The organism is Micromonospora sp. CNZ286 (assembly GCF_014207755.1).
Genome location: NZ_JACHIZ010000001.1, coordinates 3,478,775 through 3,534,820 on the forward strand (window position 1 = coordinate 3,478,775; position 56,046 = coordinate 3,534,820).

52 protein-coding genes and 1 pseudogene (2 of these 53 only partly in view) are annotated in these 56,046 nt (G+C 74.1%); 21 read left to right on the top strand and 32 right to left on the bottom strand.

From position 1 onward, the window contains the following. Positions 1-834: the 3' portion of a glutamate-cysteine ligase family protein gene (locus tag FHX31_RS15885; RefSeq protein WP_184976666.1), read on the top strand. 645 nt of this gene lie to the left of the window's left edge; only the last 834 of its 1,479 coding nucleotides appear in the window; the start codon falls outside the window, past its left edge; it ends in the stop codon at positions 832-834. A gap of 24 nt (positions 835-858) precedes the next feature. On the opposite strand, the gene bla is transcribed toward FHX31_RS15885, so the two are convergent. From bla to FHX31_RS15900, 3 genes are all read right to left on the bottom strand, one after another. Then, positions 859-1,767 carry a class A beta-lactamase gene (bla, locus tag FHX31_RS15890; RefSeq protein WP_221488907.1) on the bottom strand — a complete coding sequence of 303 codons (909 nt, stop codon included), beginning with the start codon at positions 1,765-1,767 and terminating at the stop codon, positions 859-861. A 182-nt stretch (positions 1,768-1,949) separates the two neighbouring features. Beyond that, positions 1,950-2,555, bottom strand: coding sequence for a DUF6518 family protein (locus FHX31_RS15895; RefSeq protein ID WP_244879762.1), 606 nt, complete (start codon positions 2,553-2,555; stop codon positions 1,950-1,952). A gap of 45 nt (positions 2,556-2,600) precedes the next feature. Then, complete coding sequence (locus FHX31_RS15900) at positions 2,601-2,891, bottom strand: helix-turn-helix domain-containing protein (protein WP_013286017.1); 291 nt, start codon at positions 2,889-2,891, stop codon at positions 2,601-2,603. Between the two features lie 66 nt (positions 2,892-2,957). Here FHX31_RS15900 and map point away from each other — a divergent pair, with 66 nt between their 5' ends. Further along, complete coding sequence (gene map / locus FHX31_RS15905) at positions 2,958-3,731, top strand: type I methionyl aminopeptidase (protein ID WP_071095274.1); 774 nt, start codon at positions 2,958-2,960, stop codon at positions 3,729-3,731. Positions 3,732-3,784: 53 nt separating this feature from the next. Here map and FHX31_RS15910 read toward each other — a convergent pair whose 3' ends face one another. After that, the gene (locus FHX31_RS15910) at positions 3,785-4,432 is read right to left on the bottom strand and encodes a maleylpyruvate isomerase family mycothiol-dependent enzyme (protein ID WP_184976667.1); all 648 of its coding nucleotides are present in this window, start codon (positions 4,430-4,432) and stop codon (positions 3,785-3,787) included. A gap of 235 nt (positions 4,433-4,667) precedes the next feature. Here FHX31_RS15910 and FHX31_RS15915 point away from each other — a divergent pair, with 235 nt between their 5' ends. Both FHX31_RS15915 and FHX31_RS15920 read left to right on the top strand, forming a co-directional pair. Next, positions 4,668-5,282: a calcium-binding protein gene (locus FHX31_RS15915; RefSeq protein ID WP_184976668.1), complete on the top strand. Its 615-nt coding sequence runs from the start codon at positions 4,668-4,670 to the stop codon at positions 5,280-5,282. A 121-nt stretch (positions 5,283-5,403) separates the two neighbouring features. Further along, a complete protein-coding gene (locus FHX31_RS15920) occupies positions 5,404-8,220 on the top strand; it encodes a BTAD domain-containing putative transcriptional regulator (RefSeq protein WP_184976669.1) in 2,817 nt (938 codons plus the stop codon). 4 nt (positions 8,221-8,224) lie between these two features. On the opposite strand, the gene treZ is transcribed toward FHX31_RS15920, so the two are convergent. From treZ to glgX, 3 genes are read right to left on the bottom strand one after another with little or no spacing between them, the layout of a single operon-like run. Next, entirely contained in the window at positions 8,225-9,958 is a 1,734-nt protein-coding gene (treZ, locus tag FHX31_RS15925) for a malto-oligosyltrehalose trehalohydrolase (RefSeq protein ID WP_013477019.1), read from the bottom strand. After that, positions 9,955-12,255, bottom strand: a complete 2,301-nt coding sequence (treY, locus tag FHX31_RS15930; RefSeq protein WP_013477020.1) for a malto-oligosyltrehalose synthase — start codon at positions 12,253-12,255, stop codon at positions 9,955-9,957. Before treY ends, treZ begins: the two co-directional genes overlap by 4 nt. Positions 12,256-12,258: 3 nt before the next feature. After that, the gene (gene glgX, locus FHX31_RS15935) at positions 12,259-14,379 is read right to left on the bottom strand and encodes a glycogen debranching protein GlgX (RefSeq protein WP_013477021.1); all 2,121 of its coding nucleotides are present in this window, start codon (positions 14,377-14,379) and stop codon (positions 12,259-12,261) included. 317 nt (positions 14,380-14,696) lie between these two features. On the opposite strand from glgX, the gene FHX31_RS15940 reads away from it, so the two are divergent. Then, on the top strand, positions 14,697-16,094 hold the full coding sequence (locus FHX31_RS15940; protein WP_013477022.1) for a glycosyltransferase family 4 protein: 1,398 nt from the start codon (positions 14,697-14,699) through the stop codon (positions 16,092-16,094). Between the two features lie 178 nt (positions 16,095-16,272). Here FHX31_RS15940 and FHX31_RS15945 read toward each other — a convergent pair whose 3' ends face one another. The 4 genes from FHX31_RS15945 to FHX31_RS15960 form a co-directional block, all read right to left on the bottom strand. Further along, a complete protein-coding gene (locus FHX31_RS15945) occupies positions 16,273-17,556 on the bottom strand; it encodes a citrate synthase (protein ID WP_013286008.1) in 1,284 nt (427 codons plus the stop codon). 176 nt (positions 17,557-17,732) lie between these two features. Continuing rightward, on the bottom strand, positions 17,733-19,703 hold the full coding sequence (locus FHX31_RS15950; RefSeq protein ID WP_396866963.1) for a sulfatase-like hydrolase/transferase: 1,971 nt from the start codon (positions 19,701-19,703) through the stop codon (positions 17,733-17,735). Positions 19,704-19,770: 67 nt separating this feature from the next. Then, on the bottom strand, positions 19,771-21,186 hold the full coding sequence (locus tag FHX31_RS15955) for a methyltransferase domain-containing protein (protein WP_123110416.1): 1,416 nt from the start codon (positions 21,184-21,186) through the stop codon (positions 19,771-19,773). Then, positions 21,183-21,341 (bottom strand): hypothetical protein, encoded by a 159-nt coding sequence (locus FHX31_RS15960; RefSeq protein WP_013286005.1) that lies wholly within the window; start codon positions 21,339-21,341, stop codon positions 21,183-21,185. Before FHX31_RS15960 ends, FHX31_RS15955 begins: the two co-directional genes overlap by 4 nt. 181 nt (positions 21,342-21,522) lie before the next feature. On the opposite strand from FHX31_RS15960, the gene FHX31_RS15965 reads away from it, so the two are divergent. Further along, positions 21,523-21,924 carry a VOC family protein gene (locus FHX31_RS15965; protein ID WP_013477025.1) on the top strand — a complete coding sequence of 134 codons (402 nt, stop codon included), beginning with the start codon at positions 21,523-21,525 and terminating at the stop codon, positions 21,922-21,924. Positions 21,925-21,958: 34 nt separating this feature from the next. Here FHX31_RS15965 and FHX31_RS15970 read toward each other — a convergent pair whose 3' ends face one another. From FHX31_RS15970 to FHX31_RS15990, 5 genes are all read right to left on the bottom strand, one after another. Next, positions 21,959-22,684, bottom strand: coding sequence for a helix-turn-helix transcriptional regulator (locus FHX31_RS15970; protein ID WP_091328332.1), 726 nt, complete (start codon positions 22,682-22,684; stop codon positions 21,959-21,961). A 133-nt stretch (positions 22,685-22,817) separates the two neighbouring features. Beyond that, on the bottom strand, positions 22,818-24,041 hold the full coding sequence (locus FHX31_RS15975) for a dolichyl-phosphate beta-glucosyltransferase (protein WP_091328334.1): 1,224 nt from the start codon (positions 24,039-24,041) through the stop codon (positions 22,818-22,820). A 3-nt stretch (positions 24,042-24,044) separates the two neighbouring features. Continuing rightward, a complete protein-coding gene (locus tag FHX31_RS15980) occupies positions 24,045-26,468 on the bottom strand; it encodes a glycosyltransferase family 39 protein (protein WP_184976670.1) in 2,424 nt (807 codons plus the stop codon). Between the two features lie 45 nt (positions 26,469-26,513). Then, positions 26,514-28,046 carry a sensor histidine kinase gene (locus tag FHX31_RS15985; protein WP_221488083.1) on the bottom strand — a complete coding sequence of 511 codons (1,533 nt, stop codon included), beginning with the start codon at positions 28,044-28,046 and terminating at the stop codon, positions 26,514-26,516. Continuing rightward, a complete protein-coding gene (locus FHX31_RS15990; protein WP_030269147.1) occupies positions 28,024-28,770 on the bottom strand; it encodes a response regulator transcription factor in 747 nt (248 codons plus the stop codon). Before FHX31_RS15990 ends, FHX31_RS15985 begins: the two co-directional genes overlap by 23 nt. 135 nt (positions 28,771-28,905) lie before the next feature. On the opposite strand from FHX31_RS15990, the gene FHX31_RS15995 reads away from it, so the two are divergent. Together FHX31_RS15995 and FHX31_RS16000 are read left to right on the top strand one after the other, a co-directional pair. Next, on the top strand, positions 28,906-29,799 hold the full coding sequence (locus FHX31_RS15995) for an SDR family oxidoreductase (protein ID WP_013285998.1): 894 nt from the start codon (positions 28,906-28,908) through the stop codon (positions 29,797-29,799). Then, positions 29,796-30,593 (top strand): alpha/beta fold hydrolase, encoded by a 798-nt coding sequence (locus tag FHX31_RS16000; protein WP_184976671.1) that lies wholly within the window; start codon positions 29,796-29,798, stop codon positions 30,591-30,593. Before FHX31_RS15995 ends, FHX31_RS16000 begins: the two co-directional genes overlap by 4 nt. A 30-nt stretch (positions 30,594-30,623) precedes the next feature. Here the strand turns inward: FHX31_RS16000 and FHX31_RS16005 are convergent, their stop codons facing one another. Then, positions 30,624-30,848 (bottom strand): hypothetical protein, encoded by a 225-nt coding sequence (locus FHX31_RS16005; RefSeq protein WP_013285996.1) that lies wholly within the window; start codon positions 30,846-30,848, stop codon positions 30,624-30,626. A 128-nt stretch (positions 30,849-30,976) separates the two neighbouring features. On the opposite strand from FHX31_RS16005, the gene FHX31_RS16010 reads away from it, so the two are divergent. Both FHX31_RS16010 and FHX31_RS16015 read left to right on the top strand, forming a co-directional pair. After that, complete coding sequence (locus FHX31_RS16010) at positions 30,977-31,924, top strand: serine/threonine-protein kinase (RefSeq protein ID WP_184976672.1); 948 nt, start codon at positions 30,977-30,979, stop codon at positions 31,922-31,924. A gap of 80 nt (positions 31,925-32,004) precedes the next feature. Further along, a complete protein-coding gene (locus tag FHX31_RS16015; RefSeq protein ID WP_013285994.1) occupies positions 32,005-32,433 on the top strand; it encodes an OsmC family protein in 429 nt (142 codons plus the stop codon). A 4-nt stretch (positions 32,434-32,437) separates the two neighbouring features. Here the strand turns inward: FHX31_RS16015 and FHX31_RS16020 are convergent, their stop codons facing one another. Next, complete coding sequence (locus tag FHX31_RS16020) at positions 32,438-33,376, bottom strand: endonuclease/exonuclease/phosphatase family protein (RefSeq protein ID WP_486481679.1); 939 nt, start codon at positions 33,374-33,376, stop codon at positions 32,438-32,440. Between the two features lie 364 nt (positions 33,377-33,740). On the opposite strand from FHX31_RS16020, the gene FHX31_RS16025 reads away from it, so the two are divergent. Further along, the gene (locus FHX31_RS16025; protein ID WP_030269137.1) at positions 33,741-34,571 is read left to right on the top strand and encodes a hypothetical protein; all 831 of its coding nucleotides are present in this window, start codon (positions 33,741-33,743) and stop codon (positions 34,569-34,571) included. 11 nt (positions 34,572-34,582) lie between these two features. On the opposite strand, the gene FHX31_RS16030 is transcribed toward FHX31_RS16025, so the two are convergent. From FHX31_RS16030 to FHX31_RS16050, 5 genes are all read right to left on the bottom strand, one after another. After that, entirely contained in the window at positions 34,583-35,068 is a 486-nt protein-coding gene (locus FHX31_RS16030) for an ATPase (protein WP_091328341.1), read from the bottom strand. A gap of 118 nt (positions 35,069-35,186) precedes the next feature. Then, entirely contained in the window at positions 35,187-35,633 is a 447-nt protein-coding gene (locus FHX31_RS16035) for a response regulator (RefSeq protein WP_013285990.1), read from the bottom strand. 71 nt (positions 35,634-35,704) lie between these two features. Further along, on the bottom strand, positions 35,705-36,052 hold the full coding sequence (locus tag FHX31_RS16040) for an STAS domain-containing protein (RefSeq protein WP_013285989.1): 348 nt from the start codon (positions 36,050-36,052) through the stop codon (positions 35,705-35,707). 76 nt (positions 36,053-36,128) lie between these two features. Continuing rightward, positions 36,129-37,175: a cobalamin B12-binding domain-containing protein gene (locus FHX31_RS16045; protein ID WP_184976673.1), complete on the bottom strand. Its 1,047-nt coding sequence runs from the start codon at positions 37,173-37,175 to the stop codon at positions 36,129-36,131. After that, positions 37,172-38,932 (bottom strand): PP2C family protein-serine/threonine phosphatase, encoded by a 1,761-nt coding sequence (locus FHX31_RS16050; protein ID WP_184976674.1) that lies wholly within the window; start codon positions 38,930-38,932, stop codon positions 37,172-37,174. The genes FHX31_RS16045 and FHX31_RS16050 overlap by 4 nt, the downstream gene beginning before the upstream one ends. A gap of 253 nt (positions 38,933-39,185) precedes the next feature. Here FHX31_RS16050 and FHX31_RS16055 point away from each other — a divergent pair, with 253 nt between their 5' ends. Beyond that, on the top strand, positions 39,186-39,530 hold the full coding sequence (locus FHX31_RS16055; RefSeq protein WP_013477036.1) for an STAS domain-containing protein: 345 nt from the start codon (positions 39,186-39,188) through the stop codon (positions 39,528-39,530). Between the two features lie 43 nt (positions 39,531-39,573). Next, entirely contained in the window at positions 39,574-39,921 is a 348-nt protein-coding gene (locus FHX31_RS16060; protein ID WP_236619304.1) for an STAS domain-containing protein, read from the top strand. Between the two features lie 93 nt (positions 39,922-40,014). Here the strand turns inward: FHX31_RS16060 and FHX31_RS16065 are convergent, their stop codons facing one another. Beyond that, positions 40,015-40,329 carry a hypothetical protein gene (locus tag FHX31_RS16065; RefSeq protein ID WP_013285984.1) on the bottom strand — a complete coding sequence of 105 codons (315 nt, stop codon included), beginning with the start codon at positions 40,327-40,329 and terminating at the stop codon, positions 40,015-40,017. 183 nt (positions 40,330-40,512) lie between these two features. Between FHX31_RS16065 and FHX31_RS16070 the strand changes: the two genes are divergently transcribed. The 3 genes from FHX31_RS16070 to FHX31_RS16080 are packed head-to-tail and all read left to right on the top strand — an operon-like array spanning position 40,513 to position 43,499. Further along, positions 40,513-41,484, top strand: a complete 972-nt coding sequence (locus FHX31_RS16070; RefSeq protein WP_013285983.1) for a DUF2267 domain-containing protein — start codon at positions 40,513-40,515, stop codon at positions 41,482-41,484. A gap of 26 nt (positions 41,485-41,510) precedes the next feature. Continuing rightward, positions 41,511-42,344: a spermidine synthase gene (locus tag FHX31_RS16075; RefSeq protein WP_184976675.1), complete on the top strand. Its 834-nt coding sequence runs from the start codon at positions 41,511-41,513 to the stop codon at positions 42,342-42,344. Positions 42,345-42,383: 39 nt separating this feature from the next. Beyond that, positions 42,384-43,499 carry an AI-2E family transporter gene (locus FHX31_RS16080; protein ID WP_091328359.1) on the top strand — a complete coding sequence of 372 codons (1,116 nt, stop codon included), beginning with the start codon at positions 42,384-42,386 and terminating at the stop codon, positions 43,497-43,499. Positions 43,500-43,526: 27 nt separating this feature from the next. On the opposite strand, the gene FHX31_RS16085 is transcribed toward FHX31_RS16080, so the two are convergent. Beyond that, a complete protein-coding gene (locus FHX31_RS16085) occupies positions 43,527-44,825 on the bottom strand; it encodes an NAD(P)/FAD-dependent oxidoreductase (RefSeq protein ID WP_013477041.1) in 1,299 nt (432 codons plus the stop codon). Between the two features lie 100 nt (positions 44,826-44,925). Here FHX31_RS16085 and FHX31_RS16090 point away from each other — a divergent pair, with 100 nt between their 5' ends. After that, positions 44,926-46,371 carry a M20/M25/M40 family metallo-hydrolase gene (locus FHX31_RS16090; protein WP_184976676.1) on the top strand — a complete coding sequence of 482 codons (1,446 nt, stop codon included), beginning with the start codon at positions 44,926-44,928 and terminating at the stop codon, positions 46,369-46,371. A gap of 32 nt (positions 46,372-46,403) precedes the next feature. On the opposite strand, the gene FHX31_RS32715 is transcribed toward FHX31_RS16090, so the two are convergent. Beyond that, positions 46,404-46,931: a GNAT family N-acetyltransferase gene (locus tag FHX31_RS32715; RefSeq protein WP_236619305.1), complete on the bottom strand. Its 528-nt coding sequence runs from the start codon at positions 46,929-46,931 to the stop codon at positions 46,404-46,406. 1,179 nt (positions 46,932-48,110) lie between these two features. On the opposite strand from FHX31_RS32715, the gene FHX31_RS16100 reads away from it, so the two are divergent. Beyond that, positions 48,111-48,764, top strand: a complete 654-nt coding sequence (locus tag FHX31_RS16100; protein WP_184976677.1) for a C39 family peptidase — start codon at positions 48,111-48,113, stop codon at positions 48,762-48,764. Positions 48,765-48,935: 171 nt separating this feature from the next. Next, positions 48,936-50,708 carry a glycosyltransferase gene (locus FHX31_RS16105; protein ID WP_184976678.1) on the top strand — a complete coding sequence of 591 codons (1,773 nt, stop codon included), beginning with the start codon at positions 48,936-48,938 and terminating at the stop codon, positions 50,706-50,708. Here the strand turns inward: FHX31_RS16105 and FHX31_RS32720 are convergent. The 4 genes and pseudogenes from FHX31_RS32720 to FHX31_RS16120 form a co-directional block, all read right to left on the bottom strand. Then, positions 50,634-50,834: pseudogene (locus FHX31_RS32720) on the bottom strand (DUF6510 family protein); the annotation flags it as partial. The gene FHX31_RS16105 and the pseudogene FHX31_RS32720 sit on opposite strands and share 75 nt — an antisense overlap. A 17-nt stretch (positions 50,835-50,851) precedes the next feature. Continuing rightward, positions 50,852-51,571, bottom strand: coding sequence for a ferredoxin reductase (locus FHX31_RS16110; protein WP_176739820.1), 720 nt, complete (start codon positions 51,569-51,571; stop codon positions 50,852-50,854). Between the two features lie 40 nt (positions 51,572-51,611). Beyond that, positions 51,612-52,211, bottom strand: a complete 600-nt coding sequence (locus FHX31_RS16115) for a sulfite oxidase-like oxidoreductase (RefSeq protein ID WP_013285974.1) — start codon at positions 52,209-52,211, stop codon at positions 51,612-51,614. Positions 52,212-52,261: 50 nt separating this feature from the next. Continuing rightward, entirely contained in the window at positions 52,262-53,296 is a 1,035-nt protein-coding gene (locus FHX31_RS16120) for a TerC/Alx family metal homeostasis membrane protein (protein WP_013285973.1), read from the bottom strand. A 242-nt stretch (positions 53,297-53,538) separates the two neighbouring features. On the opposite strand from FHX31_RS16120, the gene FHX31_RS16125 reads away from it, so the two are divergent. After that, positions 53,539-54,735, top strand: coding sequence for a CaiB/BaiF CoA transferase family protein (locus tag FHX31_RS16125; RefSeq protein ID WP_184976679.1), 1,197 nt, complete (start codon positions 53,539-53,541; stop codon positions 54,733-54,735). Between the two features lie 12 nt (positions 54,736-54,747). On the opposite strand, the gene FHX31_RS16130 is transcribed toward FHX31_RS16125, so the two are convergent. Continuing rightward, positions 54,748-55,152, bottom strand: coding sequence for a DUF2267 domain-containing protein (locus FHX31_RS16130; RefSeq protein WP_013285971.1), 405 nt, complete (start codon positions 55,150-55,152; stop codon positions 54,748-54,750). A 177-nt stretch (positions 55,153-55,329) separates the two neighbouring features. Here FHX31_RS16130 and FHX31_RS16135 point away from each other — a divergent pair, with 177 nt between their 5' ends. Continuing rightward, the gene (locus tag FHX31_RS16135; protein WP_013285970.1) at positions 55,330-55,599 is read left to right on the top strand and encodes a DUF2795 domain-containing protein; all 270 of its coding nucleotides are present in this window, start codon (positions 55,330-55,332) and stop codon (positions 55,597-55,599) included. Positions 55,600-55,920: 321 nt separating this feature from the next. Here FHX31_RS16135 and FHX31_RS16140 read toward each other — a convergent pair whose 3' ends face one another. Next, positions 55,921-56,046, bottom strand: partial view of a hypothetical protein gene (locus tag FHX31_RS16140; RefSeq protein ID WP_071095307.1) — the end only. 543 nt of this gene lie beyond the right edge of the window; only the last 126 of its 669 coding nucleotides appear in the window; its start codon lies beyond the right edge, outside the window; the stop codon is at positions 55,921-55,923.

Genomic DNA, 56,046 nt, shown 5'->3' on the forward strand with positions numbered 1-56,046 from the left:
GTGGCGCTCGGCGCGAACTCCCCGCTGTTCTTCGGCCGGGAGCTGTGGCGCGAGACCCGGGTGCCGCTGTTCCAGCAGGCTACCGACACCCGGGCGGAGGAGATCAAGGCCCAGGGCGTACGCCCGCGGGTGTGGTTCGGCGAACGCTGGATCACGTCGGTGTTCGACCTGTTCGAGGAGAACGTCCGCTACTTCCCGGCGCTGCTGCCGGTCTGCGACCCGGAGGACCCGGCGGCCACGCTGCACAGCGGCGGCGTGCCGAAGCTGGCCGAGCTGCGGTTGCACAACGGCACCATCTACCGGTGGAACCGGCCGGTCTACGACGTGCTCAAGGGCCGGCCGCACCTGCGGGTGGAGAACCGGGTGCTGCCGGCCGGGCCGACGGTGGTGGACACCGTCGCCAACGGCGCGTTCTACTTCGGCCTGGTACGGGCGCTCGCCGAGTCCGACCGCCCGTTGTGGTCGCAGATGTCGTTCAGCGCGGCCGAGGAGAACTTCAACGCCTGCGCCCGGCACGGCATCGACGCCCAGGTGTACTGGCCCGGGCTGGGCTACCTGCCGGTGACCGAGCTGGTGCTGCGCCGGTTGCTGCCGATGGCCCACCACGGGCTGGACCGGTGGGGCCTGGACCCGGCGGAGCGGGACCGGCTGCTCGGCATCGTCGAGCAGCGCTGCCTGACCGGCCGCAACGGCGCGACGTGGCAGGTGGAGACGCTGCACCGGCTGGAGTCGGCCGACCACATGGACCGGCCGGCGGCGCTGCGCGAGGTGGTCCGCCACTACGTCGACCTGATGCACAGCAACCGGCCCGTGCACGAGTGGCCGATCCCCTGAGCCGGGCCGGCGCGGTGCCCCGCGTCAGCGCAGCGCCGTCACGGCCGCCCGCGCGGCCTGGGCCACCAGCGCGTCGTCGGGCTCCGCGTCGCGGCTGTCCCGGCTGGACATGACTGCGAGCACGATCGGCGCCCGGTCCGGCGGCCACACCACGGCGATGTCGTTGCGGGTGCCGTACCCGCCGGTGCCGGACTTGTCCGCCACCTGCCAGCCGGCCGGCACGCCGGCCCGGACCAGTCCGCTCCCGGTGGTGCTGGCCCGCATCCAGCCCAGCAGCAGGTCGCGGTCCGCGGGCGGCAGGGTCTCACCCAGCGTGTACGCCCGCAGCGAGCCGGCCAGCGCGCGCGGCGTGCTGGTGTCGCGCTCGTCGCCGGGCGTGGCCGCGTTGAGTTCCGGCTCGGTACGGGCGGGCCGGGTCACCTGGTCGCCGACGTCCCGCAGTGCCCGCTCGAAACCGGCCGGGCCGCCGAGCGCGTCGAACAGCAGGTTGCCCGCGGTGTTGTCGCTGTACCGCACCGCCGCCTCGGCGGCGTCCCGCAGCGTCATCCCGGTCTCCACGTGCCGCTCGGTCACCGGGGAGTGCGCCACCAGGTCCGCGCGCCGGTAGCGGACCACCCGGTCCCGGTCGGCGTCCGACGTGGCGGCCAGCATCGCGCCCGCCGCGAGCGCCTTGCACGTGGAGGCGTACGCGAACCGCTCGTCGGCCCGGTGCGCGAGGGTGCGGCCGGTGCCGGTGTCGAGGGCGAAGACGCCGATCCGGGCGCCGGAGCGCCGCTCCAGGGCCGCCAGTTCCGGCGGCGCGGGCACCGGCGAGGCGTTCGGTGTGGCGCTCGGCGTGGCCGGGGCGGTGGATGCGGCCGGGGCGCTGGTCGCCGGTGCGGCTTCGGGCCGGTCCGTGGTGCAGCCGGCCACCAGAGCCGTCGCCGTGAGCATCGCCGCCGCGAGCACCTGCCGTCGGATCACCCGTTTCCTCCCCCGTCGTCCGGACCACGCCGTTCTCGGGCCATTGTCGCCGATCCCGGTCGCCGGCGGTCCGCAGCCTCTCGGCCGGCGCGGTGGTCCTGCCATCCGCCCGCGCCGGCCAGGACCGGTGGTTCGCCGGCCGACGCGGCGGGTCAGCCCGCGACGGCGGCGAACGTGACGGCGCCGAGCGCGGCCACCGGCAGCGCCACCGCGGCGGCCAGCAGCCGCACCCGGGCGGACCGGCCGATCAGCACCACGAGCAGCGCGGCGAGCCCGAGGTCGATCGCCACGTTCCACCACGCTCCGGGGTACGACCCGGACTTCAGCGCGAACCGCAGCGCCTCCTCGACGAACACGGCCACCGGCAGGGCGGTCCCCACGATTCGCCGCCATCCGTCGGTCCGCGCCCAGATGCCGCCGACGCCGAACACCACGCCCGCCACCACGCCGAACGCCATCCAGACGATCGAGGTGGGCGACCAGATCACGGCGAGGTCGTCGCCCTGGAGCAGCGTCGCCGCCAGGTAGTAGCTGGGCACCGCGACGATCAGCAGGACGCTGGCCGCCACGGCGGCGCGCACCGCGCCCGACCGGATCCACCATCCCAGCGCGAACGCGGCGACCGCCCAGGTGGCTGTGGAGTTGCCGAGTTCGGCGAACGGGAACGGCACCCACTTGATCCAGACGAAGTCCAGGAAGCCGAGCAGGAAACCGGCGACGGGGACGACAAGCGCGACGGCGCGACGCGAGGGTGGCATGCGGGGGAGCATACTCAGTATGCTCACCGGGTCGGCAGGGTGGCCCTACGAAGCCAGGCGTCGCTCGGACGGCGCGAGACGCACCGCGGCGTCGGAGCGGCTGATCTCGGCCCACACCTCGTCGAGGGAGAGTCCGAGGACGTCGGCGATGGCGGCGATGGTGGGGAACGCCGGCGTGGCGACCCGGCCGGACTCGATCTTCCGGAGCGTCTCCGGGGAGACACCGGCGTCGAGCGCGGTGAGCAGCATCGAACGCTCGCCCCGGGCGCGGCGCAGAAGCGCACCGAGGCGCTGCCCGCGCTCGACCTCGGCGGGGGTGAGGGGCAACCTGACCATGCCAGGATTCTAATACCGGGATAACATGACCGGGATACTTATTGGTCGCGTGAGGAAGGCGCCTGCATGATCGAGATCCTGAGCCCCACCGACGTACGGCGGGCGCGGGACACCGGCGCCCTGGTCGCCCACATCCTGCGGACGCTGCGCAGCCGCACCACCGTGGGCACGAACCTGCTCGACATCGACAGGCAGGCGCAGCGCATGATCACCGAGGCCGGGGCGCAGTCCTGCTACGTCGACTACGAGCCGTCGTTCGGGCGCGGGCCGTTCGGACACTACATCTGCACCTCGGTCAACGACGCGGTGCTGCACGGGCTGCCGCACGACTACACGCTGGCCGACGGCGACCTGCTCAGCCTCGACCTGGCCGTCTCGCTGGGCGGGGTGGTGGCCGACTCCGCGATCAGCTTCGTCGTCGGTGACGCCCGGCCCGCGGAGAGCGTCGCGCTCATCGACGCCACCGAACGGGCGTTGCAGGCCGGGATCGCCGCGGCCCGCCCCGGCGCCCGCGTCGGCGACCTCTCGTACGCCATCGGCTCGGTCCTCACCGAAGCCGGATACACGGTCAACACCGAGTTCGGCGGCCACGGCGTCGGGTCGACGATGCACCAGGACCCGCACGTGTCGAACACCGGGCGCCCCGGGCGCGGCTACACGCTGCGTCCCGGACTGCTCCTGGCGCTGGAGCCGTGGGTGATGGCGGACACCGCCACGCTGGTCACCGACGCCGACGGGTGGACGCTGCGCAGCGCGACCGGCTGCCGCACCGCGCACAGCGAGCACACCATCGCCATCACCGACGACGGCGCGGAGATCCTGACGCTGCCGAAGCAGTGACCTTCGCTGCGGCAGGCGTCGCCGTTCTCCCGCGTTCCCGCCGCCGGGCGTCGTCAGGCGGGCGCGCAGCGCTCCCGCAGCGCCGGCACGCCGGGGCCGGTGAGGTCGTCGCAGTAGGCGGCCCGCCCGGCCATCGCCATCATCAGCGCGAGCGTGGTGCCGCTGACCAGCGGGCCGGCGCCGGCGGTGAACGGTCCGTCGGTCGCCTCCACCTGCAGGCCGTCAATCGCGCTGCGCCCGGCCACCGTGAAGTCCCGCCCGGCGTAGAACCGGGCGACCGGCGTGACGGCCTCGACCGACGGCGTACGTGTCAGGCCGAGCGGACGCCGGATGTCCTGGGCGTGCACGACCACCTCACCGAGCCACGCCTCGGTCGGCCCGACCGTCGACGTGGTGCTGCGGATGATCCGGCGGAACCGGTCCAGCGTCTCCCCCGGGTCGGTGCCCCGGTGCCCGGCCAGCCGGCGGTCGTTGTGCAGATCGAAGTCGAACCGGGCGCCGAGCACGCTCGCGAGCCAGCGGACGCGGCCGATGCTCGCCGCCGCGGTCATGTGCGCCAGCGTCTCCTCCACCGTCCACCGGCTGCACAGCGAGGGCCGCGCCCACTGCGCCGCGTCGAGCCCGGCGAGATCGTCGGCCAGGGCGGCGCGCTCGGCGTGCGCGAGCGCCCACAGCTCGCTGCGGGTCAGCGTGTCGGACATGGAACCTCCAGAGTCGGGCCGTCGGAGGTTGGACCGCGCCGCCGCGGCGAACTCACCGCTCCCCCCTTCGCCGATCTAGGAGTTGTGGTGGTTCACCAACCCGGCATCGGTGACATTCGAGGCGCCACAACTCCAAGATCGACGGGGGCGAGTCGGGTTCAACGTTTGCTGCACGTCCGCTGAACGCTCGCCGGTGACGCTTTTCGCATCCATCAAACCGCAAGGGAGAAGCGTCATGTCACACCGCTACCTCTCCACCTCGCGTGCCGCCGCCTCGGTGGTCGGTGCGCTCGTCCTGGCCGCCGCGGGCCTTGCCGGTGGCGCCGCCCCGGCGTCCGCGGCCTACATCGTCCCCGCCGACTGCGGCCCCTACTCCGGGGCGCCGGTGCCGGCCGGATACACCCTGAGATTCGCCGGCGCGCTCTACGTCAGCAACAACGCCAACGGCCCGGAGTTCATCATCGGCACGACAACTCGCAACGTCATCGTCGGAAGCGTCTACGACGACATCATCTGCGGGCTCGACGGCAACGACGACATTCAGGCCAACAGCGGCGACGACATCGTCTACGGCGGGCTGACCGGCGACGACATCTGGGGCGACCTGGGCAACGACAACCTCCACGGCGACGGCGGCGCCGACACCATCCACGGTGACCGCTTCATCGGGCCCAGCGCCCTGGACGGCAACGACCGCGTGGACGGCGGCAGCAACGACGACCACCTCTACGGCGACCAGGGCGTGGACACCCTGGTCGGCGGCCCCGGCTGGGACGACGGTGACTGCGGACCGGACGCGGTGATCGACGATCCCCGGCCCACCCTGGATCTCCCGATCAACTGCCCGTGATCCCGCCGGCACGGCGGTCCGCGCACCGGGAGACCGGGAACGCGGACCGTCGCGCTGCCGCCTGTCGGATCGTCGTCAGGCCCGGTCCGACCATCGCCGTCCGCGGCTACCGTGACAGTCCGTGGCGGTGGAGTTCCGGGTACTCGGCGACCTGGACGTCCGGGTCGACGGCCGGACGGTCCGGATCGGTCACGCCCGTCAACAGTGCGTCCTCGCCGCCCTGCTGGTCGAGCCCAACCGTGTCGTCGCGACCGAACAGCTCATCAGCCGGGTCTGGGGCGACGAGGTGCCGGACGGGGCCACCGCCACCCTGCGCGGCTACCTGTCCCGGCTCCGCCAGGCGCTGGCCGACGCGGACGAGGTCCGCATCGTCCGGCGCCATCCCGGCTATCTGCTCGCCGTCGACCCGGACCGCGTCGACCTGCACCGCTTCCGCGAGCTGACCGAGCAGGCTCGGCGCGCCGGGGACGACGCGACGGCGATCACCTGCCTGGAACGGGCGCTGGGTCTCTGGCGCGGCGAGGCGTTCGACGGGTTGACCACGCCGTGGTTGGCGGCCTACCGGCAGACCCTCGACCGGCAGCGGCTCGCCGCCGCGCTGGACCGCAACGACATCGCCCTGCGCCGGGGCCGGCACGTCCGCCTTCTCCCCGACGTCCTGGCGCTGAGCGGCCGGTACCCGTGGGACGAGCGCCTGGCGGCGCAGGCGATGCTCGCGTTGTACCGGTGCGGGCGGCAGGCCGACGCCCTCGAGCACTTCCACCGGATGCGCCGCCGGCTGGCCGCCGAGGTCGGTACGGACCCCAGCCCGCCGCTGGCACAGCTCTACCAGCAGATCCTCACCGCCGACGCGGCGATCGCGCCGCCGGACCTGCCGGGCGGCGGCGAATCAAGCGCGACGGCCACCGGCACGGCACGGGATGCGGGTGCCGTGCCCCGGCAGCTACCAGCGTCGCCAGGGGTCTTCGCCGGCCGGACCGCCCAGCTCGCGCGCCTCGACGAACAACTCGGCGACGCGGGACGCCCGGACGGCGGCGGGTCGCCGGTGGTGATCTCGTCCATCGGTGGTGGCGGTGGCGTCGGAAAGACCTGGCTGGCCCTGCGCTGGGCGCACGCCAACGCCGGCCGCTTCCCCGACGGGCAGCTCTACGTCAACCTGCGCGGCTTCGATCCGACCGCGGACCCGGTGGCGTGGCCCGCGGCGGTGCGCGGATTCCTCGAAGCGCTCGGCGTCGAACCGGCACGCGTCCCGGCCGACCCGGACGCCCGGGCGTCGCTGTACCGCACGCTCGTCGCCGGCCGCCGGCTGCTGGTGGTTCTCGACGACGCCCGCGACACCGCCACGGTGATCCCGCTGCTGCCCGGCACGCCCACGAGTGCGGTCCTGGTGACCAGCCGCCGGCAGCTGGCCCGCCTCGTCACCACCCACGGCGCGCGTCCGCTACCGCTGGACGTGCTGCCCGACGACGAGGCCCACGAGCTGATCGTCCGGCAGGTGGGTGCCGCACGGGTGGCGGGACACTCGGACGCCGTCGCGGACATCCTGCGCTTCTGCGGAGGTCTGCCGCTGGCGCTCGGGATCGTGGCGGCCCATGCCGCGCTTCACCCCGAACTCCCCCTGTCGTCGGTCGCGGCGGAGCTGACCACGGCTGTCCACCCGCTGGACGCGCTGGCCGGCGACGAGGCGACGACGAACCTGCGCGTGGTGCTGTCCCGCTCGCTCGCGGCGCTCACACCGGCCTCGGCGGAGGTGTTCACGCTGCTCGGACTCGCCCCGGGCCCGGACATCAGCCGGGCCGCGGCGGCCGGCCTGACCGCCCGTACGCCGGACGAGCTGCGCCCGCTGCTGCGCGAGCTGGTCGACGCGCATCTCGTGCAGGAGCACGTCGCGGGCCGGTACCGCATGCACGACCTGGTCCGCAGTTTCGCGGTCGAGCGGGCGACCGGCGACCCGGCCGGTACCCGGCCCGCGCTGTGCCGGCTGGTCGACCACCACCTGCACACGGCGCACGCGGCCGCACTGCTGCTGTCCCCGCAGCGCGACCCGCTGACCCTGGCCCCCGCCGCGCCGGGGGTGACCGCCGAACGACTCGACGACCTGGCGGCCGCGCTGGCCTGGTTCACCAGCGAACACCAGGTGCTCCTCGCGATCATCGACTACGCCGCCGGCAACGGCCTCGACACCGCTGCCCGGCAGCTGTCGTGGACCCTGGCCACCTACTTCGACAGGCAGGGTCACTGGCACGACTGGGCCACAGTGGCCCGCCGGGCGGTCGAGGCGACCCGGCGGTCGGGTGACCGTCCCGCGCAGGCCCAGGCGCACCGGCTCCTGGCCGGGGCCTGCTCCAACCTCGGCCGGTACGACGAGGCGCAGCGCAACCTGCTCGCCGCGCTCGACCTGTTCGCCGCCCTGGGCGACGACGAGGGGCGGGCGCACACCCACTTCGACCTCAGCATGCTGCACGACCGGCAGCGGCAGCCCCGGGAGGCCCTGCCGCACGCGCGGCGGAGCCTCGCCCTCTACGAACGGGTCGGCGGCCCGCTCAAGCAGGCGGTCGCGCTCAACGCGATCGGCTGGTACCACTCGCAGCTCGGCGAGCACCACGACGCGATCACCTTCTGCCGCCGGGCGCTCGCCCTGTCCGAGAAGGCCGGGAGCGCGTACGGGCAGGCGAACACGTGGGACAGCATCGGCTTCGCCCACCACCACCTCGGCGAGTACGAGCACGCAGTCGACTGCTTCCGGCAGGCCCTCGCCCTGTTCACCGACATCGGTGACCGCCATGCCGAGGGCATCGTGCTGGACCACCTCGGCGACACGTGGGCCGCGGCCGGGCGAGCGGACGCGGCCCGGGACGCCTGGCGGCGGTCACTCGCGCTGCTCGACGAACTCGGTCACGCCGACGCCGAGGCGGTACGGCGGAAACTTCACCAGTGAGCGCTCAGAGCGCCACGATCGCCGCGCTCTCCGGCGGCAACTCGATGCCGTCGCGCATCACGGTGACGCCCTCGGACGTGGCGAGCAGCACCCGGCGTACCACACCGGGCAGGTTGATCCGCTGTGCCCGGCCCGCCAGGTTCGCCACCACGAGCGTCTCGCCGCGCCGCATCACCAGGAACCGGTCGCCGTGGCGTACGTCGACCCGGTCCAGCCGGGGGTCGGACAGGTCGGCCCGGGATCGGCGCAGCGCGATCAGCCGCCGGTAGAGGTCGTACGTCTCGCGGTGCTCCGGCTTGTCCAGCTCGGCCCAGTCCAGCCGGGACCGCAGGAACGTCTGCGGGTCCTGCGGGTCGGGTACGTCGTCGGTGGCCCAGCCGTGGTCGGCGAACTCGCGTCGGCGGCCGGTCGCGACCGCCGCCGCGAGTTCCGGCTCGGGGTGGCTGGTGAAGAACTGCCACGGCGTGGAGGCCGCCCACTCCTCCCCCATGAACAGCATCGGCGTGAACGGCGCCGTCATCAGCAGCGTCGCGCCGACGCGCAGCAGGCCGGGCGACAGCGTGGCGGAGATCCGGTCGCCGGTGGCCCGGTTGCCGATCTGGTCGTGGTTCTGCAGGTACGCCACGAAGCGGTGGCCGGGCGTGCGCTGCCTGTCGACCGGGCGGCCGTGACTGCGGCCCCGGAAGCTGGACCAGGTGCCGGCGTGGAAGAAGCCGCCGGTCAGCACGTCGGTGAGGCACTCCAGGGAGCCGAAGTCGCCGTAGTAGCCCTGCCGCTCGCCGGTGAGCAGCGTGTGCAGCGCGTGGTGGGCGTCGTCGTTCCACTGGGCGTGCAGGCCGTACCCGCCCGCCTCGCGGGGCGTGATCAGGCGCGGGTCGTTGAGGTCGCTCTCGGCGATCAGCGACAGCGGCCGTCCGAGGTGCGTGGACAGCGCCTCGACCTCGGCGGCGACCTCCTCCAGCCAGTGCACGGCCCGGCCGTCCGGCATGGCGTGCACGGCGTCCAGCCGCAGCCCGTCGACGTGGTAGTCGCGCAGCCAGGTCAGCACGCTGTCGGCGATGTAGCGGCGCACCCCGTCGGAGTGCGGGCCGTCCAGGTTGACTGTGCGGCCCCAGGTGTTGCTCTGCTCGGTGAGGTACGGCGCGAACCGCGGCGCGTAGGCCCCGGAGGGCCCGAAATGGTTGTAGACGACGTCGAGGATCACCCCCAGGCCCTTGGCGTGGGCGGCGTCGACGAACCGTTTCAGGCCGTCCGGGCCGCCGTACGGCTCGTGCGGGGCGTACCAGCAGACGCCGTCGTAGCCCCAGTTGTACTCGCCGTTGAACGCGTTGACGGGCAGCAGTTCGACCATGTCGACGCCGAGGTCGACCAGGTGGTCGAGCTTCGCGATCGCAGCGTCGAACGTGCCCTCCGGGGTGAACGTGCCGATGTGCAGCTCGTACAGCACGCTGCCGGGTAGTTGCCGGCCGGTCCAGGCGGCGTCGGTCCAGCCGAACGCGGCGTGGTCGTAGAGCCGGCTGGGCCCGTGCACCCCGGCCGGCTGCCAGGCCGAGCGCGGGTCCGGCAGGGCCTGCTCGTCGTCGTCGAGCAGGAACGCGTAGTCGGTGCCCGGCCCGGCGTCGGGCACCTCGACCCGCCACCAGCCGTCCGGCCCCTGACGCATAGCGTGGTCGGCGGCGCCGGGCAGGCGCAGCCGCACCCGGGCGGCCTCGGGCGCCCACACCGTGAACTCGGTCATGCGGCGGCCTCCACAGAGTCGGTGGGTGCGAGGAGGGCGACGGGATAGGTGCTCAGCAGATCATCCAGGAGCAGCTCAGAACCACTGTAGACCCGCCCGGTGAACAAGTCGGTGCACTGATGAACGGGAAGTGACACCGTCGTGTCCCGCCAGCCGCCGGAGCGGGCCAGCCGCAGCGGCAGCCGGGTCGCCACCGCCACCGCGCCGCCCCTGTCGAAGGCCACCGCGTGCGCGGCGGCCGGGCCGCGCGCCGGCACCGGCCGGTAGCCGCCGAACAGGTCCGGGCGGTCGCGGCGCAGCCGCAGCGTCCGGGACACCACGAGCAGCTTGGCCGCGCCGTCGTCGGCCACCGCGGGCCGCCATCCGGCGTCGAGCCGGGCCAGCATGTCCCGGCGTACGGCGAAGTCGACAGGCCGCCTGTTGTCCGGGTCGACGAGCGAGTTCTCCCACAGCTCGGTGCCCTGGTAGACGTCGGGCACACCGGGCATGGCGAGCTGCACCAGCTTCTGCCCGAGCGCGTTGGACCAGCCGGGCGGGGTGATCTCGGCGGCGAACGCGGTGATCTGGGCGTGCAGTTCCGGGTCGTCGTACATCCGGTCGACCAGGGCGTGCATCTCGTGCTCGAAGGACGGGTCCGGGTCGGCCCAGCTGGTGGTGACCGACGCCTCCCGGGCGGCCTTCTCTGCGTACCCGTGCAGTCGCTCCCGCTCGATCGGCCACGCCCCGACGGCGGTCTGCCAGAGCAGGTGGGCCAGCGCGGGGTCGGCCAGCGGCGCGCGGGACATCCAGTCGGCGACCCGCTCGGCCCAGCGGCCGGGCATCTCGGACAGCACCGCGAGCCGGGCGCGGACGTCCTCGCCGCGCTTGGTGTCGTGGGTGGAGAGCGCGGTCATGCTCGCCGGCCAGCGGACCTGCCGGGTGGCGGCGAACCGGTGCAGCTCGGCCGCTGGTACGCCGAAGTGGGCCGGGCTGCCGCCGACCTCGTTGAGGGCGACGAACCGGCTCCACCTGTAGTACGCGGTGTCCTCCACGCCCTTGGCCATGACCGCGCCGGTGAACTGCGGGAACCGGGCGGCCAGCTCGTGGCCGGGGTCGCGCAGCCGGGCGGTGACCGCGTCCAGCACGCCGATCAGGTCGGGACGGCGGCGGCCTGCTTCGCTGCGGGCGGCGGCCAGGTGCCGGGCGCCCGCGGGCGGGTAGCCGCGGTAGACCGGGAAGCAGGCGGCCAGCTCGGCCAGGGCGGCGCGGACCTGCTCGCCGGGCAGCTCCGGCACGAGCGCGGCCAGCCGGGTCAGCTCGGCGGCGAGCAGCCGGGTGGCGGCCTCCAGCTTGGTGGCGTGCGTCAGGTCGGCCCAGGACGTGTGCCGCCCGGTCAGCCGGCCGTCCAGCGTGGTGAACTCCGGTTCGGCGTCCGGGTCGACGAAAAGCCCGGACACGGCGGCCAGCGCGTCGTAGCCGGTGGTGCCGTCGACCGGCCAGTCCGGCAGGTCCTCGCCGTACTCCAGGATCTTCTCCACCACCAGCCAGCTCGCCGGTGCGGCGGCGCGCAACCGGGCGAGATAGCCGGCCGGGTCGCGCAGCCCGTCCGGGTGGTCGACCCGGATGCCGTCGGCCTCGCCGGCGGCGACCCAGCGCAGGATCTCCGCGTGGGTGGCGTCGAAGACCTCCGGGTCCTCCACCCGCAGGCCGGCCAGGTCGGACACGGCGAAGAACCGGCGGTACGTCAGCTCGGCGTCGCCGCGCCGCCAGTTCACCAGCTCGTAGTGCTGCCGGTCGTGCACCTGCCGGGGAGTGCCGTCGCCGGTGCCGTCGGCGACCGGGAAGCGGTGCTCGTGGTAGCGCAGCTCTCCGTCGACGAGCTTCAGGTCGTCGAGCGCGTCGGCGGTGTCGGCGAGCACCGGCAGCAGCAGCCGACCGCGGTCCCAGTCGATGTCGAACCAGCGCGCGTACGCCGATTCGCGTCCCCGCCGCAGCACGTCCCACCAGGCCGGGTTGGCCTCGGGCCGGGCCACCCCGGCGTGGTTGGGCACGATGTCCACGACCAGGCCCAGCCCGGCCGCGCGCAGCGCCCGGACCAGCCGCGCGCGGGCGGCCTCGCCGCCGAGCTGCGGGTTGACCGTGCGGTGGTCCACCACGTCGTAGCCGTGCGTGGAGCCGGGGGTGGCGGTGAGCAGGGGCGCTGTGTAGAGGTGGGTGACGCCGAGCGCGGCGAGGTAGCCCGCCAGCTCGGCCGTGGCGTCCAGGTCGAAGCCGGGACGCACCTGGACCCGGTACGTCGAGCGGGGGGTGTCGGGCATCGGTCAGGCCGTCCTCTCCAGGACCAGCAGCGAACGGTCCGGCACGCAGACCGTGCCGCCCGCCTCGACGAGCGTCGTCTTCTCCGGATCGGGTTCCGCGGTGCTGATCACCAGCTCCCACCGGGTGCCGAACTCCTCGCCGGGCAGCGTGAAGTCCAGCGGCGCGTCGTGCGCGTTGAACAGCAGCAGGAACGAGTCGTCCCGGTGGCGCTGGCCGTACTGGCCGCGCTCGCCGATGCCGTCGCCGTTGACGAACAGGGCCACCGAGCGGCCGAAGTCGTTGCCCCAGTCCTCACCGGTCATCTCCCGGCCGTCCGGGGTGTACCAGGCCAGGTCCGGCAGTCCGGAGCCGGCGGCCCGGCCGCCCACCGGCAGGCCGGTGAAGAACCGGCGGCGGCGGAACACCTGGTGCCGGTTGCGGAACTCGGTGAGCCGGCGGACGAAGTCCAGCAGCTCGGTGTCGGCCCGGTCCCAGTCGACCCAGGCGATCTCGCTGTCCTGGCAGTAGGCGTTGTTGTTGCCGCGCTGGGTGCGGCCCAGCTCGTCGCCGTGGCCGAGCATCGGCACGCCCTGGGACAGGATCAGCGTGGCCAGGAAGTTGCGCCGCTGCCGGTCGCGCAGCACACGTACGCCCGGGTCGTCGGTCTCCCCCTCGACGCCGCAGTTCCAGGACCGGTTGTGGCTCTCCCCGTCCCGGTTGTCCTCGCCGTTCGCCTCGTTGTGCTTGTCGTTGTAGGAGACCAGGTCGGTGAGCGTGAACCCGTCGTGGCAGGTGACGAAGTTGATGCTGTGGAACGGGCGGCGGCCGTCGTCCTGGTAGAGGTCGGCGGAGCCGGAGATCCGGGAGGCGAACTCGGCGAGCGTGGCCGGCTCGCCGCGCCAGAAGTCGCGGACGGTGTCGCGGTACTTGCCGTTCCACTCGGTCCACTGCGGCGGGAAGTTGCCGACCTGGTAGCCGCCGGGGCCCACGTCCCACGGCTCGGCGATGAGCTTCACCCGGCCGACCACCGGGTCCTGCTGCACCACCTCGAAGAACGTGGACAGGCGGTCCACCTCGTAGAACTCGCGGGCGAGCGTGGCCGCCAGGTCGAACCGGAAGCCGTCGACGTGCATCTCGGTGACCCAGTAGCGCAGCGAATCCATGATCAGTTGCAGTGAGTGCGGGCTGCGGACGTTGAGGCTGTTGCCGGTGCCGGTGTAGTCGACGAAGTAGCGCCTGTCCTCCTCGGAGAGGCGGTAGTAGCTCGGGGTGTCGATGCCCTTGAAGCTCAGCGACGGCCCGAGGTGGTTGCCCTCGGCGGTGTGGTTGTAGACCACGTCGAGGATGACCTCGATGCCTGCGGCGTGCAGCGCCTTGACCATGCCCCGGAACTCCTGCACCTGCTGGCCGAGGCGGCCCAGCGCGGAGTAGCCGTGGTGCGGGGCGAAGAAGCCGATGGTGTTGTAGCCCCAGTAGTTGCGCAGCCCCAGGTCGGCCAGGCGGTGGTCGTGCACGAACTCGTGCACCGGCATCAGCTCCACCGCCGTCACGCCGAGCCGCTTGAAGTGCTCGATCATCACCGGTGAGGCGATCGCCGCGTACGTGCCGCGCAGCTCCTCCGGGATGTCCGGGTGGCGCATGGTCAGGCCGCGCACGTGCGCCTCGTAGATCACCGAGTGGTGGTACGGGGTGCGCGGCGGCCGGTCGTTGCCCCAGTCGAAGTACGGGTTCACCACCACCGACTTCGGCATGTACGGCGCCGAGTCGGCGGTGTTCATCCGGTCCGGGTCGCCGCCGACCTCGTAGTCGTAGACCGACGGATCCCAGGTGATCTCCCCGTCGACCGCCTTCGCGTACGGGTCGAGCAGCAGCTTGTGCGGATTGCATCGCAGCCCCTCGGCCGGGTTCCACGGCCCGTGCACCCGGTAGCCGTAGCGCTGGCCGGGCTCGACACCGGGGATGTAGGCGTGCCAGACGTACGCGTCGACCTCGCGCAGCTCCACCCGCCGCTCGGTGCCGATGTCCCACTCGTCGAACAGGCACAGCTCGATCTTCTCCGCCACCTCGGAGAAGATCGCGAAGTTGGTGCCCATCCCGTCGTACGTGGCGCCGAGGGGGTAGCTCTCGCCCGGCCAGACCTGCATGTCGCTCCTTCGGCCCATGATCGTGAGCGCACCGGACAGGGGGAACCGCCGATGCGCACGCCGGTGATGCCCAGTCGTACCCGCCGTCAATCCACCCGTTCGGACCGTAACCGAATCCGCCCTCGTGCGAACGGATAGACGTTCGGGTGTCATCCGTCACGATCGCCCTTTTCGAGATGCGGACCGGCGGCGGATGGACTTCCCTGGATCCGGGCCCACGCGCGCGCGGGCCCGCCCGGCCGTTCGGCCACACCTCACCACCGCTCGACGCCGCCACCGAAGCCGGCGTGCCTCACCATGCATGGACGGAGATCCCCGTGACCACTCTGCGGGTCGGCGCTCAGCCCGCCACCGCGACGGACCGGCTCCACCGGCCCACCCTCACCTCCCGCCCGGCGCCCCCGTCGCCGGCCGGGTCCGCGCCCCGGACCCGGCGCATCCTGATGCTGTCGTGGGAGTACCCGCCGGTGCTCGTCGGCGGGCTCGGCCGCCACGTCCACGCGCTGTCAGTCGCCCTGGCCGCCGCCGGGCACGAGGTCACGGTCGTCACCCGCCACGCCGAGGGCGCTCCCCTGGAGGAGTACGCCGACGGCGTCCGCATCGTCCGCGCCGCCGAGGACCCGGTCACCTTCCCCCTCGCCACCGGCTCGCTGCTGGCCTGGACCATGGCGTTCAACCACACCCTCACCCGGGCCGCGCTGCGCGCCGCCTCCTCCGGCACCTACGACGTCATCCACGCCCACGACTGGCTCGTCGCGCACACCGCGATGACGCTGCGCGAGCACCTGGACGTGCCGCTGGTCAGCACCATCCACGCCACCGAGGCGGGCCGGCACCAGGGCTGGCTGCCCGAGGAGATGAACCGCACCATCCACGGCGTCGAACACTGGCTCGCCGGCGAGTCCGGGCGCGTGATCGTCTGCTCCGGTTACATGCGCGACGAGGTGGGCGCGCTGTTCGGCGTGGACGCCGCCCGCGTCGACGTGGTCCCCAACGGCGTCGAGCCGCACCGCTGGCGGGTGCCCGCGTCGGCGGTCGCCGCCGCCCGGGCCCGGTTCGCCGCCGACGGCCCGCTGGTCACGTTCGCCGGGCGCCTGGTGTACGAGAAGGGCGTGCAGCACCTGCTGGCCGGGCTGCCCCGGCTGCGCGACCGGCACCCGGGCCTGCGCGCGGTGATCGTCGGCGACGGGCCGTACAAGGCGGAACTGGAGGCTGAGGTGCACCGCCTCGGGCTGGGCGCCACTGTGAGCATGCCCGGGTTCCTCGGCGGCACCGACCTGCCCGCCGTCATGGCCGCCTCGGACTGCTTCGCGGTGCCGAGCATCTACGAGCCGTTCGGCATGGTGGCGCTGGAGGGGGCCGCCGCGGGCGCGCCGCTGGCAGTCGCCCGTACCGGTGGGCTGGCCGAGATCGTGGAGCCGGGCGTCACCGGGATGACGTTCGCCCCACACGACCCGGACGGCCTCGCCGAGGCGGTGCACACGCTGCTGTCCGACCGGGACCGGGCGCGTGCGCTCGCCCGGCGGGCCCGCACCATGGTGCACGAGCAGTACGGCTGGGCGGCCATCGCGTCCCGCACGGCTGCCGCGTACGCCGCAGCCATCGCCGGCGACCCGGCGTTCACCGCGGCCCGCGCCCAGCACCGCATGGCACACGGTCACCCCACGCCGCGCGTCCCCGAGGGCAACCTCCTCACCGCCGCCGGCTTGAGGTAAGGAAGGGCCCCCTATTAACGCCTCAGGTAGAGGAAGGGCCCCTTATTAACGCCCCGCACCCCGGTGCGCACGACGAAGGCCGCCGACCCGAGCAGGGTCGGCGGCCTTCGTCGTCCGCGTGTTAAAAGGGGGCCCCTCCTCTACCTGAGGCGTTAAGAAGGGGCCCTTCCTTGCACGCTCAGCGCTGGGCGGCGGGGACGTAGTCCCGCTCGGTGGCGCCGGTGTAGATCTGCCGCGGGCGACCGATCTTGGTCTCCGGGTCGTTGATCATCTCGCGCCACTGCGCGATCCAGCCGGGCAGCCGGCCGAGCGCGAACAGCACCGTGAACATCTTCGTCGGGAAGCCCATGGCCTTGTAGATCAGGCCGGTGTAGAAGTCCACGTTCGGGTAGAGCCGCCGGGACACGAAGAAGTCGTCGGCGAGCGCGATCTCCTCGAGCTGCACCGCGAGGTCCAGCAGCGGGTCCGGCTTGGCCATCCGGCCGAGCACGTCCTGGGCGGCCTTCTTGACGATGGCGGCGCGCGGGTCGTAGTTCTTGTAGACCCGGTGCCCGAAGCCCATCAGCTTCACGCCGTCCTGCTTGTCCTTCACCTTCTGCACGAAGGAGCGGACGTCGCCGCCGTCGGCCTGGATCTTCTGGAGCATCTCCAGCACGGCCTGGTTGGCGCCGCCGTGCAGCGGGCCGAACAGCGCGTTCACGCCGGCCGAGACCGAGGCGAACAGGTTGGCGTTGCTGGAGCCGACCAGCCGCACGGTCGAGGTGGAGCAGTTCTGCTCGTGGTCGGCGTGCAGGATGAACAGCATGTCCAGCACCCGGGCGACGACCGGGTCGACCTCGTACGGCTCGGCCGGTACGCCGAACGTCATCCGCAGGAAGTTCTCGACGTAGCCCAGCGAGTTGTCCGGGTACAGCAGCGGCTGCCCGATCGACTTCTTGTACGCGTACGAGGCGATGGTGGGGACCTTCGCCATCAGCCGCACCGTGGACATCTCCACGTGCTCGGAGTCGAACGGGTCCAGGCTGTCCTGGTAGAAGGTCGAGATGGCGCTGACGGCCGAGGAGAGCACGGCCATCGGGTGCGCGTCGCGGGGGAACCCGTCGAAGAAGCGGCGCATCTCCTCGTGCAGCAGCGAGTGCCGCCGGATCCGCTCGCTGAACTCGGTGAGCTGCGTCTGGGACGGCAGCTCGCCGTAGATCAGCAGGTAGGAGACCTCCAGGAAAGAGGACTTCTCGGCCAGCTGGTCGATCGGGTAACCCCGGTACCGCAGGATGCCGGCATCACCGTCGATGTAGGTGATGGCGGACGAGCAGGACGCGGTGTTCACGAAACCGGGGTCGTACGTGGTCATCCCGGTTTCCTTGAGCAGCTTGCTCACCCCGATCCCGGCGGGGCCCTCAACCGCGGACTGCACCGGCATCGACAGCTGCCCACCGGGGTGGTCGAGCTTGACTTCCGTCATCTGTTCCTCGCTTCGCCGGCAAGATCTTCGTTGAATTGCCTTCGCTTCTACCGTAATCACGGCGCGGAGAACACCGCTCGTCATGGTTTGAGGGTGAGGTGTGCGTCACCTGTTTCCCGGCCAGCCGGTCCGGAAACCGGATGGGAGCGCGGCCATGGGCATGTTCGGGAGGTCCGTCACGACAGCGTGAGCCGCCGCAGCGTCCCGTCGTCGCCGACCCGGTAGAGGTCGAGCCGGTTGGCTCCGGCGGCGAACAGACGGTCGTCGGCGAGCAGCGCGGCGAACCGCCGCCCGGCGGCGTCCGGGGGCACCACCGGCACCACCGCGCCTACAGTCCCGTTGACCGTCACGGCGAGCCGGGTGCCGTCGGGTACGCCGTCCGGCACGGTGCCCCAGACCATCGCGGGCAGCCCGCCACCGGCCGGGTCGACCGCGTCGAACGCGTCCCGGTTGGCCACCGTGGCGGTCCCGCCGACCGGCACGTCACCGACCCGGGTGCCGACGAGCGGGTCGACGGGAATCGGCGGGAGCGGGGCGGGCACGCCGCCGGTGACGGTGACCGGCTGGCCGGGGCGGTCGTAGAAGCGTTTGTCGGCCCGTTCGCGCGGGGCCGCCTTCGCCGACCGGCCGTCCATCCGCCAGGGCACCCGCATGTGCGTCTCGTCGGCGATCGTGGGCAGCAGATCGACGTGCTCCCAGTTGCGGTCGTCCACCCGTCCGGCGCGCTGGCCGGGTTCCTTGACGAACATCGGCACCCAGGCCACCTCGTTCGCGGCGTGGTCGATGGCGTCCATCCCCCGGCCCTGCCAGTCCCGGCGGAAGCTGACGCCGTGGTCGGCGGTGACCATCACCAGCGCCTGGTCGTAGAGGCCGGTGGCGCGCAGCGTCCGCAGCGTCTCGCCGATCAGCCGGTCGGTGTAGCCGAGCTGGGCGAGGTGCCGGGCGCGGGCCAGGTCGACCCAGCCGGCGCCGTCGTTGGGCAGGTCGTCCGGCGCCGCGTAGTGCGCCCCGGACGGCAGGTACGCCCACGGCGAGTGCGGCATCAGCAGGTGCAGGAAGTGCAGCGTGGGCCGGGTGTCGGGGCGCAGCCCGGCCAGGAACGCGGTGAACCGGGCCGGCTGGTTGTCGTCGAGGGTGTCCCAGCGGAACTTCGGGTCGTCAGGCACCGGCTCGGCGGCGTCCAGCCCGGCCTCGGCGGCGGTCCGCTCGCGGTAGGAGTCCTCCGGGTCGATCCGGCTGTCCACCGGCGCGGCGATCCGCCCGAGCAGCCGGCCGCTCTCCCGGACCAGCACGCCGAGCCCTTGTTCCGGGGTGGTGGCCTGCTCGCAGCGGCTCGGCGGGCAGAGCCGGGTGATGCTCTCCTCGGCCTTGATCCGGTAGAGGCCGCCGAGCGCGGTGAACAGGTTGTCCGGGTACTGCGAGTAGTGCGGCGCCGCCTCCCGCTCCGGGTAGCGCCCGGTGAGCATCGCGGGCAGCGCGTAGGGCGTCCAGCCGCTGACGCCGGTGGCGTTGCGGTACCACGTCGACCCGCCGGCCAGTGCCGCGAAGTTCGGGTAGCGCTCAGCGTCGATCCGGCCGTCCGGGCCGAGCAGGGAGACGAGCGGCAGCTCGTCCAGCACGATCATGACCACCGGCGGGTGCGCGCCCGCGCCGGCCGCACCGGCCGCGCCGCCCTCGCCGCGCGGCAGCACCACCGCCGAGGCGGGCGAGGCGAACAGGAACAGCCCGACGAACACCAGCGGCCCGGCGGCGGCGACCCGCAGCACCCGCCGGGGCGCCCGCCACCGCCGGTGCGCGGCCGCGCCGGCGGCTCCGGCCACACCGGCGACAACGAGCAGGGGTACGCCCCGAATCGGCGTGACGTGCCGGCCGACCTGGACCGCCAGCGCGGCGAGCAGCAGGCCCACGAACACGGTATGCACGGCGGCCCGGGTGAGGCGTCCGGCGGGCAGCGCAAACGCGCCCAGCAGCGCGAACAGTGCTGTCGGCGCGAGCGCGATCAGGGCGACCAGCAGCAGCACGTCGGCCCGGGAGGCGCGGTGGAACAGGAAGAAGTCGGGGCTGCGGCCGAGCACGTCGAGCAGCGGCTGGGTGACCACCAGCCCGACCAGCGCCACCACCTCGGCCAGCCGGGCCGCCTCGGCCAGCCACCACTGCCGGCGTTCCCGCCGGACCGGGACGGCCGTGTGGTCGCGGGGTGGCGCGAGGGTGTCCTCAGCCACCCACCACCACCTGGTAGAGCGTGCGGGTGCCGGACGGCAGCTCGGTCCGGGCGACCACCCGGCCCCGGCGCGCGAGCAGCGCCTCGAAGACGTCGCGCCGGTAGTCCGGGAACAGTCCGTCGGGCTTGTTCGCCAGCAGGCGGCGCGCCATCGGATCGTCCGGGTGGACGAACTCCACCACCAGGCTGCCGCCGGCGACGGTGAGCGCGGTGAGCTGGTCGAGCACCTCGGGCAGCGGCACGTTGCGCCCGATCGCCAGGTGGTGCACCACGGCCAAGGCCAGGACGGTGTCCGCGCGGGCCCGGTCGGCGAACGCGGCCCGCTCGACGCCGCGCCAGCCGCCGCCCGGGGACGGGTCGGCCAGGTCCATCACCAGCGGCAGGATCCGTGTCTCGCCCTCCTCGCGCAGCGCGCGGTAGAGCGTGTCGACGACCGCCGGGTCCTGCTCGACGGCGACGACGTGCGCGGCGTGCCGGGCGGCGATGCGGGCGTACCGGCCGTCGTTGGCGCCCAGGTCCAGCGCCGAGCCGCCGCCGACGGCGGCCACCGCCCGGTCGACGAACTCCTCCTTGGCCTGCCGGTCCGGCACCGAGTACGCGCAGGTGCGCTGGTAGTCCGACCAGTGGCTGTCGCCGGGCCGGTGGTCGAGGCGGCGGACCAGCTTCGTCAGCCCGCGTACCGTGGCCAGCGCCAGCTCGCGGGAGAACCCGGCGGCGCGCAACTGGGCGCGGACGTCGGTGGTGCTCGCGGCGGAGTTGCGGGCCTGCATGGCGCCGTGCAGGTGCACGTGGGTGGGCACGCCGGCCCGCCAGCGCCGGGTGCCGCCGAACAGCCGGCGCATCTGGTCCGGTTCGACGCCGTCGACGCGGGCTCGCAGGAACGGCTGGAAGTCCAGCCCGAGGTGGGCCTGGATGAGCAGCGGGTAGAGCAGCGTCTGGCAGAACTGCCGGTAGCCGGCCCAGGGTTCACCGTCGCGCAGTGCCTCGAACGAGCCGACGTCGATGAAGACCGGCCGGGCGCCGCGCCACTGCACGTTGTACGCCGAGCCGTCCTTCGTGGTGAAGCCGGCTTCCAGGGCGGCGCGCAGCACGTCCAGGTGCAGCAGCGCGGCGTCGCGCAGCATGGCGGACGACCACTCGTAGGGGTGCGAGACGAACGGGATCCGCTCGTGCCGCAGCACCGCGGTCCAGGGCGCGTCGACAGGGGTCGGGGCCAGTTCCTCGGTGCCGACGATCTGCCCGGTGCTGGTGGCCTGCCGGAAGAAGTCGGTGACGGACAGTGCCCGCCAGTCCCGGGCGGAGCGCTCGTCGAGCCCGCGCAGCACCTCCTCGCCCCGGTGGAACACCCGGTTGCCGGGGTCGCGGAAGGAGCCCGGCTCGACGCGGACGCCGGTGTCGGGGATCGTCACGCCGCCGGGCCCTGGTCGGAGGGCTGACGCCGGAACCGGGACACCAGGCGGCGCCAGTAGAGCTTGGCGGCCACCGCCACCCCGGCCACCCCGCCGACCACCGCCTGCACGATGAGACTGCCGGATCCCGCGTCCAGGTAGGCCAGATGCGTCACGGCTGCTTTCCTTCCCTCGCCGGTCATCGGAGCACGCCCGGAATGCGAGCTTTGTTGCTCGGAGCCGGACTTGTCCCTCACCGTAACGTCTCGGCGTCCGGGTGCGCGGCCACACCGGCCACTCGTCCCCCGTCCGATCCGTTCAAGACGGGCCGGGCCGGTCGCGCCTACCGTGGCCGGCATGACACCGCAGTTCGATCTGGTCGGGACCGTGGTCACCGACATGGCCCGCACGCTCGATTTCTACCGGCGGCTGGGGCTGCCGATCCCGGCCGGCGCCGAGACGGAAGGGCACGTCGAGGTCACCCTGCCGAACGGCGTACGGCTGGCCTGGGACACGGTCGAGGTGATCCGCAGCTTCCACCCCGACTTCGACCCGTCCGGCGGCAACAACCGGATGAGCCTGGCCTTCCGGTGCGCCGACCCGTCGGAGGTGGACCGCTGGTACGCCGAGCTGACCGGTGCCGGGCACCACGGCGAGATGCCGCCGTGGGACGCGTTCTGGGGCCAGCGGTACGCGGTCCTGCACGACCCGGACGGCAACGGCGTGGACCTGTTCGCCCCGCTGCCTGCGGCCGAGTAGACGGGAGCCGGCTCGCGGGCCGCTTCCGGGCCGGTCAGGTCGCCTGCGGGCGGCTCCGGGCCGGGGCGAGCAGCCGGGTCGGCGGCACCCCGGCCAGTTCCCGCACCTCGCGGGTCAGGTGGGCCTGGTCGGCGTACCCGCTGCGCACCGCCACCTCGGCGAGCGGCGCACCGGCGCGGGCCAGGTCCAGCGCGCGGCGCATCCGCAGGATGCGGGCCAGCGTCTTCGGGCCGTACCCGAAGAGGGCCCGGCTGCGGCGGTGCAGGGCGCGCGGGCCGAGGCCGACCTCGGCGGCGGTCGCGGCGACGGTGGCCCCGGCGGCCAGGCGGGCGGCGACATGCGCGCCGATCGGGTCGGGGCCGCCGGCCGCGCGCAGCCGGTCGCGGGCGACCCGGGTGAGCACCCCGGCGGCCTCGTCGCCCGGCGCGGCCAGCGCCGCCTCGACCCGCTCGGTCACCTCGGCGGCGGCGCGGCCCCACAGGTCGGCGAGCGATACGCGGCGGTCCCGCAACTCCTCGGCCGGCACCCCGAACACGGCCGGGCCGGTCCCCGGCGGCAGGCGCAGCCCGATCCACCGGTCCCCCGGCGCCGAACGCGACAGGTGCGCGGTGCGGTCCGGACCCGCGACCAGCAGCCCGGACCGGCTGGACCAGAGCAGATCCAGGCACCCGTCCGGCAGCACCCGCGTCTCACTCCCGCCCGAGACGCTGCTCCACAGCACCCCGCCCGGAACCCCCGCCACCTTCCACTCCCGGTACACCCTCCCACCCTCCCACCCCCCACCCTCCCCGTCGATCATGAAGTTGACGGTGTCGGGGCCCGGCGTGTCGCACCGCCAACCTCATGATCGACGGGGTGGGGTCAGGGGTGGTGAGGGTCAGGGGCGGTGGGGGTCAAGGGCGGTGGTGCATGGCCAGGCGGAGCAGGAGGAAGCGCAGGGCCGTCGCGGCCAGGTTGGCCGTTACCAGGACGGTCAGCTCCAACGCGCGGTTCGGGGTTGTGGTGGCGTGCAGCGCGGCCAGGGAACCGCTGGTCAGGGCCAGGCCGAGGGCGAACGCGAGCAGGCCCTGGACGTGGTGCCGGCCGGCGTGGCGGCGCCCGGTGACCCCGAACGTGAGCCGCCGGTTGGCGGCCGTGTTGGCCACCGCCGTGAGCAGCAACGCCAGCAGGTTCGCCGGCTGCGCCCCGAGCGGGCCGCGGGCCAGCAGGAACAACAGCAGGTACGCGAGCGTGCTCGCCACGCCCACAGCGGCGAACCGGGCGAGCTGGCGGGGCAACCCGATCGGCACCTGCGCCGGCGGTGCCGGCAACGGCCCCCGGCCGAGCTGGGCGCGTAACTGCGCCAGCGGCAGCGCCCCGGTCACCAGCGCCCGGCCCAGCCGGCCGATGCCGCGCAGGTCGGCCAGCGCGGTGGCGACGATGTCGACCCGGCTGTCCGGGTCGTCCACCCAGTCCACAGGCACCTCGTGGATGCGCAGCCCGGCCCGCTGCGCCAGGACCAGCAGCTCGGTGTCGAAGAACCAGCCGGTGTCACGCACCAGCGGCAGCAGCTCGGCGGCCACGTCGGCGCGGATCGCCTTGAACCCGCACTGGGCGTCGGAGAAACGCGCCGCGAGCGCCCCACGCAGCAGCAGGTTGTAGCCGCGCGAGATGACCTCCCGCTTGGCACCCCGGACCACCCGGCTGGTCCGCGCCAGCCGGGTGCCGATGGCCAGGTCCGAGTGGCCGGAGATGAGCGGGGCGACCAGCGGCAGCAGCGCGGCCAGGTCGGTGGACAGGTCCACGTCCATGTACGCGAGCACCGGCGCGGGCGAGGCCGACCAGGCGGCGCGCAGTGCCCGCCCGCGGCCCTTCTCGTCCAGGCGCAGCACCCCCACCTCGGGCAACTCGTCGGCGAGCGCCCGCGCCACCGCCGGGGTGCCGTCCACGCTGGCGTTGTCGGCCACAGTGATCCGGAACGGGTACGGGAAGTGCGCGGTCAGGTGCGCGTGCAGCCGCCGGACGCAGGGGCCCAGGTCGGTCTCCTCGTTGTAGACCGGGACCACCACGTCGAGCACCGCGCTGCCGGCGGCGGGCCGGGCCTGCACGGCGGCCCGGGGCGCGTACGTGCCAGTCATCGCTCAGCCCTGCTTTCCGCTGCTCAGGTCGTACACGGTCACGCCGTCGACGGTGGTGGCGGTGAAGGTCTCGGTGACCCACGCGGCGATCTCGGCCGAGGCGTTGCTGCCGCCGTCGGCCCGGAACCCGCCGCCGCCGAGGAAGTAGTGGATCCGCCCGTCGGCGACGTACCGCTGGAACTGGGCGAGCGTCGGCGACGGGTCGCTGCCGTTGAAGCCGCCGATCGGCATGACCGGCCGGCCGGCCGCCAGCTGGTAGCCGGAGGCGTTGTTCGAGCCGACAGTCGCGGCGACCCAGGTGTAGTCGTCGGCGTCGGCGGTGAGCAGCGCGGTCATCTCGGCGCTCGGCTCACGGGCGTCGAGCAGCCCGCCCATGCCGCCGCCGCGCTGCCCCCGCCCCTCCTGCCCGGTCCCGCCGTCCTGCCCGGGGAAGCCGCCCTGCCCCGGGATGCCGCCCGGCGCGGTGCCGCCGTCCTGACCTGTGCCGCCGGGCGCGCCCGGGGCCGAACCACCACCAGGGAATGCGGGGAACCCACCGGCGTTCGCCCCGCCGTCCTGGCCGGTACCGCCCGGGCCGGAGCCGTCGGAACCCGTGCCGTCCGAGCCGGTGCCGTTCGGGCCACCAGGGAAGCCCGGGAACTGCCCGTTCCCGCCGCCCGGCATCCGGCCGCCCGGTCCGCCGGGGCCGCCGAAGCCACCAGCTCCGGCCGGCCCGGCACTCGGGATCGAGCCGCTGTGCGGGGTGGCAGCGGTCTGCATCGCGTACGCGGCCGGCCCGGCCAGCGCCACCGCGATCCCGGCGACGGACACCACCGGCACCACCCACCGCACAACCCGCCCGGCAAACCCAGCCCCGGGCCCCGCCGCCACCCCCGTCTCCGAGTCGACCAAGGAGTTCGCGTCACTTTGAACGCCGTTCCCGGACGCGAACTCCTTGATCACCGCCGAGGTGGCCAGGAGGGCTGCGGTGGTCAGGCCCACGGCCAGGATTGTGGAGCGCAGCCACGGGTGCCAGTCGGCGGTGCGGCCGAGCAGGTGCCAGGACCACCAGGCGGTGACCGCCAGCGTGCCGGCCAGGACCAGCGTGGCGACGAGCGCCCGCCGCCGGCCCGGAGCCGCGACGACCGAGGCACCCACGACGACCGGCGCATCCGCCACAGCGGGAACCGGAGCCGCCGCGACTGCCTCGACCGGCGCCGAGCGGGCGCGCCACAGCAGCGTGACGCCGATGCCGGCCAGCGCGCCGACCGCCGGGGCCAGGGCGACCGTGTAGTACGCGTGGAAGATCCCGGACATGAAGCTGAAGATCAGTCCGGTGATCAGCAGCCAGCCGCCCCAGAGCAGCAGACCGGCCCGCGTGCGGTCGGTACGCGGTGCCCGCCCGGCCAGCCACAGCCCCGCGACCAGCAAGATCAGCGCGGCGGGCAGCAGCCAGGAGATCTGCCCGCCGACCTCGGTGTCGAACATCCGCAGGAGACCGGTCTGGCCGGAGAACGGTCCGCCGCCTCCCCCACCCGGCCGGCCGCCACCGCCGCCGCCGACGCTGCCCACCTCGTCGCCGGTGATGCGGCCCAGCCCGTTGTAGCCGAGCGTCAGCTCCAGGATGCTGTTGTTCTGCGAGCCGCCGATGTACGGGCGGGCGCTCGCCGGCGCCAGCTCGACGATCGCCACCCACCAGCCGGCGGAGACGACCACTGCGAGCCCGGCCAGCAGGAGCTGCCGGATCCGCCGTCCGAGTCCGGTCGGCGCGGCCAGCAGGTAGACCCCGGCGAAGACCGGGATCACCAGGAACGCCTGGAGCATCTTGGTGAGGAAGCCGAAGCCGACGAGCACGCCGGTCAGCACGATCCACCGCGTGCTCGCCGTCTCGACCGCGCGCACCGTGGCGTACGCGGCGGCGACGAGCAGGAACACCAGCAGCGCGTCCGGGTTGTTGAACCGGAACATCAGCGTCGCCACCGGGGTGAGCGCGAGCACCGCGCCGGCGAGCAGGCCGGCGGCCGGGCCGTACCAGCGGCGGACGGTCGCGTACAGCACGCCGACGGAGGCGACGCCGAGCAGCGCCTGCGGCACCAGGATCGACCAGCCGCTCAGGCCGAAGATGCGCACCGAGAGCGCCATCAGCCACAGCGAGGCGGGGGTCTTGTCCACTGTGATCGAGTTGGCCGCGTCCGAGGAGCCGTAGAAGAACGCCGTCCAGCTCTGCGACCCGGCCTGCACGGCGGCGGAGTAGAACGCGTTGGCCCAGCCGGAGGCGCCCAGGCCCCACAGGTAGAGCAGCGCGGTCGCGACCAGCAGGCCGGCCAGGGCCGGCCGGGCCCAGCGATCGCGGCCGGTGCGGGTCTCCTCAGGTACGGGCGCGGGGGCCGGCTCGGTGCCGGGTGGACCGGCCGTGGGCGCGGTCGGCAGGCTCTCGGTTCGGTTCATGGCGGCAAGCCTCGGCGGGCCCGCTGGCCCGCTCCCGTGAGCGGCCTATGCGTCGGCTGTGGATCCCGGCAGCCAGACCGTGAACGCGGTGTGGCCGGGCCGGCTGACCACGTCGACCCGCCCGTGGTGCGCCTCGACCACGGCGGCGACGATGGCCAAGCCCAGGCCGGTGCTGCCCTGCGCGCGGGAGCGGGAGGTGTCGCCGCGCGCGAACCGCTCGAAGACCTCCGGCTGCAACTGCTCCGGGATGCCCGGCCCGTCGTCGGTGACGCGTAGTTCGACGCCGCCGGGCGCGGGCGCGAGCCGGACCGTGACTGTGGTGCCGGCCGGGGTGTGCACCCGCGCGTTCGCCAGCAGGTTCGCCAGCACCTGGTGCAGCCGGTGGGCGTCGCCGGTGACGGTGAGCGGCTCGTCGGGCAGGTCGAGTTGCCAGCGGTGGTCGGGCCCGGCGACGTGCGCGTCACTGACCGCGTTCACGGCCATGGCGGTCAGGTCGACCGGCTCGGCGGCGAGCGGGCGGCCGGAGTCCAGCCGGGCCAGCAGCAGCAGGTCGTCGACGAGGCTCGTCATCCGGGTGCTCTCCGACTCGACGCGGCGCAGCGCGTGCGCCACGTCGGGCGGCACTTCCTGGCGGCCCCGGCGGGCCACCTCGGCGTACCCGCGGATGGCAGCGAGGGGGGTGCGCAGCTCGTGGCTGGCGTCGGCGACGAACTGGCGTACCCGGGTCTCGCTGGCCTGCCGGGCGGCGAGCGCGGCGGCGACGTGGCCGAGCATCCGGTTGAGCGCGCCGCCGACCTGCCCGACCTCGGTGCGGGGGTCGGTGTCGGCGGCCGGCACCCGCACGGACAGGGCGACCTCGCCGCGGTCGAGCGGCAGTTCGGTGACCCGGGCGGCGGTGGCGGCGACGCGGTTGAGCGGCCGCAGCGTCACCCGGACGATGAGCAGACCGAGGGCGCCGGCGATGACCAGGCCGGCGCCGATCACCCCGGCCTGCGCGACGAGCATCCACATGACGGTGTCGTCGACCTGGGCCAGCGGGATCGCGAGGACCAGCACGTCGCCGTCGCCGCGCGGCGACGGGAGCGCGATCGCGCGGTAGTCGCCCCGGTCGCCGACGACGACTGTGTGCGGGCGGTCGCCGACGGGTACGCGGGCCAGCGCGGTCAGGTCGGCGGCGGGCACCTCCTCGCTGTCGCCGTTCTCGGACCGGACCCGGCCGACGGGTTCGGCGGCGGCGGGCACCCGGACGGCGATCGAGCCCGGCGGGAAGCCGCCAGGGGGGTCCGGCGCCACCTCGTCGGAGTCCGGCGGGGTGGGCCGCTGGTCCGGTCGCGGCGGGTCGACGCCGCGGCGGGCCCAGCGTTCGAAGTCGGCGGGCCGCCGGTCGCCGAAGGTGAGCTGGTTGTCGATCTGGTCGATCAGGAAGTGTCGCAGCGCGACTGTGGTCAGGCCGCCGATGCCGATGCTCACCAGCGCGAGCAGCGCCACCACGGAGAGCACCAGGCGGCGGCGCAGCGACCAGCCGGCCAGGCGGCGGCGCAGCCGGCCGCCCCTGTCACTCGGCGGGTTTGAGGACATAGCCCGCCCCGCGCAGCGTATGGATCATGGGCGCGCGGCCCGCGTCGATCTTCTTGCGCAGGTACGAGATGTACAGCTCGACCACGTTGGCCTGGCCGCCGAAGTCGTAGTTCCACACCCGGTCGAGGATCTGCGCCTTGCTGAGCACCCGGCGCGGGTTGCGCATGAGGTAGCGCAGCAGCTCGAACTCGGTGGCGGTGAGCGTGATCAGGTCGTCGCCGCGGCGTACCTCGTGGCTGTCCTCGTCGAGGGTGAGGTCGCCGACGGTGAGCACCGCCTCCTGGCGGGCGGCGACCGCGAAGCCGGAACGGCGCAGCAGCGCGCGCAGCCGGGCGATCACCTCCTCCAGGCTGAAGGGCTTGGTGACGTAGTCGTCGCCGCCGACGGTGAGCCCGGCGACGCGTTCCTCCACCGCGTCGCGGGCGGTCAGGAACAGCACCGGCACGCTCGGGAACTGCTCGCGCAGGCGGCGCAGCACCTGGAAGCCGTCCAGGTCGGGCAGCATCACGTCGAGCACCACGGCGTCCGGGCGGAACTGGCGGGCGGTGGTGACAGCCGCCATGCCGCTGCCGGCGGTGGCGACCTGCCAGCCCTCGTACCGCAGCGCCATCGAGAGCAGGTCGGTGAGTGTCGGCTCGTCGTCGACGACGAGCACCCGCACCGGTTCGCCGTCCGGTCGGCGCAGCTCGATGCGACCCTGCGCGGACTGCGCGTTCATGACCATGCCCCCATCGTGGGCGGACCCGCTGTCGGCGGGCTGTCCCGATCCTGTGTACCAGCTGTGCGCGCCGCGCGGCGGCGATCCGGGCAGGTCGGCGGGGTCTTCCGCACCGGGGCTACCCGGTGGTAACTTCCCGGCATGTCCATCGATGGTCGTTTTTCCGGCCGGTTGGCCGGCAAGGTGGTGCTGGTGACCGGCGCGGCCCGGGGCATCGGCGAGCACACCGCCCGCCTCGCCGCGGCGCGCGGCGCCCGGTTGTCCCTCGTCGGGCTGGAACCCGACCGGCTCGCCGCGCTCGCCGCCGAGCTGGGCCCGGGGCACGCCTGGTTCGCCGCCGACGTCACCGACCAGAACGCCCTCGCCGCGGCGGTGGACGGGACACTCGCGACGCTGGGCGGGATCGACGCGGTGGTGGCGAACGCCGGGGTGGCCAACCGAGGCACGATCGCCGTCGGCGACGTCGAGGCGCTGGTGCGTACCGTCGAGGTCAACCTGATCGGGGTGATGCGCACCGCGGCGGCGACCGTGCCCGCGCTCGTCGACCGGGGTGGCTATCTGCTGATCGTCTCCTCGGCCGCGGCGTTCGCCGCGCTGCCCGGCATGGCCGCCTACTGCGCCTCCAAGGCCGGCGTTGAGCAGTTCGGCAACGCGGTCCGGCTGGAGCTGGCACACCGGGGCGTGGCGGTCGGCACCGCCCATCCGTCGTGGGTGGACACCGACCTGGTCCGCGAGGCGCGCGCCGACCTGCCGGCCTTCTCCACGGCGCTGGCGAAGCTGCCCTGGCCGCTGCGGCGTACCACAACGGTGACCGAGTGCGCCGAGGCGTTCGTCCGGGCGATCGAGCGCCGCAGCCGCCGGGTGTACGTGCCGCGCGCCGTGGCCGGCGTGCAGGCGATGCGATCGGTGCTGGTCAGCCCGCTGGCCGACCGGTTGGTGGGCCGCACCGCCCGGGCCACCGTCCCGCTGATCGAGGAGCAGTCCCGGGCGCTGGGGCGGGGCTTCGGCGCCAGCACGCCGCAGGGGCGGCCGTGACCGCGCCGGTGGACGTCGTCTACGAGCGGCGGGGCGCCGGGCCCGCGCTGGTGCTGCTGCACGGCATCGGCCACCACGGCGGCGCCTGGCGGCCGGTGCTGGATCGCCTCGCCGAGGCGCACGACGTGATCGCCGTCGACCTGCCCGGCTTCGGCCGCTCCCCGGTGCCCGCCGCCGGGCTGCCCGCCGACATGCCCGGCCTGGCCGTGGCCATGGTCGAGCTGTTCGCCGCGTTCGGGCTGGAACGCCCGCACGTCGCGGGCAACAGCCTCGGCGGCGCGATCGCCCTCGAACTGGCCGCGATCGGCGCGGTCTCCTCGGCCACCGCGCTGTCGCCGGCCGGGTTCTGCACCGCGCGCGAGCTGCGCTGGGCGCTGACGGTGCTCGCGCTGCACCGCAACGCGGCCCGGCTGCCCGAACCGGTGCTGCGCCGCCTGTTCGCCGCGCCCGCGCTGCGGATGCTGGCGATGGGCATGATCCTGGCCCGGCCCAACCGGATGGCCCTCGACGACGCGCTCGCCGATGCCCGCGCGCTGCGCCAGGCACGGGCGTTCCGCGCCGTCGCCCGCGCCGGCCGGGGGTACGCCTACGCGGGCGCGCCGACCGTGCCGGTCACAGTCGCGTGGGGTACTCGGGACCGGATCCTGCCGTACCGGCAGGCGGCGCTGGCGCGTACCCGGCTGCCCGCCGCGCGGCACCTGGACCTGCCCGGCTGCGGGCACGTGCCCATGCACGACGACCCGGAGCTGGTCGCCTCGGTCATCCTCGGCACCACCGGCGTCCGGCCGGCCTGACGCGCCGCGTCCGGCCGCTGCGAGACGACCTCACTCGGTCGCGCCGAACGGGAACGTGTGCACGTACCGCATCGTCCAGCCGCCGGGCGACGCGTGGTCGTCGCGCTCGTAGAGGTGGTCGGCCACCCCCTCGGCCGGTTCCTCCGGATGACGCAGCACCCACCGGGGCGGCGGCGCGCCGTCCGGCCCCGCGGGCAGGTCCCGGGTCAGCTCGTCGGCCGGCCCGCCGACGAACCGCACGCGCACCACGGCCACCGCTGCCCTCCGTCCGTCGACGCCCTCGCCGCGAAGCTACCCCGCCGCGGCGCCGCCCCTCGGCGGTTTGCACAGCTCCGGGGCCGGGTAGCGGGACCGGAGGGCACCGGACGAGGCGAGGAGTGGCGATGAGGACGCTGGGCGGGCGGTACGAGCTCGAACAGCGAGCCGGCCTGGGTGGCATGTCGGAGGTGTGGCGCGCGCACGACCGCGTGCTGGACCGGACCGTCGCGGTGAAGCTCATCTCGCCCGCACTGGACGGCGACGCCGGATCGGTGGACCGGATCCGGGCCGAGGCACGCTCGGCGGCGCGGCTGGTGCACCCGAACGTCGCCAGCGTGCACGACTTCGGCACCGCGACACTGCCGGACGGACGCCCGGTGCCGTACATCGTGATGGAGCTGGCCGAGGGCGAGACGCTCGCCGCGCACCTGCGCACCGGGCCGCTGGACTGGCGGATCGCGGTACGGGTCTGCGCCGAGGTGTGCGCCGCGCTCGCCGCCGCGCACGCGCACGACATCGTGCACCGGGACGTCAAGCCCGCGAACGTGATCCTCACCCCGTGCGGGGTGAAGGTGCTCGACTTCGGCATCGCCACTCCGGCCGGCGCACCGGACCACACTCCGGACGGCGTCGTCGTGGGCACTCCGGCGTACCTGGCGCCGGAGCAGCTCGACCGCCGGCCGGCCACCCCGGCCGCCGACATGTACGCCCTGGGCGTGCTGCTGTACTACTGCCTCACCGGCGAACTGCCGTACGAGGCCGGCAGCACCACCCAGCTGCTCGGGTCGCGCCGCCGCCGGCCGCCCCGCCCGCTTCCCGAGGTTCCCGGCCTGCCGGGCGAGGTGGCCGAGCTCGTCCGCCGCTGCCTCGACGCCGACCCGTGCGCCCGGCCGACCAGCCCGATGGCCGCGCTGCTGCTGGCCGAGGCCGTGGACGCCCGGGTCTACGTGCCGATGACCGCGATGCTGCCCCGGCAGCGCGCGCCGCAGGTGTCGCCGTGGACCAGCCGGGCCGCCGCCGAGGCCACCGAGGCGATGGCCGTCGACGCCGCGCCCGGCGGCCGGATCGGCTGAGCACTCCTACTGCCTGCTCGGGCGCGGTTTCGCCGGTCGGGGTCCGGGAACGCGGTCCGGTGAGTGACGGGAGGAACGCGATGCCGGATCCGAGTTCCTGGCTGGCCGAGACGGCCACGGCGACCGCGGCGGGCGGTCACGTACGCACCGACGACGGCGGGCTCTCCTCCGCCCTGGCGTCCCCGCTGGCGCCGCACTGCACCGGCCTGACGCCGGAACAGCTCCTGGCCGCGGCGTTCGCCTCCTGCTTGCACCACGCGGCGGTGGAGGCGGCCGGGGAGATCACCGACGAGGCGCACACCGTGCAGGTGACCGCCGAGGCGAAGCTGGGCCGCGACGACGACGGCCGCTACCGGGCCGACGTGCACGCCGAGATCTCCTCGGCGGGACTGACCCGGGACCAGCTGGCCGACCTGGTCGCGTACGCCGATCGGCTCTGGCCCTTCTCCAGCGGAGATCCGAGCCGGCACCGCCTCACCGTGACCCCGGCGGAGAACGGCCGGCACTGAGAGGTCACCAGCGGAAGCCGGCGGTGACCGCGCGGTGGTCGCTGTCCGGGGTGTGCAGCACCCCGGCGGCGGTCGGCGTCAGTCCCCGGTAGAGGACGTGGTCCGGGCGGGTGACCGGCAGCCCGGCCGGCCAGGTGAACCCGAATCCCTGCCCGGCCTCGGCCTGCGCGTCGCCGAGCAGCCGGGTCAGCGGGTCGAAGACCCGGTCGGTGGTGGCGGTGTTCAGGTCGCCGAGCACCACCAGCCGGTCGGCCGGGTCGGCACGCACGGCGTCGGCGAGCGCGGCGACGGTCTGGTCCCGGGTGGCGGTGTGCCCGGCCCGCGCGGAGCCGAGGTGGACCACGTACACGGCCAGGTCGCCCTGAGGCGCGACGACCACGGCCCGCAGCGCGCGGTCCCAGCCCAGCCCGGTGTCGACACCGTGCGCCTCGCGGATCGGCCACCGGCTCCACAGCGCGACAGTCGACACCACCGCCCGGTGCGGGTAGCGCTCGGCCAGCACGGACGCCACCCGGTCGCCGTCGGCGACCTCCTGGAGCCCGATCAGGTCCGGGGCGTCGCCGGTGAGCGCGCCGACGGTGGCGGCCGGGTCGGGGTTGCCCACGCGCAGGTTCTGGCTGACCACGCGGACCGCGGCGCCGTCCGCGCCGGCGGCCGGGGGCAGCCACGCGCGGCCGTAGAGCCCGGCCCAGACCAGGGCCGGCAGCAGCACCGCCACCAACGCCGGCCGGGAGCGGCGCAGCAGCGCCGCGAGCGCGAGCAGCGGCACGGCGATCCCGAGCAGCGGGGTGACGCTGTCCACCAGGCTGCCCAGGCCGTGGACGTTCGGCACCAGCCGGTGCCCGGCCAGCAGCAGCGTGAGCAGCACGGCGCAGACGATGACGACGGCGCCGCGCCGGCTGCGGGGGCCGGGCGGGCGCTCGTCGACCATCCGCTGCGTCACCGTCGGAATCGTATCGAGCGCCCGGGTCGCCGCGCGGCGGCGTCGCCATGATCCACGGTCTCCGCACCGTGAGCCGCCGGATCGCGAGGAGTCGATCCCGGCGGGTCGGCGGACCGCCGCTGGGCGAGAGACGGCCGACCAGGGCACCATCGGCCGAACGGTGGAGCCGGGCGTCGGCCGCCGCCGGGTCGGCTCGGCGTCCGCTTCGCACCACCGAAACCGACATAGGCATTCTTCCGGGTACGCGCGGTTAGCGGTTTTCATGATCCGCCACCCCTGATGTCGCCCGCGAATCCGGCAGATTGTGGCGCATGCCACCAATCACCCCGATGGCAAAGAGCCGGAAGCTTTCTAGCCTCGGCGGGTGCACCCCGACGACCCCGATCATCAGCCGTTGCCCGCCAACCGCCCGGTTCGCCGAACGATTGACCCGGCATCAGCCGAACGGAGGGTGGGGCGTCACCGCGCCCCGGAACCGCCACGACGCGGCCCGGCCCGGTCCGTGCCCGGCCGGATCGCGGTGGCCACCGGCGTCACCTGCTGCCTCGGCCTGATCGGCGTGGCGGGCGTCGGCGAGACCGGCCCGGCGCACCTGGAGGTACGCGAGGCGGTCGCCGACCGGGCCGCCGCCGACCAGCGCGCCTCCCGCGACTTCACCCGGGTCGCGCCACCGGCCGCCGCGGCCCTGCCGCCGCCGGCTCCCACGCCCGGCGCCACGGCGACGAAGAAGCCGCCGCGCAAGCCCGTGCTGCCCGCGCGCCCCCGTCCGGTCGCCGGCCTGGACCAACGGCAGATGGACAACGCCAAGGCCATCGTCGACGTGGGGCGGGAGATGAAGATGCCCCGCCGGGCACTGGTCGTCGCAGTCGCCACCGCCATGCAGGAGAGCAACCTCTACAACCTGGCCAGCGACGTGGTGCCGCAGTCCTTCGACCACCCGCACCAGGGCAGCGGCTCCGACCACGACTCGGTCGGGCTGTTCCAGCAGCGGCCCAGCAGCGGCTGGGGCACCGTCGCCCAGCTCATGCGGCCGGCGTACGCGGCCCGGGCCTTCTACGCCGCGCTGCGCGAGGTGCCGGGCTGGGAGGACATGAGCGTCACCGCCGCCGCCCAGGCGGTGCAGGTGTCCGCCTACCCCGACGCGTACGCCCGGCACGAGAAGCGCGCCACGACCGTGGTGTCGGCGCTGGTCTGACCCGGCGCCGGTCAGGCGGAGCTGCGCCCGGCGCCACCGGGCCGTACGCTCGCCGCGGCGGTGGGGGTGTCCACCGCCACCCGCTCGCCCCGCGCCCCGGCCAGGATCTCGTCGACCCGGGACTCCCGGCGGCGGCGTGCCAGCAGGGCCGCCTCGAACTCGCGGCGCGCCCGCACGGCCTCGGCGTACGCCTCCTCCCGCAACCGGCGGGCCTCCTCACGTGCGGCCTCCAGCTCGGCGCGGGCCTGCGCCAGCAGCTCGGCGGCCTCCCGTTCGGCGACGGACGGGTGGGGCGCGGCCGGCTCGACCGGCGCGGTACGGCGATGCAGGAAGTCGCACAGGTGCACGGCGTCCGACCGGATCTGGTCCCACTCCCGGCCGGCCCCGGCGGCGCCCTCCGCTCGCGCCGCCAGCCGACCCAGCCGCAGGCTCAGCTCGTCCAGACAGGCGTCGACCTGCCGCCTGTCGTAGCCGGTCTCCACCACCGAGAACCTCATGCGTCGCCCCCCAGGCAGCCGGTGCGCGTCCCCACCTGCCGATCCTGCGGTCCCCGCGCTCCCGGGCGCGGCCGTTCCCACAAAATGTTCAGGATGCGGAGGCCCGGACTTCCCGCCCCTACGGGTGCTTCGGGAGCACGACCACCCGTCCGAAGAACTCGTCGATCCGGCGTACCACGTCGTTGAAGTCGTCCAGGTCGATCGGCTTCGTCACATACGCGTTGGCCTGGAGCGTGTAGCTGCTGACCACGTCGGTGTCGGCGTTGGAGGTGGTGAGCACGACGATCGGGATGGTCCGCAGGCTCTCGTCACCCTTGACCTCGCCGAGCACCTGCCGCCCGTCCATCCGGGGCATGTTCAGGTCGAGCAGGATCACGTCGGGGCGCTGCGCCTCGGTGTGCCGGCCCTCGCGGCGGAGGAACTCCATCGCCTCCTGGCCGTCGGCGACCACGTCGATGACCTTGTCGACGTCGGAGTCGGCCAGCGCCTCCTCGATCATCAGGACGTCACCCGGGTCGTCGTCCACCACCAGGATGCGAACGGGGCTGGGGCTGGTCTGACCCATCGGTTTACCTGCTTCGTGGTGAGGAGGGCGTCCGGCCGCACGGCCGGCTGCTGGCGGGGAAATGTACCGGATCAGGAGGCGGCCGGCGCGGTCGGGTCGGCGGTGTCGAGGCCGCGGTGGAGCACCTCGGCCAGCCCGGTCACCTGGAGCACCCGGGCCACCCGGCCGGTCGCCCCGGTGAGCCGCAGCCAGCCGCCGTCGGCGGCGACGATGTTGTCCCCCCGGACGAAGGCCGCGATGCCGGTGGAGTCGCAGAACGTCAGTTCGGTGAGGTCGAGCAGCAACTCGCGGTGCCCCTCCGCCACCACCCGGTCGATCGCCGAGCTCAGCTCTCCGGCCGTGCCGAGGTCGAGCTCGCCGGCCAGCCGGAGGCAGACGCCGCCCCCGTCCCGCTGGGCGTACGTGACGGTGAACGTCACAGTGGCCCCTCTCGCTCCCACCGCAGGCGAACCCTTGCAGTGGTGCAAGTATATGCGACGGCCGGCCCGGCGCCCGTCAGCGGCCCGCCGCCGACAGCCCGCCCACCAGGGCCCTCCCCCGGTCGAGGAAGGCAGCCGCGCGCGGGAAGTCGCGCAGCTGCTGTCCATAGTGCTCCAGGGTCAGCCCGACCGCGCCCGCCGGCACCCCGCGGCTGACCAGGATCTCCACCAGCCACTCGACGAACCCGGTGAACAGCGTGGCGTCGTCCACGTAGAGCGCGGCGGCCAGGAAGTCCACGATGTAGCCGAGGTCGCTGATCGTGGAGTCGAGCTGCGCCGGGGTGTAGTCGGCCGTCGACGGCACCCGCTCGCGCAGGTCGGCCAGGGCGCTGTCGATCAGCTCGCCGCGCCGTTTGACCAGGCTGACGTACTCGTCGTCGGCCAGGTGATCCAGCCGCGCGGGCGGCGTCTCGCGCAGCGCCCGCTCGTCGGCCACCAGGTCCGCCGCGGCCGGCGCGTCGGGCGCCCACGGCACACCGAGCACGCGGGCCCAGCGGCCGTCGTCGCCGAAGCCCCGGCCACCGACCACCACCGGCACGTCGGAGCGGCGGCACGCCTCCACCATCCGGTGGGCGTGCGGCAGCCGCATCGGCAGCGCGCAGGCCAGCGCCACCGCCTCGGCGTCGTAGCGATGCAGGTAGGACACCAGGTGCGCGGCCGGGACGCTGGCGCCGAGGAAGACGACCTGCCAGCCGCGCAGCCGCAGCACCTCGGCCACCAGCCGGGCCGGCAGCGCGTGCCACTCACCGTCCATGCAGGCCATCACGATCCGCCCGCGGGTCGGGCGGGGATCGGCGTACGCGGCCACAGCGGCCACCACCCGCTCGCTGATGTGGGTGGCGGCGTGCTCCTGGGCGACGCTCCACTCGTTGCGGGCCCAGCGTTCGCCCACCTCGGCCTGGGCCGGGGCGACCAGATCCAGCAGCACCCGCTCGGCCGGCACGCCCGCCTCCAGCAGCCCGCGGGCCACCGACACGGCGGCGGACTCGTCGGCGTCGGCCAGGCACTCCAGATAGCGGGGGAAGGCATGGCCCGGGTCGGCCTCGACGGTCGGCACGGTCACGCGAACAGCTCCCTCGTTCGTTCGGTCACGGCCGGATCCGGCACCGCGTGCAGGTGCCGCGGCGCCCGCCCGGCCGGGCCGGTGGCCCGCAGCGCCAGCACGGCGATGTCGTCGTGGTCGCCGTGCGCGAGCCAGTCGCAGGTCACCTGCTCGACCCGCTCGGCGAGCGCCGGCGCGGGCATCCGGTGGCAGTCGGTCACCGCGTTGAGCAGCCGCTCGGCGCCGAACTGCTCGTCACCGCGCCGGCCGCCGCGCGCCTCGGTCACCCCGTCGCTGTAGAACAGGCACGTCTCCCCCGGCGCCAGGTGCACCGTCACCTCGCCGATGCGGGGATCGGGCACCACACCGATCAGCATGCCGCGCAACGGCACCACCTCGACCTCGCCGGACTCCCGCAGCACCAGCGGCGGCAGGTGCCCGCCGCCGGCCAGGGTCAACGTCAGGCCGCCGTCGCGGTGCGGCCGGGCCACGCCGAGCACCATGGTGGCGAACCGGCCCTGCCCGTGCGCCTGCGTGGTCTCCAGCAGCGCGTCGTTCAGCAGCTTCAGCAGCCGTCCCGGCTGGGTCTCGACCCGGTGCAACGCCTGGAGGCACTGGCGCAGCTGACCGGTGAACACGGCCGCCTCCACGCCCTTGCCCGACACGTCACCGAGGAAGAAGACCGAGCCGCCGTCGGCGAGCCGGTGCGAGCCGTAGAAGTCACCGCCGATGCGCAGACCGGCCTGCGCCGGCCGGTACGCGGTGCCCCACTGCACCCCCGTCGCCGAGGCCGGCTCGACCGGCAGCAGGCTGGCCTGCAACGTGTCGGCGACCTCGGCCTGGTCGCGGTAGAGCATGGCGGTGGTCAGCGCCGCGCCGGCGCGGGCCGCGAACGCGCGGACCAGGTCCACGTCGGCCTCGTCGTACCAGCGGTCGGCGCGCCGGGCCACCAGCAGGGCCCCGGCCGGCGCCTCCCGGCCGGGCAGCGGCACCACCCGGGCGGTGGCGCCGGAGGTGTCCAGGCCGGGCAGCCAGCCCGCCTCGGCGGCCTGCTCGACCAGCCAGTCCAGCTCGTGCGGCTCGGCGCCGGCCAGGCCGGCCTCGATGGCCACGGGGAGCGCCGTGGCGGGCAGCACCCCGCTGTCCACCACCGGCGGCCGGTCGTCCGCGCGTACCGCCCGCCACCAGCGGGCGCGGCCGGAGCGGGGGGCGAGGACGAGGACCGCCACGTCGGCCGCCGTGGGTACGGCCAGGCGCACCACGGCGGCGGCGGCCCGGTCCGGGTGCAGCGGGTTGCCGAGCTTCTCGCCGACCACGGCGAGGAACGCCGAGCGGGCCCGCTCGGCGAGCAGCGCGTCGGCCCGGCTGACGCTCTCGGTGACGTCGTCGACGTACCAGCAGCGCCGTCGGTGGGACAACGCGACCGGGCGTACGCGCAGCCGCCGCCCGTGGTGGGTGAACTCGGCCGGGCCGTCGCCGCGCAGCGGGACCGGGCCGGCCGCGGCCAGCAGCTCGCCGGGCGTCACCTCGGGGATCAGCCGCTCCGCGACCGGGCTCACGTGCTGGACGACACCGTCGGCGTCGCAGACGACCAGGCCCTCACGGAAGTGCTCGACCACCTCGGACCAGTTGGGAACGGTAAGGTCGTGGTCGGCTGCCAGCGGCGGCAGGGCGGACGGCACCGGCGCGGCGGCGGACCACGCCGGAGCCCGTGCGGCGCTCGGCGTGGAGATCCGTCCGTCGCCCGGGTCGGCACCCCTGACGTCGGCAGCAGTCACCAGCTGAGCCCCACTCTCCTCGTCGACACCCGGGGGCGCCGGACCCGGCGCCTGTGGTCACGTATCACCGCCCACCCTACGCCGGTATGCCGGGACCGCCACCCCACGGCGCTGCGGCCCGCTCGCGCATCCAGCGAGGTGATGGCGCTGTTGTTACGATCCTGTCAATACCGGCCCGACCGGCAACCCCGCGGAAAGGCGTGACGTGGTTCCTCAACGGAGAAGGCCCGAGGCGAGCCCGCTGAGCATCTCCGTGGATCGATCGAACCCGGCCGTCCCGGTGGTCGTCGTCGGCGGCGACCTGGCGTACGCCACGGCGGGCCCGCTGCGCGCCGAGATCGACCGGCTGCTCACCGCGCGTCCGACGACGCTGGTGTTCGACTTCGGCGGCCTTCAGTTCATGGACAGCACCGGCCTGTCCGTGATCGTGCACGCCTGGCGGGAGGGCCAGCACGCAGGCACCGCCATCGAGCTGCGCGCGGTCCCGCGCTTCCTGGAGACCATCCTCGACCTGACCGGCGTCACCGGTCTGCTCGACCGCTCGCCGGTCGACGACGCGCCGGGCCTCGCTGCGCCGGGTTCGACCGCGTCCGCGTGACCCCGGGGGTTTCCCGGCCGTGCCCGGCTGGGAACATGGGTACGTGCCCTCCCAGATGTTGACCATCGAGGTGGACCGGCTCGACGTCGGTTCCGCCCGGGTGCGGCTGGCCGGGGAACTGGACTTCGACACCGCGCCGGAACTCGTCGACGCCGTGGCCGGCCTGCGCCGCGACGGTCACCAGGAGCTGGAACTCGACTTCGCCGGGGTGGACCTCTGCGACTCCTCGGGCCTGAGCGCGCTCGTGGTGATCCACCGGGCCGGCACCGGGGCGATCCGCCTGCTGAACCTGAACCCGCAGATCAGGCACCTGCTGGACCGCACCGGCCTGGCCGAGTTGCTGGCCGCCCCGCCGCAGGAGCTGACCGGCGGCGCCCGCGAGGCGGGCTGACCCGGCCGGCGCCGCCCGCGAGACGGGCGGACGCCCCGCGGACAGGGGTGGCCCCCGACCCTGGGACCAGGGGCCGGGGGCCGGGAGGATGGCTCAGACGGCGGGCGCGGCCTGCCGGTGCGGTGCTTCGTCGCGCGACTGCCCCGCGACTGGAGGCTCGACGTCCTCCGGCGCGCCGGAATCGGGCGTCTGGAACAGATAACGGACGAAGTCCCCGCTCATGTCGTCGTCGTCCGCTCCGGGCCACTGCCCGACGCAGTCGACGCCGACCACCTCGCGTCCACTGCCGTCGTGGTGCTCCAGCAGCGCCCAGAGGGTCACCGGGTAGGAACGGGTGTCGTCCGGGCCGATCCGCCAACGGGCGTACCAGCCGGGACGGGCGGGGACGATCTCCACGATCCGTTTCATGTCGACCTGCCCTTCCGCGTGCGTCGGAAGTTGTCCGGTCCGTCCGAGCCTGCCGCCCGCCGGGGTGAGCGCTCCTCACCCGCAGCGAATGAAGCGTCCGCCGGACGGTCCGCCGTTACCTTCCCGGCAGCGCCGGGAACGCGGTCGGCGCAAGCGCAACCGACCCAGGAACGAGGTGCGACGATGCGCAAGCAGATGGAGGGCGACAACCAGCGCCGCCGGGCCCTGGCCCGCGAGGCCCGCGAGCGAGGGCTGCGGCCGAGCCAGACCGGCGCCAGCCTCAGCGCGTCCAAGCAGGTCACCTCGCTGGACCAGCACGACCGGTCCGGCCCGCCGCCGGCCGGACGGCACAAGCCGGACACGACCCGGGGTGGCCCCGCGCCGCCGCCGGCCGCGGTCGCGGAGCGGCCGCGCCCGCTGCCGGACCCGACACCGTCACCCGGGGTCTCGATGGGCTACCGGGATCTCGTCGACGACGTGAGCCGGCGTGCGGGGGTGGACTTCTCCGCGGCCAAGGTCGCGGCGGAGGCCACCGTGCTGGCCCTGGCCCGGGCGCTGGACGAGACGGAACGGGAGCGGCTGCTGGAGGCGGTGCCGCTGACCCTGCACGACGTGGTGCCGGTGCACGGCATGGAACGCCGCCGCGACCTGCCCGGCTTCCTGGCCGAGGTCGGCCGGTACAGCCGCCTCACCCCGGAGCAGGCGCGGTACCAGGCCGAGGCGACGCTCGCCGCGCTCGCCGAGGCCGACGCGGATCTGGTCGAGTCGCTGCGCGTACCCGACGAGTTGCGTGACCTGCTCGGGCCGGCCGACTTCGGCGGCGGCCTGGTGGGCGCGTCCTCGGCCACCGCGCCGCTGACCGAGGCGGAGCTGCGCGACGCGCTCGCGACGCTGCCCTACTGGTCCAGTGACAGGCGCTCGCTCGTGCGCACGATCGAGCTCCCCGGCGGCAACCTGGACCGGGTGCTCGACCGGCTGGACCGGCTCAAGTCCGACGTCGGACGCTCGCCGCAGATCGGGCGTCCCGACCCGGACAACGCCGTGCTGACGGTCCGGACCCAGCAGGTCGACGGCGTGACGGCGGCGGACGTGGACCTCGCGCACCGGGTGGACGCGGCAGTCGACGAGGCCGGCGCCGGGATGGCGGCCGGCTGACCCGGCGGCGGAACGGCCCCGGTCCCATGCGGGCCGGGGCCGCCCGTGGCCGCGCGGTACCGTGTCCCGCCGTGGATCACGACGACACCGAGACCCTGGAGATCGTGGTGGACCCGGCCCGCCCGTCCGGGCGCACGCTGCTGGCCGACGGGGTCGAGCAGTCGTACGTGGACGTGGCCGACGCCCGGTACCTGCACTTCGAGTACGTGCGGCGGATCGCCGCCGCGATCGACCTGGCCGCCCCGCGCGGCGCGGCGCTGACCGCGCTGCACCTCGGCGGCGGCGCGCTCACGCTGCCGCGCTGGCTCGCGAGCACCCGGCCCGGTTCGGCGCAGCGGGTGATCGAGCGCGATCCGGGCGTGGTCGAGCTGGTCCGGCGGAAACTGCCACGGCTGCCGCCGGAGGTGGTGGTGGCGCTCGGCGACGCCCGGGAGGCGGTCGCCGAGGAGCCGCCCGGGACGTACGACGTGGTGGTGGCCGACGTGTACCGGGCGGCCCGGATGCCGCCGCAGGTGGCGGCGGTCGAGTTCGCGGCGCAGGTGGCCCGGGTGCTGCGCCCGGACGGCCTCTACCTGATCAACCTCACCGACCTGCCGCCACTGGCGCACACCCGGTCACAGGTGGCGACGCTGCGGGCGGTGTTCGCCGACGTCTGCCTGGTCGCCGACCGGCGGATGCTGCGCGGACGCCGGTACGGCAACGTGGTGCTCGCCGCCACGCCCACGGCGGGCCGGATCCCGGTGATCCGGCTCGCCACCCGCGTCGCCGCCGACCCGGTGCCCGGAACGGTGCTGCACGGCGCGACGCTCGACGCGTTCGCCGCGGGTGCCCACCCGGTCACCGACGCCGACCTGGGCTGAGCCGGGTTTCCGTACCCCGAGCACGGGTAGCCGCGCCGGATGAGCGCCGCCGACGATCGGTCCATCGCGCGCCGGACGCTGATCGTGATCGGTCTGGTCCTCGCCACCGGGGTCGGGCTGGCGCTGGTCTGGGCCACCCGGCGGGTGCTGGTGTGGGGACTGGTGGCGGTGTTCTTCGCGGTCGCCCTCAAACCGCTCGTGGACCGTCTCGAACGTCGGGTACGCCGCCGCGCGCTCGCCACGTTGCTGGTGTTCCTGGCCGCGTTCGCGCTGTTCGCCGCCGTCGGTGCGCTGATCGTGGTGCCGCTGGTGGACGAGGTGGGCCGCTTCGCCGACCGGGCGCCGGACATCGTACGCGAGGCGCAGGCCGGGCAGGGGCCGCTCGGGCGGCTGCTGGACCGCTTCCACCTGCTCCGCTACGCCGAACCCGGCCAGCTGCGCCGGTACGGCGCCCGGCTCGGCGACCCGACGGTAGGGGTGGTCCGCAGCGTGGCCCAGGCGGTCGCCGCGCTGGTCACCGTGGTGGTGCTGGCGTACCTGATGGTCCTGGAGGCGCCGAAGATCGTGGCCGCCACGCTGCGGCTCACCGGCGACGGCGCGGCGGCGCGGCTGCGGCGCATCGGGCGTGACTCGTCCCGGATCGTCACCGGCTACCTGAGCGGCAACCTGCTCATCAGCGTGATCTGCGGCGGTCTGACGTTCGTCGTGCTGTTCCTGCTCGGTGTGCCGTTCGCCGCGGTGATCGCGCTGACGGTCGCCGTGTTCGACCTGATCCCGCTCGTCGGCGCCACGCTCGGCGCGCTCGCCGCGGCCGGCGCGGCGTTCCTGCACTCCCCCACCGCCGGCCTCGTCGTGCTGGTCTTCTTCGTGGTCTACCAGCAGGTGGAGAACCATCTGCTGCAACCGGTCATCATGGGCCGCGCGGTCCGGTTGAACCCGTTGACGGTGCTGGTCAGCGTGCTGCTGTCGGTCGAGCTGGCCGGGCTGGTGGGGGCGCTGCTGGCGATCCCGGCCGCCGGCATCGTCCAGGTGCTGCTGCGCGAGTTCGCGCCCGCCGGGCGGCAGGCGCTGCCGCAGCCCGCCGACGGCGAACCGGCCGACCCGGGTGCGGCCGGTAGCGCCGGAGCACCGGAACGGCCGCCGGCCGGCGGGTGAGAGCCGGCCGGCGGGTGCGTGCGGCGATCAGTGGCGGCGGGCCAGCTCCGGTGACTCGCTCTCCAGCGGCACCGCGTTCGCGGGGACCAGCCCGAGCTGCACGGCGGGCCGGGGCAGCGTCGCGTCCAGCGCCCAGTCCGCCGCGACCCGGGGCCGGTTACCGGGCATGGCCAGCAGGTGGTAGCCGCGGGTGACGGCCTTGGCCGGCAGCCCTGCGAGCGGCACCTTCAGCGGGTTCGCCGCCGCGTCCTTGCCGCCCAGGTCCACCACCCAGCCCAGGTCATGGTGCTTGTACGACTTGCGCACGCCCTGACCGTACGAGGCGGCGATGTTGTGCGCCGCCAGCTTGCCCTGCCGCTGGGCGTGCTGCGCGGTCATCGCGCACACCTGCCCGGGGCGGGTCGGGTCGGGCACGGCGGCGGCGTCGCCGCAGGCGAACACCTCGGGGTAGCCGGGAACGTTGAGGAACTCGTCGACCACCAGCCGGCCCTTCTCGGTGCGCAGGCCCAGTTCGGCCACGAACGGGTCGGGGCGTACGCCCACGCACCAGACGAGGCTGCACGTCGGGACGTACTCGCCGTCGGTGAGCATCACCCCGTCCGGGGTGGCCTCGGCGACCGAGGTGCCCATCCGCACGTCCACGCCGCGTTTGCGCAGCACCCGGTCAGCGGTGACGGACATCCGCCGGTCCAGTTCGGGCAGCACCCGGGGCGCCACGTCCAGCAGCATCCAGCGCGGCCGGACCTTCAGGTGCGGACGCTGGGCCATCAGCCGGTCGGTGAACAGCTGCCCGTGCGCGGCCACCTCGGTGCCGGTGTAGCCGGCGCCGACCACCACGAACGTGGTGCGGGCCCGCTGCTCGGCCGGGTCCTGGGTCAGCTCGGCCAGCTCGACCTGCCGGACCACGTGGTCGTGCAGGAACAGCGCCTCGGGCAGGCCGCGGAAGCCGTGGGCGTACTCGGTCACGCCGGGGATCGGCAGCAGCTTGTTGACGCTGCCCACGCTGAGCACGAGCCGGTCGTACGCGAGCTGCCCGTGGTCGCCCTCGACGGAGCGGTAGCCGACCCACCGGTTCTGCAGGTCGACCCGGTCGGCCTCGCCGATCACCACGCGGACGCCGTCGAGCGTGCCGGCGAGCGGCACCGCGATCCGGGTCGGCTCCACCACACCTGCCGCCACCTCGGGCAGCAGCGGCAGATAGAGGAAGTAGTCGGTCGTGTTCAGCAGGACGATCTCGGCCCGGTCGCGGGCCAGTCGGCGCAACGTCTTGGCCGCGTGGTACCCGGCGAACCCGGCCCCCACGATCACCACCCGTGGTTTCGTCATGCCTGCTGCCGTTCCCGGGCAGACCTGCGACAAACGTGCCCGTGATCCATCCATCAACGGCTATATGGACATTCCTCGTGATCGGCGCGAGGATGCCGGGATGGGAAACCACGAGACCGCCGAGGGTCGGCCCACGAGGTCCAGCCGGCGTACCTTCCTCACCGCCTCCGCCGCGGCCACCGCCGCCGCCGTCGCCACCCCGCTCACCGCCGCCCCGGCCGCCGCCGCGACCGGCGCTCCCCCGGGCCCGGGCCGTCCGGCCCGGCCGCAGCGGCCCGGCCGCGAGCTGGCCGCGCTGCTGCGCGAGATCGACGGCCGCCGGATCGAGGCCGCCGTGCGCCGGCTCGCCGCGTTCGGCACCCGCCACACCCTGTCCAGCCAGACCGATCCGGTACGCGGCATCGGCGCCGCCCGCGACTGGATCCACGCCCAGCTCTCCGGGTACGCGGCCGCGTCCGGCGGCCGGATGACTGTCGAACTCCAGTCGTACGTCCAGCAGCCCGCCTCCCGCATCCCCGTCCCGACGACCATCACCAACGTGGTGGCGACCCTGCGCGGCGACGTCACGCCCGAGCGGGTGTACGTCATCACCGGCCACTACGACTCCCGGGCGACCGACGTGATGGACGCGGTCAGCGACGCACCGGGCGCGGACGACGACGCCTCCGGCGTGGCGGTGGTGATGGAGCTGGCCCGGGTGCTGTCCACCCGCCGCACCGAGGCCACCATCGTGCTCGCCGCCGTCGCAGCCGAGGAGCAGGGACTGTACGGCTCGGCGTACCTCGCCTCGCAGTTGAAGGCGGCCGGCGCCGATGTCCAGGCCATGTTCAGCAACGACATCGTCGGGTCCAGCACCGCCGACGACGGCACGCGCGACCCGCGTACCGTGCGGTTGTTCGCCGAGGGCGTGCCGACCGCCGAGACCCCGGCCGAGGCGAGCGTGCGGCAGTCCGTCGGCGGCGAGAACGACTCGCCGTCGCGGCAGCTCGCCCGGTTCGTCACCGACGTGGCCGGGAACTCCGCCACCGGCATGGACGTGCGCGTCATCTACCGGCGGGACCGCTACCTGCGCGGCAGCGACCACATCTCGTTCCTGCGCGAGGGCTGGCCGGCCGGCCGGTTCACCGAGCCCAACGAGGACTTCGCCCACCAGCACCAGGACGTGCGGGTCGTCGACGGGGTGCAGTACGGCGACCTGCCGGAGTTCTGCGACTTCGGCTACATCACCCGGGTGGCGCGGGTGAACGCCGCGACGCTGTGGTCACTGGCCCAGGCGCCCGGCACACCCAAGGGCGTCACAGTGGTGACCACGAACCTGACCAACGACACCACGTTGCGGTGGCAGCGCGGGCCCGAGCCGGACCTGGCCGGGTACGAGGTGGTGTGGCGGGAGACCACCGCCGACCAGTGGCAGAAGGTGCTGCCGGTCGGCGACGTCACCGAGGTGACCATCGACCTGTCCAAGGACAACGTGTTCTTCGGCGTACGGGCGGTCGACCGGGACGGGCACCGCAGCCCGGTCGCCTTCCCGAAGCCCGGCAGCTGAGACCGGCCGGTCACCGTCCTCCGGCGCCGCACTCAGTCCGGCGCCGGGGCGGTGATCGCCCAGCGTTCGTGGTCGCGCCACGCGCCGTCGATGAACAGGTAGTCCGGGGAGAACCCCTCCAGCCGGAAGCCGAGCCGCCGCGCCAGCCGCTTCGACGGCTCGTTGCCGGGCTGGATGTTCGCCTCCAGCCGGTGCAGACCGAGCGGCCCGAACGCGTACTCGATCACCAGCCGCACCCCGGCCGAGGCGTGCCCGGTGCCCGCGTACGGGCGGAACGCCGCGTATCCGAGGTAGCCGCCGCGCAGCGCGCCCAGCACGATGCCGCTGATGTTCGCGTATCCGGCGATCTGCCCGGTGGCCCGGTCGCAGAACAGGAACCCGGCGCTGTCCCGCCCCCGGATCTTGCGCAGGTACGCCGCGTAGCGCTGCGCGTCATCGGGCGCGGACAGCCACGGATGGTGCAGGTCGCGGCTGCGCCGGACGGCGGCGACGAACTCCGCCTCGTCAGCCGGACGGGGACGGCGGATGGCGACGCGTCCGTCACTGCGCAGATATCGCACAGCGCCACTCTCCGCCACCGCGTCCACCCCACCGCATCCGGGGGTGCACTCCCCCTCCGCCACACGGCCCGCCGCGTCCGGAGTGCGGGTTTCCGCGCCGGCGCCCACTTCCGGCACGACCTCCCCGCCCCCTGTCCCGCCCCGACGTGAGGCGACCCGTCCCAGCCCGGACGTGAGGCCGCCCGCCCCGGCCCCGACGTGCCGCCCGTCCCGGCCGGTCCACCGCCCCGGGAAGGCGGGCCGCGACGCCGCTTCCGCCTCGCCCCAGGCGGGGCCCGTAGATCTTGGTAGGAAACGGCCCTCATGGGGGCCCTTTCGTACCAAGATCTCCCCGGCTCCCATGATGTGGCCTGCCGATCTCATTGTGCGGGGAACGACGCCTTGTAGCCCCGCACGGCACCTTTTGGCTCCTGTGCGGCACAGGTGACGGACCGACGTGCCCACGCGATCTTGCACCTGGCGCCCCAGGGATGCCCGCTTTGCGAGGTTCGCCGGGCACCAAACTGCAAGATCGCGTGGGCGGGCGGGGTGGAGCTGTGACGACCGGCGTCGAGGCTGACCTCGGACGGATCCGTCCGCGCCTCGGACGGGACCATCGGCACCCGGTCGGGTGGTTCGGTCCGCGGTGTCCGGTTCGCTGCGCTGAGCCTGGCGGGGCTGTGGTCGGTGCCACCGTGGGGGTGGAATCGGTGGCGGGCGCGAGGCGTTGTACATGGCTGACGGCCCAGGCACCAGGTCGAGCGCCGGGCACCGGCCCGCCAGGGGCGCCCGGATAGGTCAGGGAATCGGCCCGGCCCGGTCGTCGTTACATCCCCGGACGACGGGCACCCCGCCGTCCCCCCGGAATGGCCGCCGGCCGGACGCCGTTACCTCCCCCAGGTCGTCGCCCCGGCCGAGAGCCACGGAATGACCCCGGCCCGCCGGTCGTTACATCCACCGGGCCGAAGCGCGAGGCCACGCCGCCGGACAGGCCCCCTCGGGCCGTACCGCCCCGACCGGGTGAGCCACGGTCGGCGGGAATGACCCCGGTCCGCAGGTCGTTACATCCCCGAGCCGCGTAGAGCAGGCCCTCCGAGCCGCCCGCGTGCCAGCCCTCTCTCCACGGGCACCCCCAAGACTTTCCCCTCGCGGCATCCCCCCCTTTGCCGCGTCATCCCCCACTTCAGGGAGGCAACCATCATGGCTACCACTCTGCTGCGCAAGACCGTTCTGACCGCTGCTGGTGTCGTCGCCACCGCTGGTGGCATCGCCGGCCCCGCCATCGCCGCCCATGCCGCCCCCACCACCGGCACCACGAGCGTGGTGGCCGACCGCAAGGGCCACGGCGAGCGGGAACTCGACGTGCGCTACGAGGCGCAGCCCAACTTCTACTTCTGCGGCCCCGCCGCCGCCCGTAACGCGCTGAGCGTGCAGGGCAAGAACATCGACGTGCACGCCATGGCCGAGGAGATGGGCACCACCGAGGCCGGCACCAACTCCATCAACGACATCACCCCGGTGCTGAACAAGGAGACCGGTAAGGACGTCTACAAGTCCACCGAGATCCCCGTGGACAAGGCCCGCGACCGCGACAAGGTCGACAAGCTGCGCGCCGACGTGGTCAAGACCGTCGACGACGGCCGTGCCGTGGTGGCCAACATCGCCGGCACCGCCACCGACACCGACGGCACCACCCACTCCTTCGAGGGTGGCCACTACATCAGCGTGGTCGGCTACCGCGACGGCGGCAAGGTCGTGACGATCGCCGACTCGGCCAACCCGAACCAGGCCTCCTACCGGATGGACGTCGACGAGCTCGCCCGCTGGATCGCCAGCCGCGGCTACAGCTCCTGACCGAACGACCATGACGAAGGGCCCGACCCCCGCCAAGGGGTCGGGCCCTTCGCGCGTGTCCAACGGCTGCCTTCCGGTCACCTCGCCGTCACGCCGGTGTCGTCACCCGGACGGCTCGCTCCACCACGCTGGGTCGCGCCGGATCGTCCGGGCGACCGTGAAGGAGCAGCTGTGGCAGCCGAGGAGGCGACGCACCGCCCACCGACCACGCCCCGCCCAGCCGCGCCGAGCCGCCCCGACGTGAGCGTGGTCGTGCCTGTCTACAACACGCTGCGCTACCTGCGGTCCTGCCTCGACTCGGTGCTGCGGCAGACGATCGGGCCGGGCCGGATGGAGATCGTGGCGGTGGACGACGGGTCCACCGACGGCAGCGGCCGCCTGCTGGACCGGTACGCCGCGAAGCACCCCGGCACGGTGCGGGTGGTCCACCAGCCCAACTCCGGTGGCCCGGCGTCGCCCTGCAACCGGGGACTGGACCTGGCCACCGGCCGGTACGTCTTCTTCCTCGGCTCGGACGACCGGCTCGGTCCGGAGGCCCTCGAGCGTCTGGTCGCCGCCGCCGACCGGTACGGCTCGGACGTGGTGCTCGGCAAGGTGGTCGGGGTCAACGGCCGGCACGTGTTCTCCGACGTGTTCGCCGACGGCAACACGGTCGACGTGAGCCTGTTCGACTCGGCGCTGCCCTGGTCGCTGGCGAACACGAAGCTGTTCCGGCGCGACCTCGTGGACCGGCTCGGGCTGCGGTTCCCGGAGGACATGCCGGTGCTCAGCGACCAGCCGTTCACGCTTTCCGCCTGCTACCACGCCCGCCGGATCTCGGTGCTCGCCGACTACGACTACTACCACGCGGTGCGCCGGCTGGACGCCCGCAACATCACCTACCACAGCCGGGTCGAACAGCGCCTGGTCAGCGTGGAGCGGCTGTTCGCGTACGTGGCCGACCTGATCCCCGCCGGGGAGCGCCGGGACGCGGTGTTGCGCCGTCACGCCGGGCTGGAACTGGCGAACCTCGTCGGCGACGACTTCCGGCACCTGGACCGGGCCGCGCAGGAGCGGGTGCACGCGACGGTCGCGCGGCTGGTGCGGCGGCACGTCACCGACGGTCTGCGGGACCGGCTCGACATCGAGGCCCGGCTGCGCCTGGGCGCGGTGACCGCGGGCGGAGTCGACGACCTGCTGGCGGTGATCGAGCAGGACAGCGGCCGGGGCGTGCCGGCGACGGTGTTCGCCGGTGACCGCTGGCACGCGGGCTATCCGGGTGCCCCGGCGCGGTGGACCGACGTCACCGACGTGCGCGCCGACTGGCTGGCGCGGCTGGACACCGTCGACGTGAGCTGGGTCGACGGGCACACGTTGACGGTGACGACGCGCAGCCCGTACCCCCGGTTCGCCACGGAGGCCGGGCCGGTGCGGATGCTGGCCGGTCCGGTCGTGGGCGCCACCCGGATGGACGCCGGCGATCCGACCGGCCGCACGCTCCGCACGGACTTCGCACTCGACCGGCTCCTGGCGGCAAGCTCCGCCAGCGGGCAGCGCCATCCGGTCCGCGCCGAGGTGGACGGCGGTCACGGGCGCGGCGGGGCCGCGGTGCGCGCGCCCCGGCTCGCCGCCGGGCGGCCCCGGCTGCTGCGGCACGGCGCCCGGCTGTACGGGGTGGCGGCGACAGTCGACCCACGCAACGGTCAGCTCGTGCTCTCCGTGGTGCCGGTGACGGTGGGTCAGCTCGTCGGGCGGCTGCGCCGGCGCGGCGGGCGCGGTCCAGCCACGGCGCAGACGTCAGGGCGCGGCCCGGAAGCCCTGCTCGGCCGGCATGGGCACCTGGAGGTACGTGGTGCCGCGCAGGTCCAGCCAGGCCCGCTGCGGCGCGCGGACCAGCCGCACCATCACCCCGGTGCAGGCGGGGCAGCGCCCGACCAGGCCCGGGGCGTGCGAGTAGACGTGTAGCCCGGCCATCGGGCCGGTCGTCCCGCAGGTGTCGCAGCGGCCGGTGGTGGCGCTCAGGTCGACGGCGAACAACTCACGCAACGGCCCGTCGAGCATGTTGCCGTCCACGTAGGACAGGTCGGTCATACGCCCTCCTCGGGTTCTCAGCCGGTCGGGCCGAACCGTTCGGTCCGCACGCGCCGGGTCGGGTGACCCAGCCCCACCAGCAGGTCGGCCACGGTCTCCACGAATCCGGTGGGGCCGCACACGTAGCACAGCGGCTCCAGGTCGGGCGGCCAGCCGTGGCTGTTCACGTCGGCCAGGCCGATCCGGTGCGGCTCGCCGCGCCAGCCCTCGGGCGCGGACCTGGTGTAGACGTACGCGACGTCGAGGCCCTGGTCGTCGCGCGCGCGGCGGCGCAGCTCGTCGGCGTAGATGACGTCGTCGGGGGTGCGCACCGAGTAGACGAGCCGGAACGGCGTGCGGCTGCCCGCGGCGCGGCGCGCGCGGATCATCGCCATCAGCGGCACCACGCCGGATCCGCCGCCCACGAGCAGCACCGGCGCGGTGTCGTCGGTACGCCAGACGAACCAGCCGCCGACCGGGCCGCGTACCTCCAGCGGGTCGCCCTCGGCGTAGGTGTCGGTGAGGTACGGCGAAACCTCGCCGTCGGGTACCCGCTGCACCGTCACCTCGATCCGCTCGCCGTCGGCGGGGCCGGCCAGCGAGTACGACCGGGCGGCCTGGTAGCCGTCCTCGGCGGTGAGGCGCAGGTCGACGTGCTGCCCGGGCAGGTGCCCGGGCCAGCCGGGCACGTCCAGCACCAGCGTCTGCGCGGTGGGCGTCTCGATCCGCCGCTCGACCAGCCGGGCGACCCGCCACATCAGCGGCGCGACGCGGCGGCCCTCGGCCTGCGCCGTCACCTCAGTCGCCCTGGTAGCGCTGCTCGCGCCACGGGTCGCCGTAGTCGTGGTAACCGGCGGTCTCCCAGAAGCCGGGCCGGTCGTCGGCGAGCAGCCGGATGCCGTGCACCCACTTGGCCGACTTCCACAGGTACAGGTGCGGCACGAGCAGCCGCGCCGGTCCGCCGTGCTCGGCCGGCAGCGGCCCCCCGTCGTACGTGTGCACCACCCAGGCCCGCCCGCCGCGCAGGTCGTCGAGCGGCAGGTTGGTGGTGTAGCCGCCGTAGGAGTGCGCCAGCGCGTACCGGGCCTCGGTGTCGACGCCGTCGAGCAGCGTGTCCAGGGAGACGCCCTGCCAGGTGGTGCCGAGCTTGGACCAGCGGGTGACGCAGTGCAGGTCCACAGTCGGGGTGTCCTGCGGCAGGCCCATCATCTCGTCCCAGGACCAGCGGTACTCCGCGCCGGTCTCGCTGGTCAGCACGAACTCCCAGGTGTCCAGCGGCACGCGCGGCGTCGGGCCCGCGGAGAGCACCGGGAAGTCCTCGGTGAGGTACTGCCCCGGCGGCAGGTCGGGCGCGGACGTACGGGGCCGGCCCTGGAAGCCGGGCGAGACGATTCCCACCCGTCAGTCGTACCACCGCCGGTCCCGCCGGGGCAGGGGTTCCCACCGAGTCAGGCGGAACCTCCACCCTGCACCTCGTGCACGACGGTGCGCTTGCCGTCGCCGCTGTTGCGGGTGGCCCGCAGGCTGGTGATGGTGACGATCACCAGGACACCGATGATCACGCCGAGCGAGGCGAGCGTCGGGATCTCCGGCACGCCCTCCCAGATGCCGTGCGCCCAGTGCAGGCCGAGCTTGACGCCGATGAACGCCAGGATGGCGGCCAGGCCGTAGCTGAGGTGCACGAGCCGGCTCAGCGCGGCGTGCAGCACGAAGTAGAGCGCCCGCAGGCCCAGTAGCGCGAAGGCGTTGGTGGCGAAGACCAGGTACGGGTCCTCGGTGATGCCGTAGACGGCCGGCACCGAGTCGACGGCGAACACGATGTCCGTGGCCAGCACGGCGACCACGACGAGCGCGAACGGGGTGAGCGCCCGCCGGCCGCCCTGCCGGATCGTCATCCGGGTGCCGTGGTAGTCGTCGACCACCGGCATGATCTTGCGGAGCAGGCGTACCGACCGCATCTTGTTGATGTCGACCTCCTGCTCGTGCCCGGAGAGGGCGTCACGCAGCAGCTTGACCGCGGTGGCGATCAGGATGAGCGCGAACAGCAGGAAGGCGAAGTCGAGCGTCTGGAGCGCGGCGGCGCCGAGCGCGATGAACACACCGCGCAGCACCAGGGCGCCCGCGATGCCGTAGAGCAGCACCCGCTGGGCGAGCACGGCGGGCACCGCGAACGCGGCCAGCAGCAGCATGAAGACGAACAGGTTGTCGACCGAGAGGGACTTCTCGACCAGGTAACCGGTGAGGTACTCGATGCCCTGCTGGCTGCCGTAGCGGGACCAGATCCAGGCGCCGAAGGCCAGCGGCAGGGCGATGTAGAAGGCCGACCAGCCCAGGGCCTCACGGATCGAGACCTCGTGCGGCTTTCTGGTGACCAGGAAGTCGAGCACCAGCAGGACGAGCACGCCGACGATCGTCACGACCCACAGCGTGGGCGTGCCGACAGACGACAACCCGGCCGCGGCCAGGGGCGACAATTCGGGCATGGAGCCTCCTCGAACACCGTGTCATGTTCGAGGTCTCCTTCACCCACGTTTTCGTGGGCAACCACCCGGGGCTCGCCTCGGCGGCTTGCCGTACTGACCGGAATGATTCGTGGGAAGTACTCCCCTCGCCTGCACAAGGCTAGGTCACCGCCGGACCGGACGCCAAGTCGGGACACGGTTGATTGCCCTGGTCAACCGCTGTGCGGTGGTGGAGGGCATGGCGCCAGGTCACCGGGCACTCTATGGTGACGCGGGTGACCAACCAGGGACCACTGACCGGCGTACGGGTGATCGAGCTGGCCGGGATCGGCCCCGGTCCGTTCGCGTCGATGATGCTGGCCGACCTCGGCGCCGACGTGGTGCGCGTCGACCGGCCCGGCGGCGGCGGGTTCGGCGCCTTCCCCGGCGACCTGCTGAACCGCAACCGCCGCTCGATCGCCGTCGACCTCAAGCAGCCCGAGGGGCGTGACCTGGTGCTCGACCTGGTCGCCGGCGCAGACGCGCTGGTGGAGGGCTTCCGGCCGGGGGTGACCGAACGACTCGGCCTCGGCCCGGACGACTGCCTCGCCGCCAACCCCAAGCTGGTGTACGGGCGGATGACCGGCTGGGGGCAGGACGGGCCGCTGGCGCAGCGCGCCGGGCACGACATCGACTACCTGGCCCTGACCGGTGCGCTGCACGGCGTGGGCCGGGCCGGGGAACGCCCGGTGCCGCCGATGAACCTGCTCGGCGACTACGGCGGCGGGGGCATGATGCTGGCGCTCGGCGTGGTCGCCGCGCTGTACGCGGTACGCGGCGGCGCACCCGGCCAGGTGGTCGACGCGGCCATCGTGGACGGCGTGTCGGTGCTGGCCACCCAGATCCACGCGCTGCGCGGCATCGGCCTGTGGCAGGACCCGCGCGGGGTGAACCTCCTCGACGGCGGCGCGCCCTTCTACGACACGTACGAGTGCGCCGACGGGCGGTACGTGGCGGTGGGCGCGCTGGAGCCGCAGTTCTACGCCGAACTGGTCCGGCTCACCGGCTTCCCGCCCGACGGCGGCGACGGCCCGCAGGACGCCGGCGCGGCGGCCGGCGGTGAGGCGCTGGACCGGGACGATCCGGCGAACTGGCCGGCGCTGCGGGCGGCCTGGGCGCGGCTGTTCCGCACCCGTACCCGGGACGAGTGGACGGAACTGCTGGGCGGAACCGACGCCTGCGTGGCGCCGGTGCTCGACTGGGCCGAGGCGCCGGAGCATCCGCACCTGCGGGCACGCGAGGTCTTCGTGGCGCCGGACGGCGTCACCCAGCCCGCTCCCGCACCGCGCTTCTCGGCCACCCCGACCTCTGTCCGGCGCCCGCCACCGTCGCCGGGCGAGCACACCGACGAGGTGCTCGCCGATGCCGGGATCGACGCCGGCCGGATCGCCGCTCTGCGCGCCGCCGGTGTGATCGGCTGACCGGCCGCCGGTTCAGCGGCGCGCGGCGGCCGGGGCGAGGGCCGGTTCCACCATGTCCCGGTAGTCGCGCGGAAACTGGACCACGACCTCCTGGAACTCCCCGCCGCGGATCGCCTCGCGCATCGTGACGAACACCGCGCGTACGGCGTCCCGGGCGGTGTTCTCGTCGCAGTCGGCCCGGCGGGCGACCCGGGCGACGAACTCCGCCGCGCCGAACCGTTCCGCGGCCTCGTCGCGCGGATACGGGCTGAGCAGCCCCTGGAGTGGCTTCGGCAGCTGCGCGGCCAGGTCCAGCACCTCGCCGCCGGTCAGCCGCTCGGCGAACGTCTCCAGTGTGGCCCCGGTGAGCGTGGCGGCCCGGTCCTCGCTGGTGCCGGTGAGCCGGGCGACCCGGCTCACGAAGGTCAGGTAGTGCATGCGTGGTACCCCCTTCGGTGCGCCCACCGCGGCTACCCGCGACGGCGCGCCGGAAACGGCGCCGGTCACCGGCGCGAGACGGGGGCGGGATTTCCGCGCTCGCGGGCTTGAGCTGCGGCGCGACGGGTAACCGCCGCCCGGTCATGACCCCGACTACTGCCACGAGGAGCCCGACCCATGGCGAGTTACACGGATGTCCTTGATTACCTGTCCGCGCTGGACTACCCGGCCGGCAAGGACGACGTCATCCGCGAGGCGGAACGGGAGGGCGCGCCGCCGGACGTGTTGCGGGCGCTGCGCGCTCTGCCCCCGGTGGACTACGCCAACGGCACCGAGGTGGCCCGGTCGGCCGGCATCGACGCGGCTCCCGAGGTGAGCCGGTCGCAGCGCGCGGCGCAGGCCCGGGACAACCACCCGCGCGTCTCGCAACACCTGCGCGGCATCTGAGTACGGCGTCGGGCCGGCGGGCGACACGGCCGCCGGCCTCTGCGCGTGCGGAAACAGGCCCGGCGTACGACTGTCGCGCGTGGGCGCTGCCCTGTGGCGGGTCGGCGTTCCCGGACAGGCGAGCGCCCCGGGTCACGAACCGCGACCTGGGGCGCCACGCAGCACCTGTCCTCCGCGGTTCACGCCCGAACCGGGTCGCGACCGCGCAGCGGTGAGATGTTCGCCCGAACCGGGCGGGCATCGCTGCCACGATCATCATACGACGCAACATCAGCCGAACGGGTGAGAATCGCGGAAGTGTGTCCGGGCGCACGTGTGCGCTCAGGCGGTCACCTCGGCGTACCGCCGCTCCAGGTCCACTCGCGCCAGCGCTCCGACCAGCCACGACAGTTGCTCCGACTCGCCGCTGCCGGTCAGTCCGGCGAGGTCGCGCGCGGTACGGCCCAG

Bases quoted from the DNA above. Each gene is read 5' to 3' on its own strand.
- FHX31_RS16035 (WP_013285990.1), bottom strand. From the start codon at position 35,633: ATGGGTCAGACCAGCCCCAGCCCCGTTCGCATCCTGGTGGTGGACGAC.
- FHX31_RS16110 (WP_176739820.1), bottom strand. From the start codon at position 51,571: ATGTGGCGGGTCGCCCGGCTGGTCGAGCGGCGGATCGAGACGCCCACC.
- treY (WP_013477020.1), bottom strand. From the start codon at position 12,255: ATGCCCGACACCCCCCGCTCGACGTACCGGGTCCAGGTGCGTCCCGGC.
- FHX31_RS15985 (WP_221488083.1), bottom strand. From the start codon at position 28,046: ATGTCCTCAAACCCGCCGAGTGACAGGGGCGGCCGGCTGCGCCGCCGC.
- FHX31_RS16120 (WP_013285973.1), bottom strand. From the start codon at position 53,296: ATGCCCGAATTGTCGCCCCTGGCCGCGGCCGGGTTGTCGTCTGTCGGC.
- FHX31_RS16130 (WP_013285971.1), bottom strand. From the start codon at position 55,152: ATGCACTACCTGACCTTCGTGAGCCGGGTCGCCCGGCTCACCGGCACC.
- FHX31_RS16090 (WP_184976676.1), top strand. From the start codon at position 44,926: ATGGGAAACCACGAGACCGCCGAGGGTCGGCCCACGAGGTCCAGCCGG.
- FHX31_RS16135 (WP_013285970.1), top strand. From the start codon at position 55,330: ATGGCGAGTTACACGGATGTCCTTGATTACCTGTCCGCGCTGGACTAC.
- FHX31_RS15980 (WP_184976670.1), bottom strand. From the start codon at position 26,468: ATGAACCGAACCGAGAGCCTGCCGACCGCGCCCACGGCCGGTCCACCC.
- FHX31_RS16015 (WP_013285994.1), top strand. From the start codon at position 32,005: ATGCCGGATCCGAGTTCCTGGCTGGCCGAGACGGCCACGGCGACCGCG.
- FHX31_RS16100 (WP_184976677.1), top strand. From the start codon at position 48,111: ATGGCTACCACTCTGCTGCGCAAGACCGTTCTGACCGCTGCTGGTGTC.
- FHX31_RS15945 (WP_013286008.1), bottom strand. From the start codon at position 17,556: ATGACGGAAGTCAAGCTCGACCACCCCGGTGGGCAGCTGTCGATGCCG.
- treZ (WP_013477019.1), bottom strand. From the start codon at position 9,958: ATGACCGAGTTCACGGTGTGGGCGCCCGAGGCCGCCCGGGTGCGGCTG.
- FHX31_RS15995 (WP_013285998.1), top strand. From the start codon at position 28,906: ATGTCCATCGATGGTCGTTTTTCCGGCCGGTTGGCCGGCAAGGTGGTG.
- FHX31_RS15990 (WP_030269147.1), bottom strand. From the start codon at position 28,770: ATGGTCATGAACGCGCAGTCCGCGCAGGGTCGCATCGAGCTGCGCCGA.
- FHX31_RS15900 (WP_013286017.1), bottom strand. From the start codon at position 2,891: ATGGTCAGGTTGCCCCTCACCCCCGCCGAGGTCGAGCGCGGGCAGCGC.
- map (WP_071095274.1), top strand. From the start codon at position 2,958: ATGATCGAGATCCTGAGCCCCACCGACGTACGGCGGGCGCGGGACACC.
- FHX31_RS16070 (WP_013285983.1), top strand. From the start codon at position 40,513: ATGCGCAAGCAGATGGAGGGCGACAACCAGCGCCGCCGGGCCCTGGCC.
- FHX31_RS16030 (WP_091328341.1), bottom strand. From the start codon at position 35,068: ATGAGGTTCTCGGTGGTGGAGACCGGCTACGACAGGCGGCAGGTCGAC.
- FHX31_RS16075 (WP_184976675.1), top strand. From the start codon at position 41,511: ATGCGGGCCGGGGCCGCCCGTGGCCGCGCGGTACCGTGTCCCGCCGTG.
- FHX31_RS15915 (WP_184976668.1), top strand. From the start codon at position 4,668: ATGTCACACCGCTACCTCTCCACCTCGCGTGCCGCCGCCTCGGTGGTC.
- FHX31_RS16080 (WP_091328359.1), top strand. From the start codon at position 42,384: ATGAGCGCCGCCGACGATCGGTCCATCGCGCGCCGGACGCTGATCGTG.
- FHX31_RS16085 (WP_013477041.1), bottom strand. From the start codon at position 44,825: ATGACGAAACCACGGGTGGTGATCGTGGGGGCCGGGTTCGCCGGGTAC.
- FHX31_RS15910 (WP_184976667.1), bottom strand. From the start codon at position 4,432: ATGTCCGACACGCTGACCCGCAGCGAGCTGTGGGCGCTCGCGCACGCC.
- FHX31_RS15895 (WP_244879762.1), bottom strand. From the start codon at position 2,555: ATGCCACCCTCGCGTCGCGCCGTCGCGCTTGTCGTCCCCGTCGCCGGT.
- glgX (WP_013477021.1), bottom strand. From the start codon at position 14,379: ATGCAGGTCTGGCCGGGCGAGAGCTACCCCCTCGGCGCCACGTACGAC.
- FHX31_RS15975 (WP_091328334.1), bottom strand. From the start codon at position 24,041: ATGACTGGCACGTACGCGCCCCGGGCCGCCGTGCAGGCCCGGCCCGCC.
- FHX31_RS16010 (WP_184976672.1), top strand. From the start codon at position 30,977: ATGAGGACGCTGGGCGGGCGGTACGAGCTCGAACAGCGAGCCGGCCTG.
- FHX31_RS16125 (WP_184976679.1), top strand. From the start codon at position 53,539: ATGGTGACGCGGGTGACCAACCAGGGACCACTGACCGGCGTACGGGTG.
- bla (WP_221488907.1), bottom strand. From the start codon at position 1,767: ATGCTCACGGCGACGGCTCTGGTGGCCGGCTGCACCACGGACCGGCCC.
- FHX31_RS16065 (WP_013285984.1), bottom strand. From the start codon at position 40,329: ATGAAACGGATCGTGGAGATCGTCCCCGCCCGTCCCGGCTGGTACGCC.
- FHX31_RS15965 (WP_013477025.1), top strand. From the start codon at position 21,523: ATGACACCGCAGTTCGATCTGGTCGGGACCGTGGTCACCGACATGGCC.